Genomic DNA, 41,758 nt, shown 5'->3' on the forward strand with positions numbered 1-41,758 from the left:
GCGAGTCGGGAGGGGGACGCCCCCGGTGCGGCGGGGCGGCCCTTGCACGGGGGCACTGGCCTTGGACGTGCCAGTTTCGTGCTGCGTGGATAGCGCGCAACGCCATGAGCAGCTGACACGAATCAGTTGGGCGCCTGGCTCGCAGTGAACACCGCCAACTGGTCCGCGAACGCGCGCTGGTAGGCGGGCCGTGCCTCGCCCCGCGCTATGTAGGCGAGCAGGCTGGGCTGCTCGCCCAGCAATGGCGAGGCATCGCCCAGGCGGCGCAGCACGGTCACCATCAGCAGGTCGCCGGCGCTGAAGGTGTCACCGTCCAGCCAGTCGGCTTCGCCCAGGCGCTGCGCCAGCTCAGCCAGCCGGGTGCGCACGCGCTCGTCCAGTAGGGGCTGGCGCTGGGCGTACCAGGGCTTGTCCTGCTCCAGGATCTTCGCGGCGCCCCACTCGACGATGGGCGGCTCCACGGTGTTGAGCGCGGCGAACATCCACATGATGGCGCGCGAACGCGCGTGGGCATCGGCCGGCAGCAGGCCCGCATGGCTCTCGGCAATGTGCAGTACGATGGCGCCGGTCTCGAACAGCGCCAGGCTACCTTCCTCGTAGGTGGGTATCTGCCCGAAGGGGTGCAGCGCGCGGTGCGCGGGCGCCTTCATCTGTGCGAACGACACCAATCGCGTCCCGTAGGGCTGCCCCACTTCTTCGAGCGCCCAGCGCACGCGCATGTCGCGCGCCAGGCCCCGGCCGCGGTCGGGGGATCGTTCGAAGGCGGTGATGGTGGTCGCTGGCATCAAGGCGCTCCTTCTGGTGTGCCGGGCCATTGTGCGCCCCTGCTGGCCCGGTGCGCCGCCTCAGAAGTGGTAAGCGACGCGTGCCGTGAACATGTTGCCGCGCTGCCGATAGGTCTTGCCGTAGAGGTAGGCGGCCTGCCAGCCGATCTCGCCCTGCCCGGTCTGGATGCTCCCGAACAGCGCCGGGCCCGCACGGTGCGACTGCCGCCCGGCCGGCGCCCAGCGGTCCCACTCGCCCAGCTCGCCAAAGCCCTGCGCGCCGAAGTGCAGGCCCGGCTTCCAGCGGTGGCGCACCTGCCACTGGTACTTGAGCTGCGTGGGCTGTTGCGAGAAACCACCATAGCCCTTTTCGGCGAACACATTGGCGTTCAGTTGCGTGCGGCCGATGTCGGTCTGCACAGCCGGCCCGAACTCCAGCGTGTGCCCCTCCCCCACATGCCTGGGCGCCGACACCATCGTATGGATGGCCAGGTCGAACGGGACTTCGCCCTGGGTCAGCAGCAGGTCGTTCTGCCAGTTCCAGCTGGACAGCGTGGTCGGCATGTCCGACGCGGTGATCCAGCTGGCGATGACTGCGCTGTACCAGCGGCTGTTGACGTTCCAGCCCAGGCCGACCTCGGGCCACTTGGCCAGTGCGGAGCCACGCGACGCCACGGTCCAGTAGCGGAAATCAAGGGTCCGCACGCCGGGATTGCTGTACGCCGTGACCACGTAGTAGCCCGGGTCAGCGAACGCGGCCCCGCCGGCCAGGGCCGCAGGGATGCACAACACACGAAGAATCGAGCAGGACAACAGGCGCCTTTCCAGAAGATCAGGCCGGTGGGGGGAGTCTCCCCCCGCGAACAGAGGACAGTCCATTGTGCGGGCGCTCCACCTTGTGGTCGAGGACTGTTGGTTGAGCACAGGGCCACTGCGTTGCAAATGCGAACATCGCCCCCAGGCAGAAAGGCCAGGCAAGTGCATGCCCGGCCGCCCGGGGCAGCGGCTTCGTAGGACATCGCCGCTTGTTGGCCCGCGTCCAGCGCGTTTGGGCACCGGCGTGGTTAGGATGGGCCATCGTCTTCAACCCACCACGAATTGACCTATGCGCGCGATCGGCCTGCCCTGGCCTCCCAACCTCCAGATTGCCGGATCGACCTATCTCGTCAGGCCGCTCACGCTGGCTGCACCGGCGAACGTGCCGGACCGGGTCTTCATCTTCGAGGAGGACGGCTCGCCCGTGCTCACGGTGCGCCGTGAATGGGCCAGCTACCCCGAGGCGCTCTACACCGCAGAGCAAAAGCTCCGGGAGTTTCTGGCACCGTCTCCGGTCGACGTGTTCGGCACCGCCTGAGCTATGGCCCGGAGCCTGGCGCGGCCAGCGCGCCAGGCCCGCCCCCGGTCAGCCCGCTGGCCAATCCTCCACCGCTTCGCGCGCTATGCCGCGCGACATGCAGCACTGGTGCAGTTCACTGGTGGCCAGCATGCCCTGCTGCAGGGGGTAGGTGACGCGCACCACCAGGCACTCGTTTTCCTGCGCCGACAGGATTTCGCCCACCCGGCCCATGCCGAGCGCTGTCCAGAGCTGGAGTGCGCCCAAGGCATCCGTGTTGGCGTGGGCGAAACGCCCCTGGGCTGTCTTGCGAGCGCGGGTGAATTTGAAGGTTTCGGATCGGGTACGCATCGGCTTGGGCAGGGCAGTGACAGCAGGGTGGGGAAACCGCCCCATGGTGTCCTGCCCGTGCGCCAATGCGTGTAGGTGAACAGCGCAAGTTGCATCCTGCGCGCCGTCCAGCCATCGCCCTCAGGGCCACTGCAGACGTGTGGGCGCCCGGTACTGCGAGCGCGGCAGCGCATTCGCGGCAGGCCCTCCGGCGGTGCGCACCAGCACCGGCTCTGCGGGCCCTGGGTCCTGCACGCCGTGCACGAAGAAGCGGTCCACCAGCGCATAGTGCTCGGGCACATTCAAGGCCGGCGCGTGGCCGCAGCCGGGCACCTCGATCACGCGGGCCTGGCCGCGCGCGCCGGGGCCGCGCGTGAGCATCTCGATGGTGGTCTCGCGCAGCACCAGGTCGGAGTCCTCGCCGCGCAGGCACAGCACGGGAATGTCGAGCGCGTCGTAGTGGTCCCAGATCAGGTAGTCGTTGGCGTGGTGGGTGAACTGCTGCACCATGGCCGGGTCGTAGTGCGGGGTCACCCGGCCATCGGGCAGGCGGCGCGTGCTGGTCTCGGTCAGCCGGCGCCACTGCGCATCGCTGAGCCAGCCATAGGGCTGGTAGACCTGGCGGAAGAAGGCCTCCAGTTCTGCCACCGTATCGAACGCGGGCGGCTGGCCGGCGTAGGCCTTGATGCGCCCGAGCGCATCGTCGGCCAGGCGCGGCGCGTTGTCGTTGAGCAGCAGGCTGCGGATGCGGCCCTTGAGCTGTGGCTCGAACAGGCCCGACGCACACACCGTGCCGATGGCCCCGCCCATCGAGGTGCCCACCCAGTGCGCCTGCGCGATGCCCAGCGCATCGAACAGATCGGCCACGACGCGCGCGTAAAAGCGCAGCTGGTACTCCTCGGCCGGCTGGCGCGCCCACTGGCTCAGGCCCCGGCCGATGGTGTCGGGGCAGATGACCCGGTAGCGCGGCGCCAGGTGGGCGGCCAGGTCGTCCATGTCGCGGCCGGTGCGGGCCAGCCCATGCCAGGCCACCACCACCGGGGCATCGGGCGCGCCCCATTCGGTGTAGTGGATCTCATAGCCGGCGCAGGTGGCGTAGCGCGATAACGGGGTCATGGTGGACAACCTTGTGAGTCAGTGGATGGGACGGCGCAGTCGATGGACTGCCCCTATTTCATAAGTCGGCCGTTGGCACCGATGACGGTGACTTCAACGTAGCGCGAGCCGATGCGGTTGGTGGGGGAATAGCCCAGGCTGATGCCGCCCAGGTCGTAGTTCTGCAGGGATTCGAGCGCCTTGACCACCTTGGTGCGCGTGGGTGCGGGGCCGGCGCGGCGCAGGGCCTCGACCAGCACCTTGGCGCCCAGGAACTGCTCGAAGCTGGTGTAGTTGACCTCGGCCTCGGGCGCGTACTTCTTGAGCAGGGTCTGGTACTCGCGCACCACGGGCAGTTGCGGGCGGAAGGGGTAGGGCACCACCTGGCTGATGCCCAGACCATGCGCGTTCTTCAGGCCGGCGAGCTTGACCAGCTCGGTCGGGTCCACCACCGAGATGTTGTACAGCTGCGCGCCGCCGCCCTGCTCGCGGTAGCGCTGGATGAAGGCGGCCGCAGGCTTGTTGATGGCGATCATGATCACGGCATGCACGTCGGCGGCCTTGATGGCCTTGACCGCGTCGTCCACCTTGTCGGTGTTGCGCTCGTAGCCGGCGGAGACGACAAGCTTCAGGTTGCGCCGCGCCAGCGCCGCCTCCACCCCGGCCAGGCCGGCCTTGCCAAAGCCATCGTCCTGGTACATCACGGCCACGCGGTTCATGCCCAGCGTGGTGAGCTGCTGCACCATGTGCTCGGCCTCGTCGCCATAGCCCGCGCGCACGTGGAAGATCCAGGGGTTGAACGGGCTGCGCAGCGACTCGCCACCCGTGTAGGGCGCCACCAGGGCGGCACCGCCCTGCTCCAGCACGCCATCGGCCAGCAGCTGGGTGATGTTGGCGGTGCCGGCAAAGCCGTAGAGCGCCACCACTTCGGGTTTGGCCAGCATCTCGCGCGTCAGGCGCACGGTGTCGGGCACCTTGTAGCCGTCGTCCACCACCCACTGGCGGATGGTGGCGCCATGCACGCCGCCCTGGGCGTTGATGGCGTCGAAGTAGATCTTGCCGCCCAGCACCATCTGCGCACCGGTGCTGGCCAGCACGCCCGACAGCGGCGCCACCTGGCCGACCACCAGTTCGGCGCCGCGCAGCTGCGCCGCCGCCGGCAGCACCAGCAGCCCCGCCATCGCCAGCACCGCGAGTGCCGCGCCCATGCGGCGGCCCCATGTGATCCATGTGTTCATGTCCGTCCTTTGTGCCGCCGGGCGCGGCAACGCGCCCTGGCAGCTTTGTTGTTGTGGTGGTGGGTGGTCGTTCTTATTCGGGGATGGCAATGGCTCCGGCCGCCGTCACGGCGATGGCGTTGCCTGCGGCAGGCACATCGGCCAGGGGCGGCACGTTGGCGGCGGTGATGGCCGGGGCGCTGCCCGGCGTGCCGCCGCGCGGCACGGTGCGCACCACCTGGCTCGCCGGCAGCGCCTTGCCGCTGGCCAGGTGGTCGTACACGGCGTCGAGCGCGCGGTTCAGGTACACGTGCAGCGGCACGTATCGCGTGTCGTAACCGGGCAGCACCGTGGGCAGGCCGATGAAGCTGTCGAAGTGCTGGGCATTGGCCACCTCCACATAGCTGAGCTTGCTGGCCGCGCCCTCCACGCGCTTGTTGAGCGCGGTGTAGGGGCGCGAGGTGTGGCTCACGGGCAGCAGGGCATCGGCCCGGCCGTGCACGATGATGGCCGGCTTGCCGCGCAGGTTGCCATTGCGGCGCGTTTCATCGACACCGGCCTGCAACTTGCGCGCCGCGGCATCGCTGCCGGTGACCAGGTTGCGCAGGCACACCGCGCCCTCGGTGTTCCAGTCGAAGGAGCCGCCGTCGGCCACCGACAGGAAGTCGCGCGCAGGCCCCTGCTTGGCGCGGTTGTTGATGAGCTGCACGCCGCCCGCCGGCGGCACGCCATTGCCGGTGGCGAACATGCCGGCCAGCGCGGTGGGGGGCGCCAGCGGCGTGACGGCACCTGCGGTCGTCGCCCCCGCGTAGCTGAAGCCGCACAGGTGGTCCTGCACGCTGGCGCGCGAGAGCGAATTGGCAAAGGTCACGGCAACGGCCGGCGCCACCTCGAAGGCGGCGAGCGAGGCATGCAGGTCGTTGGACTCGGGCTCCCAGCCGTAGTCACGCAGCTTGCGCAGCGACTCCTCGGCCTGGCCCGCCGTGGTGTCGGCCGTGAGCAGGCCGCGTGCGCGCAGCGCCGCGCAGCGCCCCGGCGCGATGGGCAGGGCCGTGCCGGCAAAGCCGGCGGCAAAGGCCGCTGCATACGGGCTGGTGCTGACCGAGGGCGCCAGCGAAGCGCAGGCCTGGTACAGGTTGGCCTGGGTGGTGTAGTCGATCAGCGGGCGGCCCGTGACGGCAATCTGCGTGCTGCCGCGCTGCACCGTGACACCCGGGTTGGCGGGCAGCTCCACCGCGGGCTCGGACACGGCCACGCCGCTGATCAGGCCCTGGGTATCGAGCTCGGCCGCGGCAATCGCCGCGCCGCCGCCGTTGGAAATGCTGGACGCGATGACGATGGTGTTGCCCGGCGTCAGCGACTTGATGCGCTGGCCCGACACGGTGAGCGAGCCATAGCGCTCGTTGAGCACGTAGTAGCCGAACTCCACGGCCTGCAGCGTGGTCGTGCCCCAGTCCTTCTCGGCGTTCTGGCCCGAGTGCGCATGCTTGAAGGCGAAGCGGTTGGGCGTGGCGGCGTTGAAGGCCGCGAGCTGCGCGGGCGTGAGGTTGGCGTTGAAGGCCGCGTTCTTGCCGGCTGCCGCCGCCGTGGTGCGCGTGCCGTCGATCAGCGGCACGGTGTCGTTCTGCAGGTCGTGCGGGGCGGCGCCCGTGCCCTTGTCCGAGTAGGCCACGGCACAGCCGCGCTTGAGGCCCCACTCGCCCGTGGAAATGCCGCCGTACACGCCGCGCGAGCCCGATGCGGTGGCCGTGATCATGCACGGCCGCGCGGGGTTGAAGCTGTCGGGCACCTGCACCATCAAGGTCACGTTCTGGCGGCCGCTGCCGTCGTCGGCATAGGCGATGTACTCGGTACCGGGCACCTTGCCATCGCCCGTGGTCACGCGGCCCTGGGCGTCCACGTTGGGGCCGTACAGGGTGCCGTAGCCGCCGGCGGCGGTCATGTCCAGCATGGCGCGGTAGTTGTTGTAGATGGCGGCGCGGCGCAGCTCGGCGCCCGTGGGTTTGGTCGCATCGGCGTAGGCCGGTGGCGTGGCCGAAGCCAGGCCGCTGGCGCCCAGGCCGGCGGTGAGCAGGTCGTTGCCGGTGCCGTCGTAGCGGGTCTCGGTGATGCTGCCCAGGTAGGCCGGGCGCAGGTTGGTACCGCCGCCCGATCCGCTGTCACCGCCCCCGCCGCCACAGGCAGCGAGCACGGCGGCGGACACGGCCAGCATCGCGGTTCTTTGCGTCGTCTTTGCTTTCAGGCTTCTCATTGCGTCTGTCTCCGAGTTGTGTTTTTCTGAACTTCTGGAACGCAGCTTTACCCCGGCCGGCTTGCGGACCCGGCCCTCACGCCGCCTTGCGCGCTGCTGCCGCGCGCAGGCGCCCCACCACACCGGTGGGGAAGTAATAGACGGACAAAACGAACAGCACGCCCAGCCACAGCAGCCAGCGGTCGGGCGAGAGCAGCGCCGACAGCCAGGGCAGGCCCGAAGCGGCCTCGCTGCCAAGGCGCAGCAGGTCCTGCAGGTAGCTTTGCGCCACCAGGAACAGCACGGCACCGATGGCCGATCCGTAGATGGTGCCCATGCCGCCGATGACGACGATGAGCAGGCAATCCATCATGATCTCGAACGACAGCGAGGTGTCCGGTCCGTTGTAGCGCAGCCAGAGCGCGAGCATGGCGCCCGCGCAGCAGGCGAACAGGGCCGACAGCACGCTCGACGTGGTGCGGTACACCACCACGCGGTAGCCGATGGCCTCGGCGCGGAACTCGTTCTCGCGGATCGCCTGCAACACCCGGCCGAAGGGCGAATTCACGATGCGCAGCAGCGCCAGCACCAGCGCCACGGCCACCACGAAGAGCAGGTAGTAGCACAGCAGCCGCCCATCGAGCGTGACACCCAAAAAAGGCTCGTCGAAGGGCTCGAAGCTCGGCGACAGGATCTCGGGCACCTTGAAGGTCAGGCCGTCCTCGCCGCCCGTGATGTCCGACAGCTGCGAGGCCAGCGTCTGGAACGCGGCCGCCACGGCCAGCGTGATCATGGCGAAGAAAATGGCGCGCACGCGCAGCGAGAACAGCCCCACCGCCAGCGACAGCAGCAGCGAGAGCACCAGCGCCCCACCCAGGCCCACGGCCAGCGCCGACCAGGTCGGCCCCATGCGCGTGGTGGCCACCGCGATGCCGTAGGCCCCGATGCCGAAGAACATGGTGTGCGCAAAGCTCACGATGCCGGTGTAGCCCAGCAGCAGGTCGAAACTGGCGACCAGCACCACGAAGATCAGCACCTTGGCCGCCACGGACAGCGCCTTGACGCCAGGGAACAGGAAGGGCGCGAACGCCAGCCCCAGGAAGATGGCCACGAGGATCGCCGCCAGCACCTTGCTGCGCGGGTAGTCGCCGGAGAGAAGTCGGTTCAGCATGTCTTTGGGCTCCTCTTCAACGGTTGGCCACTGGATAGACACCCTGCGGGCGCCATAGCAGGATCGCCACCATGAGGGCGATGTTGGAGAACAGCGCCACCTTGGGCACCAGGAAGCCGGTGTAGTTGGCCATCAGCCCCACCAGCAGCGCGCCGATGAGGGCGCCGCCCGTGGACCCGAGGCCGCCGATGATGATCACGATGAAGATCAGCACGTTGACCTGGGCGCCCATCTGCGGCACCACGTTCTGCTGGTACAGGCCCCACATCACGCCGCCCAGGCCGGCCAGGGCCGAGCCCACCACGAACACGCCGATGAACAGGCGGCGGATGCGGTAGCCGAGCGACTCGACCATCTCGCGGTCCTGCACGCCGGCGCGGATCAACAGGCCCACCTTGGTGCGCGACAGCGTCCAGGCCAGCACGGCAAAGACCAAGAGGCCCACGGCCACCGCCACCAGGCGGTACTTCTCGATGGCGGCATCGCCGATGAGCAGCGAGCCACGCATGCCCTGGGGCAGCGGCAGCGGGATCTGCTGCGGGCCCCAGATGACCTTGATCAGCTCTTCGCCGATGATCATGCCGCCCATGGTGATGAGAATCTGCTTCAAGTGCTGGCCGTACACCGGCCGCACGATGAAGCGCTCGAACGCCAGGCCCACGGCACCCGCCACGGCCATGGCCACCAGCATGGCCGGCAGCACCGCGACCAGGTTGCGCCACAGCTGGTCGGAGCCCGTCCAGTCGCCCATGGCACCCAGCACGCTGGTGGCCACGAAGGCACCGAGCGCGATGAACACACCATGGCCGAAGTTGAGCACGTCCATCAGGCCGAACACGAGCGTGAGGCCCGAGGCGATGATGAAGATGATCATGCCCATGGCCAGCCCCGCCACCGTGAGCGTGAGCCAGGTGCTGGGCGAGCCGATGAAGGGCAGCACCAGCAGCGCCAGCGCCGGCACCAGGGCCAGCGGCTTCCAGTCGAAGTCGCGCAGGAGGGACGTCTTGGCAGCGCTTGCGGCCGCCGTCGTCGTTGTCGTCGTGGTGCTCATAGTGCCAACCCCAGCAGCGATCGCTGCAATGCCTCGTCCTCGGCCAATGCGGCCATGCTGCCCGCATGCACCACCTTGCCGTTGTCCATCACGGCCACGGTGTCACCGAGCCGCTTGGCGAAATTGATGTTCTGCTCGACGAGCAGAATGGTCACGCCGCTCTTCTTGAGCTGGTCGAAGGCGTCGATCATGTTGTTGATGATGGCCGGCGCCAGGCCCTTGCTGGGCTCGTCCACGATGAGCAGGTCGCGCGGCTCGACGATGGCGCGGCTCACGGCCACCATCTGTTTTTGCCCGCCCGAGAGCTTGCCGGCCGGGTGGTTCCAGAACTTCTCCACCGCAGGGAAGAGCTTGAAGATCCATTCGAGCCGCGAGCTGTCCATCTGCGCCGCGTTCTTGGCCCCGCGCGCGGCCAGCAGCATGTTCTCCTTGACCGTGAGGTCGGCGAAGATGCCCATGTTCTCGGGCACATAGGCGATGTTCATGCCGGCGATCTGCGGGGTGTTGAGTGCCGTGATGTCCTTGCCACCGAAGTGGATCGTGCCCTGCGAGGCGTGCCACAGGCCCATGACGGTGCGCAGCGTGGTGGTCTTGCCCGCGCCGTTGCGGCCCAGCAGCATGGTGAGCTGGCCCTTGGGCACAGCGAGATCCACGCCGTGCAGGATGTGGTACGCCCCGATGTGGGTGTGCACACCCTTGAGTTCGAGCAGGTTGTTGCTGTTCGTGGTCATGCCGTGGCCTCCTTGCCGGACTCTTTGGAGACACCCAGGTAGGCTTCCTGCACCACGGGCGAGGCGATCACCTCAGCGGGCACGCCGTCGGCCACCAGGGTGCCGTTGGTCAGTACGATGATGCGGTCGGCCAGCTCGCGCACCACGTCCATCTTGTGCTCCACCAGGAGGATGATCTTGGTCTTGTCCTTCTTGAGTTCGCGGATCAGGTTCAGGATCACGGGCGCCTCGTCGTGGCTCATGCCGGCCGTGGGCTCATCGAACATGTAGACCTGCGGCTCCAGCGCCATGAGCAGCGCCACCTCGAGCTTGCGCTGGTCGCCGTGCGGCAGGCTGGCCACGGGCGTGTCCTGCCGATCGAGCATGGCCACCGCCTGCAGGATGGCGCGGGCGCGCTCCGTCAGGCCACGGTGGTCGCTCCAGATGCTCCACAGGTTCAGCCCCCGGCGGTGCTTGCCCTCCTGCGTGGCCTGCACGGCCAGGCGCACGTTCTCCAGCACGCTGAGGTTGGGAAACAGGTTGGTGAGCTGGAAGGCACGCCCCAGGCCCGCATGCGTGCGCGCCGAGACCGATTGGCCCGTAAGGTCCTGCCCGCCCAGGGTGACGCTGCCCGCGCTGGCGCGCAGTTGCCCCGAGATGAGGTTGAAGTACGTGGTCTTGCCCGCGCCGTTGGGGCCCACGATAGCGGTCAGCGTGCCCGGCTCGAAGGAGCAGGTCACGGCGTTGACCGCCACGTGGCCGCCGAAGCGGATGGTCAAGTCCTTGGTGGCCAAGGTGCTCATGGGAGGTGCTTCACTTTCACGGTCGTCGTCTTTCAGGGGTACCGGGCGCCCTGCCCTCTTGCAGGCAGGAACCCCGGCGTTCAGCGCATTGTCAGGGGCAGGTGCCGATGACGTAGTAGTTCGGACTGGTCTGCTTCAACGTGGTCGTCACGAACACGTTCCACAGGCCCATGTTCTGATTGGAGCCCTTGGCATAGGTGTAGCCGCCGGTCTGCGTGGCGCGGCCGGCCTGCACATGCGCGTAGTTGGTGGCCGTGGTGCAGGTGGCCGTGCCGCCCGAGCCCGCCAGCGTGGTGCCCGAAGCGGCCGCCGATGCGGCGCCCTCGGCACCGTTGGCGTCGGCGGCGCGCACCGTCCAGCTGTAGCTGGTGGAGGCGGCCAGGCCGGTGTCGGTGTAGCTCGTGCCGCTCACCGGCAGGGCGTTGACCTTGTTGGTGTTGCGGTACACGTTGTAGCTGGCCGCGCCCGAGACGGCACCCCAGCCCACCACCATGGAGCTGGCCGTGGCGCCCGAGGTGTTCACGCCCGTGGGGGCCGGCAGTGCGGGGTTCGTGGGCGGGTTGGTCGTGCCGCCACCGCTGCTGATCTGGTCCACCATGGCCTTGATGGCCACCATCTGCGGGCCCGACTTCTTGGCGTAGTTGGCGTTGTCATAACCCCACCAGTCAAAGCAGCTGTTGGTGGCCGCCGTGCTGGTCTGCGGGTAGAGCATCACGATGTGGTTGCTGTCGGCCCAGCGGTTGTAGCCGGTGTTGCGCACGTACTGCTGCTGCACATCGCTGATGTTCTGCTTGCAGCCGTGCAGCACCACGTGCAGCCGGCAGGTGGCGCTGCCGCCGGCCTGGCAGGCCTGCGGGATGTAGGCCCAGCCGGTGGTGGCCATGCCGTGGTTGGTGATGAACTGGTTCTGGTTGAACTCGACGTAGTTGCCTGCCGGCAGCGTGGCGTTGTTGCGCGGGTTCAGCGTGCCGTACAGGTGCTGCAGCATGGCGCCGGCCAGGTCGAAGTTGCAGTCGCTGATATAGGGCGCGCCCTTGGTGGAGCAGCCGTTGCCGTAGTCGTCGGTGACCATGGCGTGCTCGGCCGCGATGTCCTTCTTGTAGACCACGTTGGCGGCCGGCACGAAGCTGTTGTAGTAGGTGCGCAGCGCGTCCATCACGCCGGGCTTGACCACGCTGTCCAGCGTGCCCGAGAACAGGTAGACCTTGGACGCCTGCAGGTTGGCCACCGGGTCGATCAGCCCCTGGCTGGCCCAGGTGTTGGTGGTACTCACCAGCGTGCTGGTGGGGATGCCCGCGGGGCTGGCCATGCAGCGCCCGGTGGCGTTGACGATGGAGCCCTCGGCGCAATAGAAGGGCCCGCCCGCGACCACGCCCGCGCCCTTGGCGAAGGTGGCCGAGTAGGCCATGTGCAGTTGCACGGCCATGAAGCCGCCGGCCGACAGGCCCGACACGGTGGTCTGCGTGGCGTCGATCTTGAGCGCGGGGAGGTTGACGGCAGCGGATGCGCCACCGGCAGCACACAGTACCAATGCAGCACTTGCTGCGGCCGCCCGGATGAAATTGAAAGCCATGTTGTCTTGTCTCCAAATAATTTTGAAAAAAGTCTGACCCAGCCCCCGTGTCAACCCGGGAGTTCATGCATCAATTCACTGGAAAAAAAGGGGCGGCCGCCCCTGCGGGATGGATCCTCGGCGAAAGGGCGATTGCCCTTTCGCCAAGGCCACGCGAACCGGTTTATCGCTGGTTGCGAATCGGCACTTGCATCTCTTCAGGCTTGATCTCGCGCACCAGCTCGGGCACGCCCCAGGCGAAGGCCGGGTCCACCTTGATCTTGAAGTGGTACATGCTCTGCATGGCCTGGTGGTCTTCCTTGCGGAAGGTCATCTTGCCCTTGGGCGTCTCGAAGCTCATGCCCTCCATGGTCTTGATGAGCTTGTTGGTGTTGGTGTCGCCGTTCGTGGCCTTGAGGGCGGTGACCAGGGCCATGGCCGAGCTGAAGCCACCCGCGGTGAAGAAGTCCGGCGGGGTCTTGAACTCCTTGTAGTGCGCAGCCACCAGGGCTTCGTTCACGGGGTTCTTGGGGATGCCAAAGTAGTAGTACGTGGCGCCTTCCATGCCGGGGAAGTTCTTGTACGCGGCCATGGCGGGCAAGATGTTGCCGCCCGTGGCGATCTCGATGCCGTAGCGCTTCAAGTCCAGGTCGGCGATCTTGAAGGGGTTGCCGGCGCCGGCCCAGATGATGAAGATGACCTTGCGGCCGGGCACGTCCTTGAGCTTGTCGATCAGGCGCTGGGCACCGGCCGTGAAGTCGGTGGTGGTCGTGGGCAGGTACTCCTCGTGCACCAGCTTGGCGTTCTTGAGCGCATCCTTGAAGGCCTTCACGCCGTCACGGCCGAAGGCGTAGTCCTGGGCCAAGGTGGCCACGGTCACGCCGGCCTTGTCGATGGCCACGGCGTTGGAGATGGCGTCCTGGCTGCTGTTGCGGCCGGTGCGGAAGATGTACTTGTTCCACTTGTCGCCGGTGATGGCATCGGCCACGGCAGGCTCCACCAGCAGGATCTTCTTGTACTCCTCGGCCACGGGCAGCAGGGCCAGCGCCACGCCCGAGGAGGTGGGGCCGACGGCGATGTCGGCCTTGTCGTCCGAGTAGGCCGAGGCCAGCAGGCTCTTGCCCAAGTCCGGCTTGCCCTGGTCGTCCTTCTCGATCACGACGAGCTTCTTGCCGTTGACGGCCATGGTGCCGCCGGTGGCGTAGTTCAGGCCCATCAACAGGCCGGTCTGGGTCTGCTTGCCGTAGGCTTCGAGCGGGCCGGTCTTGCTGTAGATGTGGGCGATGCGGATCTCGCCGGACTGGGCGAACGCGGGGGCGGAAAGCGTGGCTGCGGCGGTAACGGCGGCAGTGGCGAGGGCGACCAGGGTGCGACGGTGCATGGCGATGTCTCCTTGTAGTGATGCCTGAACATTGCACAGTTCGTGCCAACGCACAAACCGTTGATTTCTATGAAACTTTTGCTGACACCTCGGCAACAGTGTTCAATTTCAATACATCTATTTTGTCTGAATTTCAGACATTTGCCTGAAATTTATTCAGGGTTTTCCAGACGTCCGTAGAGCGTGGCGCGCGAGATGCCGAGCTGCCGCGCGGTGGCCAGCTTGTTGCCGCCGTGGGCCTTCATCGCGGCATGGATGGCGCGCTGCTCCAGCTCCGCCACCTGCTCGGCCAGGGGGCGCAGGTAGCGCGATTCGTCCTCGGCCTCGACCACCACGGCAGTGGTGTCCTGCACCGGGGCGGCGGGCTCCACGCCGGCCTCGCGCAGGATGCGCTCGAGTTGCGCCGCGTCGATGGACTGCCCCTCGCTGCGCATCACGGCCTGCTCGATCACGTTGCGCAGCTCGCGGATGTTGCCGCGCCAGGGCTGCCCGGCCAGCAGGGCCATGGCATCGGGCAGCAGCTCGGGTGGCGGCGTGCCGTTGCGCAGGGCGAGGTCGTCGCCCAGCGATTCGACCAGTGCCGGGATGTCGCTGCGCCGCGCGCGCAGCGGCGGCACGCGCACCGGCAGCACATGCAGGCGGTAGAACAGATCCTCGCGAAAGCGCCCCTCGCGCACCTGGGCCGCCAGGTCGCGCGAGGTGGCCGCGAGGATGCGCACGTTGAACGGCACCAGCTTGTTCGAGCCCAGCGGCTCGATCTCGCCCTCCTGCAGCGCGCGCAGCAGCTTGGCCTGCAGGCTTTGCGGCATGTCGCCGATCTCGTCGAGGAACAGCGTGCCGCCGTCGGCCAGCTTGAACTTGCCGTCGCGCCCCTTGGCCGATGCACCGGTGTAGGCGCCGGGCGCCACGCCAAAGAACTCGGCCTCCAGCAGCGTGTCGGGCACGGCGGCGATGTTCACGCTCACGAAGGGGCCGCCGGCACGGCTCGATGCCGCGTGGATGGCATGGGCCAGCAGCTCCTTGCCCGTGCCCGTCTCGCCCAGCAGCAGCACCGGGCTGCTCGATTGGGCGGCACGGCGCGCCTGGCGCTTGACCTCGGCCGCGGCCGGGCTCGAGCCGATGAAGCTGGCAAAGGTGTACTTGGAGCGCCGCTCGCCATCGCCGGCCACGGCCAGGCTGCGCCGGCGCTGGCTGGCCAGCTCGCGCCGCGCATCATCGAGGTCGCGCTGCAGCAGCGCGAACTTGCTGATCAGCGGCTGCAGCGTGGTCTCGGGGTGGTCGAAGAGCACGATGCCGATGGCACCGATGACGCTGCCCGCGTCGTCGCGCAGCGGGATGCGGCTGACCACGAAGGTGCCGGCCTTGTTGGTGAGCAGGTCGATCAGCACCGGGTTGCCGGTCTCCAGCACGCGGCGCATGCCGGTGTTGGGGATCACCTCCTCGACCATGCGGCCCAGGAACTGGTCCAGCGACGTGAAGCCCAGGTCGGGCAGGAAGCGCTGGTAGCCCTCGTTGACCCAGACGATGCGCCCGCTCAGGTCCACCAGGAACATGCCCTGGCTGACGCTGGAGAACAGGTGGAACATGGACCGCGCCGCGAGTTCGAGGATGCCCTGGGCATCCAGCGGCAGTGCGGGGGCGTCGTCGATGAGCGGGGGCATGTGCGGATGGTAGCAAGCCCGCCACCCGCCCCGGGTCAATCCGCCGTGGCCGGTGCCTGCAGGCCGCTCACCGCGCGCAGGCCGCGCGCCATGCGCAGCACCACCACGGGCTTTGCCGCTTCTGCCGCGCCGGCACCGAGCGGCTGGTCCACCAGGATGCAGGGCTTGCCGGTGCGCCGGCAATGCTCCTGCACGCGCCAGTACTCGTCGTGGCTGATGCAGCCCGTCTGGCAGATCACGAGGTCGGCCGCCGCCAGGCTCGAATCGAGCGCTGGCGGTGCCGGGGCCAGGGCCTCGGGGGCGGCCTGCGCCTGTTGCTTCACGTCTGCCGCAGCCACGGCCTGCAGGCGCCAGCGCAGGCACTCGCGCGAGAGGCTGGTGATGCGCTCGGCCAGTGCCGCGATGTGGCGCGCCATGTCACGCCGGCGCGTCAAGCCCGGCTGCGAGGCCTGCAGCTGCAGCAGCTCTTCCTGCGCCAGGGCCAGCCGCGTGTCGCGCACCACCACGGCCGCGCGCGGGCGCACCACCTCGGCCCGCAGTTGCTCAAGCTCGCCCGCCTGCTGGGCCAGGGCGTCGCTGCAACGCGTCTGCGCCTCCCCCAGTTGGCGGCACAGCACCAGGAACTCTTCGGACAGGGTATGCATGCACCATCCTCGATAATAAGAATGATTCGCATTTTATGGTATGATTTGCCCGTCTGAGCAAGCTACCTGGTGGGGGGCACCCAAGGAAGCGAGTCCTGGGTGCCTGGCTTGCGAAGTTTGCTGGGCGGGCAAGGTCGGGGCGTACCCAGGATCATCCAAGTACGCCAGGGCCTGCCCGCCGCCCCTGCAAACCATGGACCACAGCGGTCACGCCGCCGTGCACAGGATCACCTGCTGGCCTTCTCTGCCGAGCGCAGGGCGATGCAGTTGCCCTCCATGTCACCGACTTCCGCGACGCATCCAAAGCTGCCGACCTCGGTCACGGGGTACAGCACCACGCCCCCAGCCTCCACCGCCCGGCACAGCGCGGCATGGATGTCCGGCACATGGAAATAGATGCGGGCGCCCGCGCGGCCAGGCACGTAGCTCTCCCCTCGGGCCAGCGCACCGCCCGCGCCGCGGCCTTCCTCGGCATGGGGAAAGAACGCCATCTCGTTGCCGTCCACGCTCGCCTGCTCGAACTCGCACCCAACAGAGCCCGATAAAAACCCATGGCCCGCGCCAGGTCGTGCACCGGGATCTCGAAGTAGGACACGGGATTCATCAGGCGGCTCCATCGGTGCTCTCAAAACGGGAAGCGTACCGCGCCTGCGCAGGCGCAGGCGGCCAAAGCCCCACGCTGCAAGCATAGCGCCCGGGTGATTGCGGGCCTCGGGCCTGTGGGTTCAGGGATTGCTGCGGTTGATGAAGTTGTCGGGGCCACGGCCGCCCAGCCTGGGCAACGGCCCGCCCGGGGAGTGGGCAAACTCCGGCGGCTTGCGGGCCACGATGAAGAGCCGGATGTCCTTGCCCCGGGTACCGTGCCGTTCGACGGAAACGATGTCCAGGCCCTGCCGGGTCATGGCCGCATGCAGCCCGGGCCCCTCGAAGTTCAGCACGGCGGGTGCCTTGCCGATGGCCCGCATCAACGGCAGCGCGAGCCAGGGAATGAGCGGGTTCATCTCGCCGATGCAGGGTGTCTTGGAGATCAGCAAACCGCCCGGGCGCAGCGCCTGCACCGCCAGTTGCAGCGTGTGGTCGAGGTCGCTCACCAGGTGCAGCATGTTGAAGGCCAGCACCACGTCGTAAGCCTCCTTGCCGCACACCGGCACATCCGCGTCGGCCACCGCAAAGCTCAGCTGCGGCACCGGCTGGGCCGCCAGCTTGCCCTGGGCAATGGCGATCATGCCGGCAGAAACGTCGGTCGCCAGCAGGCGCCGGGTGAAGGGAGCCAGGCGCAGCGCGGTGGTGCCCGTGCCGCAGCCGATCTCCAGCACCTCCTGCTCTGCGGACAGCAGCGCCTGCACGCGCTGCAGCGTGGCCTCGTAGCCCGGCATGTCGGCTATCGGATCGGCCGCGTACTTGGGCGCGATGCGGTCCCAGAAAAGGGCCTTGCGGACAGTGGCGCCACCCGCCTGTGGGAGCACGGATGCATCGGTGGGTACGGGAGAGGTGGTGGTCGGCATGGGGTGGGACAACGTCGGTGCAATGGACAGCGACCGATGCTATCCATGCACCGCGCCCCAGGGAACTGTCAGAAATTGCAGTGAACATATACATTTATGCATGGATAAACTCGACTGGAACCAGCTTCGGGCGTTTCTGGAAACCGCCGAAACCGGCTCGCTCTCGGCCGCTGCGCGCAAGCTGGGCCTGACCCAGCCCACGCTGAGCCGCCAGGTCGCGGCCATCGAACAGCGCATGGGCGTGACCCTGTTCGAGCGCGTGGGCAAGGCCATGGCATTGACCCCCACGGGCATGGACCTGCTGGAGCACGCCCGCGCCATGGGCGCCGCGGCCCAGGCCCTGGGCGTGGCGGCCAGCGGGCGCTCGCAGGAGGTGGGCGGGGTGGTGTCGGTCTCGGCCACCGACGCCGTGGCCTTCTACCTGCTGCCCCCCCTGGTACGGCAGTTGCGCGAAAAGGAACCGGGCATTGCCGTCGAGGTGATCTCGTCCAATGCGCTGAGCGACCTGCTGCGCCGTGAGGCCGACATTGCCATTCGCCACGTGAAGCCGGAGCAGCCGGAACTGATCGCCCGGCTGATCCGCGAGACGTCGGCCAGCTTCTATGCCTCCAAGGATTGGGTGAAGGTCCATGGCCACCCGCGCAGCGCCGAAGACGCGACCCACCTGCCCTTCGTGGGCTCGGACCGCTCGGGCCAGTACCTGGGCTACCTGCGCCAGCACGGCCTGCCCCTGAGCGAGGCCAATTTCAGCTGCTACTCCGACCACTCGGTGGCCCACTGGGGTCTGGTATGCCAGGGCATGGGCATCGGCGCCATGATGGACGAGATCGCCCACGCCACCCCGGGCATCGTGCGCGTGCTCGACGACGTGCCGCCCGTGATCTTCCCAATCTGGCTGGTCACCCACCGCGAACTGCGCACGGCGCGGCGCATCCGGGTCGTCTTCGAGGCGCTGGCGCAGGGCCTGCAGGCAGGATGAAGCAGCCCGCAGGCGCGCGCAAGTCCACTGAAAAAAGGGCGGCACTGCAGAAACTGCCGTGCCGCCCCAACTACCCAAAACAGTGTGCGGCCTCAGCCCGCGGCCGTGACCCCTTCGGCCGCCGCCTTGCGCGCGGCCCAGCGGCGCGCCACGCGCGGCAGGATCAGCACAGCCAGCACGATGACCATCAGGGTCAGCGAGCCCGGGCGCTCCAGGAAGATGGTCCACTTGCCTTCGCCGATGGCGACGGCATTGCGCATCTGCGCCTCGGCCAGGGGGCCGAGGATCATGCCCACGACCACCGGGGCCGAGGGTATGTCGAAGCGGCGCATGACCACACCCAGGAGGCCGATGGCATACAGCAGCACCAGGTCGAACGCGCTCTGGCGCATGCCGTACACGCCCAGAGTGGCAAACACCAGGATGCCCGCGTACAGGTAGGACTTGGGGATCTTGAGCAGCTTGACCCACAGGCCCACGAGCGGCAGATTCAGGATCAGCAGCATGACGTTGCCGATGTACATCGAGGCGATCAGCGCCCAGACCAGCGCACCGTTGCTGCTGAACAGCTGCGGGCCGGGCTGGATGCCATAGTTCTGGAACGCGCCCAGCAGGATGGCCGTGGTGTTCGACGTGGGGATGCCCAGCGTGAGCAGCGGGATCAGCGTGGCCGTGATGGCCGCGTTGTTGGCTGCCTCGGGGCCGGCCACGCCTTCGATGGCGCCGGTGGTGCCGAACTCTTCCTTGTGCTTGCTCAGCTTCTTCTCGGCCGCATAGCTCAGGAAGGTCGGGATCTCGCTGCCGCCCGCGGGCACGGTGCCGAAGGGGAAGCCGATGGCCGTGGCGCGCAGCCAGGCGGGCCAGGAACGGCGCCATTCCTGCTTGGTCATGTGCGTGCTGGTCAGCTTGTTCTGCGACTCTTCGGTCTTGCCCTCGTACATCACGTTGTACAGGGCCTCGCCCACGGCGAACAGGCCCACGGCGATCAGCACCACCTCGATGCCGTCCATCAGCTCGGGCACACCGAAGGTGTAGCGCGCCTGGGCGGTGAGCTGGTCGATGCCGATCAGACCCAGCGCCAGGCCCAGGAACAGCGCCAGCATGCCGCGCAGCGTGCTCTTGCCCAGCACCGCGCTCACCGTGGTGAAGGCCAGCACCATGAGCATGAAGTACTCGGGCGGCCCCAGGCGCACGGCGTACTCGGCCACGAGGGGCGCGAAGAAGGTCACCAGCACGGTGGCGATGGTGCCCGCCACGAAGGAGCCGATGGCCGCCGTGGCCAGCGCCGCGCCGGCGCGGCCGTTCTTGGCCATCTTGTTGCCCTCCATGGCGGTCACCATGGAGCCCGCCTCACCGGGCGTGTTGAGCAGGATGGAGGTGGTCGAGCCGCCGTACATGGCGCCGTAGTAAATGCCCGCGAAGAAGATCATCGAGGCGGTGGCTTCCACCTTGACGGTGATGGGCAGCAGCATGGCCACAGCCACGGCGGGGCCGATGCCGGGCAGCACGCCCACGGCGGTGCCGATGACACAGCCGATGAAGGCCCACATCAGGTTGATGGGGGTGGCTGCAGTGACGAAGCCCTGCAGCAGGAGGTTCCAGGTTTCCATGGTGTCGCGCGGGCTTTACAGCCACCCCGTGTTCGTGAGGCCGGGCAGGTTGATCGCCAGCAGTTGGGTAAACATCCAGAACACCGGCGCAGCCACGGCCACACCGATGAACAGGTCCTTGATCCAGGCCTTGGGGCCCAGGTCGAGCTTGCCCTCGGAGCTCTTGAAACCGCGCACCGCCAGCACGAAGCACAGCGCGCAGCTCAGGATGAAGCCCAAGGTGGTGATCAGCATGGCGTTGAGCAGCAGTCCGGCCGAGACCCAGACGAAGCCCTTCCAGTGGGCGCTGTCATCGCCAGACGCCTCTTCCAGGTCACGAAAGCCGCCCGTGCGGGCGTGGATGATGGCCAGCACCCCGCAGACGATGAGCACGATGGCCACCACCCAGGGGAAGAAGTTGGGGCCCACGCCGCCATAGCCCGCCTCGGAGCTGATGGAGGTGGCGCCCCAGGCCAGCAGGCAGCCCAGCAGCAGGGTGCCGGCGCCCACCACGGTCTGCAGGGCCGTGGAGCGAGAGGAATGTTGTGTCATGTTTTTATCCCGCAAGGAAGAGCGGCGCGCAGAGGACTGTTGCCAGCACCGTATTGCGCGCCGCCCGGAGGGTGCGACGATGGGCTTGCGCCGGGCTCTGGGCCCGGCGTCAGATCATGCCGGACTTGACCATCGTGGCGCGCAGGCTGGCGAACTCGGCATCCACGAAGTTGGCGAACTCGTCGCCGGCCAGCCATGCAGGCGTCCAGCCGTTCTTCTCCATCGCGTCCTGCCAGGACTTGTGCTTGTAGGTCTTGGACAGCGCGTCGATCAGGTCCTTGCGCTGCTCGGCGGTGATGCCGGCCGCGCCATACACGCCGCGCCAGTTGCCGATCTCGACGTTGATGCCCTGCTCCTTGAGCGTGGGCACGTTCACGCCCTTCAGGCGCGTGGCCGAGGTCACGCCCACGGCGCGCATCTTGCCAGCCGTGATGTACTCTGCAAACTCGCTGTAGCCGCTGCCGCCCACGGTGACGTTGCCGCCCAGGATGGCGGCGGTGGCCTCACCGCCCCCACGGAAGGCCACGTAGTTGATCTTGGCCGGGTCCACACCCACTTCGCGGGCGATCATGGCGGCCGCGATGTGCTCGGTGGATCCGCGCGAACCGCCGCCCCACTTCACGCTGCCGGGGTCCTTCTTGAGCTGGTCGACCACGTCCTTCATGGTCTTGAAGGGCGAGTTGGCAGGCAGCACGAACACGTTGTACTCGCTGCTCAGGCGCACCAGCGGCGTCACCTTGTCCAGGCCCACCGGCGGCTTGCCGGTGATGATGCCGCCCAGCATCACGGCGCCCATGGTCATCAGCGAATTGGGGTCGCCCTTGCTGGCGTTGGCGAACTGCGCCAGGCCGATGGCACCGGCTGCGCCGCCCTTGTTGTCATAGGTCACCGAGTTGGCCACGCCGGCATCCTGCATGGCCTTGCCCAGTGCACGGCCCGTGGTGTCCCAGCCGCCACCGGGGTTGGCAGGGATCATCATCTTGATGGCTGCAGCGGCCTGGGCGGTCAGCGGCAAGGCACCGGCTGCCGCCATGGCGGCCAGGGACTTGAGGAAGGTATCGCGACGCATCGTTGTCTCCTTGAATGATTGGCGAACCTGTCGATGATGCGCGCCCTGCCTGTCAAACGGCTGTCCTTGGCCCTAGGGAAAACACTAGGTAACCAAAGGCTGCATGCCGCCGGCGCCTGCGGGGAAGACATGAAAGCCGAGAACCGTGCACAGCCCCTCCCACAGTGATATGGTCCCGCGCATGAAATTGCTGCTTGTCGAAGACGATCCCACCATGCAGGCCACGCTGCACCGGGCACTGAGCCGCCGCGGCATGGAGGTGACGCCCGTGGGCGATGGCCGCGCCGCGCTGGCGCAGTGGGCGGCCCAGCCGCCCGATGCGGTGGTGCTGGACCTGACCCTGCCCGGCCTCGACGGCCTGCAGGTGCTGCAGCAGGCGCGCACGCGCGGCCTGCGCACGCCGGTGATCATCCTCACCGCGCGCGGCACCGTGGGCGACCGCATCATGGGCCTGAACTCGGGCGCCGACGACTACCTGCCCAAGCCCTTCGACCTCGACGAACTCGAGGCCCGCCTGCGCGCCCTGGTGCGGCGCAGCGCCGACCCGGTGGCCAGCAATGCCCTGCCGCCCAGCGTGCAGCAGATCGGCGCCATCCGCTACGACACCAACAGCGGCGCCATCTACCTGAACGGCGAGGTGATGGAATTCACCCCGCGCGAGCTGGCGCTGATGCATGCGCTGCTGGCCCAGCCCGGCCATGCGGTGACCAAGGAGCGGCTCTACGAGCTGGTGTTCCCGGGCCAGCTCGACGTGCAGTACGAGGCCATCGAGGTCGTGGTGTACCGGCTGCGCAAGAAGCTCGCGGGCACCGGCCTCACGCTCATGACGCTGCGCGGCCTGGGCTACCTGCTGCGGACGGATGCATGAGGAAGACGCCCCCGGGCGAGCCCCGCACGCCCCCCACGCCACGGCCCCACTCGCTGCGCCGCCGGCTGCTGCTGGGCATCCTGCTGCCGGTGGTGGTGTTCATCACCTACAACACCATCAGCGCCTACCAGCAGACCCTGGCCTCGCTGAACACCGCCTACGACCGCACGCTGCTGGCATCGGCCAAGAGCATCAGCGAGCAGCTGGACGTGACCGGCTACGAGGAGGCGGCGCACCTGCGCGCCATCGTGCCCTACTCGGCGCTCGAGGCCTTCGAGGCGGACAACAAGAGCCGCATGTACTACCGCGTCTCCAACCTGCAGGGCGACCTGATTTCGGGCTTTGACGAGCTGCCGCTGTGGAAGGGCACCATCCCCGCGCGCCCACCCTATGCGGCGCTGGTGGATTTCTACGACGACACCTTCCGCGGCCTGCCGGTGCGCGTGGCCGTGCTGCTGCAGCCGGTGGCCAGCTCCAGCGGGCGCGCCATGGCCGTGATCCAGGTGGCCGAGACGCTGGAGGTGCGCGAGGCGCTGGCGCTGCAGAACCTGCGCAACACCCTGCTGCGCCAGGCCCTGCTGATCGCCGTGATCGGCATCACGGTGGTGCTCGTGGTGCAGCGCGCCACCCAGCCCGTGCGCCAGCTCAGCCAGGAGCTGCAGGCCCGCCAGGAAGGCGACCTGAGCCCCATCACCGCGCCCGCTGCGCCGCGCGAGCTCCAGCCCCTGATCGAAGGCACGAACGAATTCCTGCAGCGCCTGCGCCACCTGCTGCGCCACCAGAAGCGCTTCGTGCGCGACGCCTCGCACCAGCTGCGCACGCCGCTGGCGGTGCTCAAGACCCAGGTGCAGTCGGCCCTGCGCGGCGACATGCCGGCCGAGCAGGCGCTGCACGAGATCCGCGACACCGTGGACCGCGCCACCCAGCTGGCCAACCAGATGCTGGCCCTGGCCAAGGTGGAGCAATTGCGCCAGCAGAGCGCACCGCCCGTGACGCGCTTCGACGAGATCCTGCGGGGCGTGGCGCTCGACATCTCGCCCCTGATCGCCCAGCGCGACCTGGACTTCGGCATCCACACCGATGCCGCACCCATCCAGGCGCACGAGTGGATGCTGCGCGAGCTGACGCGCAACCTGCTGCACAACGCCGTGCGCCACGCCCCGCCGGGCAGCGAACTGTCGGTGGAGCTGCGCACCGATGGCCGCCACGCGGCCCTGACCGTGAGCGACCACGGCCCCGGCATCGACGATGAACTGGCGCTGCGCCTGTTCCAGCCGTTCTCGGCCGGCGACGTGCGCACCGGCAGCGGCCTGGGCCTGGCCATCTGCCAGGAGATCGTGCAGGCGCTCGGCGGCACCATATCGCTGGCCAACCGCACCCAGGCCGGCCGCGTGCTCGGGCTCGATGCCGTGGTGCGGCTGCCACTGTCCACGGCGGCAGACACCACCACCGGCATCGCGGGCATGGCGGACGGGGCACAATCGCCAGGATGACCTCCACCGAGACGATGCGCCTGGACAAGTGGCTCTGGTGCGCCCGCTTTTACAAGACCCGTGGCCTGGCCACCGACGAGATCGGCAAAGGCCGCGTCACCGTCAACGGCCAGGCCGCCAAGCCCGCGCGCGATGTGCGCCCGGGTGACACCGTGGCCCTGCGCCAGGGCCCCGTGGCCCGCACCGTGACCGTGCGCGCCCTGAGCGGCATGCGCGGCCCCGCGCCCGTGGCGCAGCTGCTGTACGAAGAGACCGCCGAGAGCATTGCCGCCCGCGAAGCCGCGGCCGAGCAGCGCCGCCTGGCCCCCGAGCCCGCCGCCACCCTGCAGGAAGGCCGGCCCACCAAGCGCGACCGGCGCGACATCGAGCGCGCCACCGGCCGGGTCGCCGCGCCGGGCTGGGACAGCCGCTGGAGCGCCTCGATCGACGAGTGATACGGATTTGCCTTCAACCGTCTAACGTCGTTGGTTCGCCTTGCCGTGCTACAGCACTGTCTGCGGCTCCCGCCTAGTTATACGATCGAATGCAAATCCGTATGGGCTCCGCCCCACGCTACGCGGCCACGCTCTGCGCGGGCGCCAGCGCGCCCAGGTAGCTGCGCACCGCAGGCTCCCGGGCCAGGGTGTCGAAGTCCGGCGCCTGGCTGACCACGCCCTTGTTCACGAAGAGGAAGCGCTCGCAGCTCTGGCGCAGGATGTCCACGTGGTAGGGCTCGTTCGGGTGCAGGCACAAAAAGACCAGCTTGCCCTTGCCGCGCAGCGTGGCGAAGAAGTCGAGCATGAAGCCGATGTAGCCGTCCTGCGTGTTGAACTGCGGCTCGTCGAACAGGTGCACCAGCGGCGAATCGGTGGCCGCATGCTGCAGCAGGAAGTTGGGCTTGCCGCGCTGAAACGAGCGCACCTGGTAGGACTGGTGGTAGTGGATGGCCAGGCGGTCGCGCTCGCGCGTGCGCACCTGGTGGATGTCCTGGCCGTTCACCAGCACCCGCCCCGCCGTGGGCCGGTTGCTGCCGGTGATCAGCTCGAACAGGGTGGTCTTGCCCGAGCCATTGGGGCCCATCACGCCCACGACCTGCGGGCGATCGACGACGAAGTCGGCCGCCAGCGAGAAGGTGCGCTGGCGGTTCAGCAGGCCACGCGTGTAGTCCTTGGCCAGGCGGTCCACGTGCAAGAGCGGTGCAGCAGCAGCAACCATCGTCATACCCCCAGAAGCTGCATGCGCAGCGCAGCGTTGTCCAGCAGTTCGCGGGCCGGGCCCTCGTGCACGATGCTGCCGCCACCCATCACGTAGGCGCGGTCGGCCACCTGCAGCGCGCTCTGCACGTTCTGCTCCACCACCAGCACGGCAATGCCCTCGCGCTTGAGCCGTGCAATGGTCTTCATCACGTCCTGCACCACCTTGGGCGCCAGGCCCTGGCTGGGTTCGTCGAACAGCACCAGCCCGGGCGATCCCAGCAGCGCGCGCGAGATGGCCACCATCTGCATCTCCCCACCCGAGAGGTTTTCGCACTCGCGGTGCATGAGGTACTCCATGGCGCTGAAGATCTCGAAGCACTCCTTCTCGTTCCAGGCGCGAAAGCGCGTCTTCTTGCGCGCGATGGCCAGGTTTCGCGCCACCGTCAGCGTCGGGAAGATGCGCCGGTCGTCCGGCACCCAGCCGATGCCGCTCCGGGCGATCTCGTGCGTGGCCTCGTGCGTCACATCGCGTCCATCGAAGGCCACGCTGCCGCTTCTCGCGGGCGTGAGGCCCAGGATGGTGCGCAGCGTGGTCGTCTTGCCCGCGCCGTTGGGGCCCAGCAGCGCGACGACCTCGCCCGGGCCGACCTCCAGCGACACGTTGAACAGCACCTGCGTCTCGGCATAGAAGGTGTTCACGCCCTGCAGCGACAGCATGGCCGGTGCCGGTGATGGATGTTGCAGAACCGCGCTCATGCTGCCAGGGCCCCGAGGTTGGAGCGCTGCACCCACTCGTTGTGGCGCAGTTCGGCCGGGGTGCCGCGGGCGATGACCTGGCCCCAGTGGATGACCGACAGCGTGTCGGCCAGGCGAAACAGGAATTGCATGTCGTGCTCGATGATGACGATGGTGAGGTCGCGCTTGAGGCTGGCCACCAGGTCCGCCAGGCGTGCCGTGCCTTCGGCGCCCAGGCCCGCGGTGGGCTCGTCCAGGAACAGCATGCGCGGCTCGGCCGCCAGCGCCACGCCGATCTCCAGCGCCCGGCGCTCGCCGTAGGACAGGCTCTTGGCCGGCGTGCGCTCCTTGCCCTTGAGGCCCACGCGTGCCAGCACGGCGGCGGCCAGGTCCTGCGCGGCGCTGTCGGCGCCCAGGTCGCGCCAGGCGTTGAAACCCTGGCGCCGCACATGGGGCGTTGCCACCAGCACGTTGTCCAGCGCCGAGTCGTCGTTGAACAGGTTCATGATCTGGAACGAGCGCGAGATGCCCTTCTTCGCGATCTCGCGCGGGGCCAGGCCGGTGATGTCCTCGCCGGCAAAGGTCACGCGGCCGCGGTCGGGTTTGAAGCGCCCGGTGAGCACGTTGAAGCAGGTGGTCTTGCCCGCCCCGTTGGGGCCCATGATGCCTGCCAGCTGGCCCTCCTGCACACTGAGCGTGATGTCTTCGAGCACCACCTGGTCACCGAACCGCTTGGACAGTCCTGCAGCTTCGAACAACATGGTCAAGCCTCCTTCTCTTGGATCGTGATCACGGGCGCAGGGCCCTGGGTGGCAGCGGCCCGGGCACGCCGGGCGCGCCAGTCCTGCCACATGCCGGCCACGCCCTCGGGCTTGTAGAGCACCAGCACCATGAACACCAGGCCGTACCACAGCAGCCAGGTCTCGGTGTAGGCGCCCAGCAGGTCGCGCGCCAGGATGAAGAAGGCCGCACCGATCAGCGGCCCCCAGAAGCTCACCAGCCCGCCACCGATCAGCACCATCATCACCACGAAGCCCGAGTTGTGCAGGCTCATCACGTTGGGGTAGGCCGACTGCTGGGCCATGGCGAACATGGCGCCCGCCAGCCCCGCCACGCCGGCCGAGAGCGTGAAGGCCAGCCACTTGTAGAGCCACACGTTGTAGCCGACGAAGGCAGCGCGCGTCTCGTTCTGCTTGATCGCGTTGAGCACGCGCCCGAAGGGCGAATGCACCAGCCGCCAGAGCAGCGCCACCGTGACGGCGAAGACCGCCAGGCAGAAATAGAACAGCGCCTCGTTGCTCTTGAGCGGCAGTGACGCAACGCCCAGCTCCACCGGCAGGCGCTTGATATTGAGCAGTCCGTCCTCCCCGCCGGTGACGGTGTGCCACTTGTTCGCAACAAACCAGAACACTTGCCCGAAGGCGATGGTGAGCAGCGCGTAGTAGATGCCGCGCCGGTGCGAGATGAACAGCCCCACCAGCGCCCCGAGCACCGCCGCCACCAGCACCGCACCCGCCAGGTCAAACCACAGGTTGGCCCACACGCGGTGCTGCAACAGGCCGAAGGCGTAGGCGCCGATGCCGAAGTAGGCCCCATGCCCGAAGGACGGCAGACCCGCCGTGCCCAGGAGCAGGTTGTACCCCAGCGCGAACAGCATCCAAATCATGATTTCCAGCGCCAGGTACTGGTACAGGCCTGCGCCTGCAATCCACAGCGGTGTGGAGAACAGCACCGCAACGGTGATGAGCAGTGGAGCAGGTAGCGGGCTGGCTCGACCCGGAGTGAATTGCATGGCGGGAAAACCCTTGTTCGAATTGGCTTGTGAAAACAGAATGTACGTTCTAATATTCGATCACGCAAGAATTTCTGTTCTAGTAGTTTCCCGATACCCACCACCTCCCAAGCAACGACCGATCCATGGACAGCGCCACCACCTACGACGAGCTCAAGGACGCGATTGCACGCGCCTACCCCGACATGTCCAAGCAGCTGCAGCGCATCGCGCGTTTTGCACTGGAAAAGCCGCAGGACCTGGCGCTGGGCACCGTGGCCGCGCTGGCCGAGGCCACCGAGGTGCAGCCTTCAGCCATGATCCGCTTTGCCAACGCGCTCGGCTACAAGGGCTTCTCCGATATGCAGCAGGTGTTCCGCGGGCACCTGGTGGAACGCTCGGCCACCTACCGCGAACGCATCGACCAGTTGCGCCGCCAGCAGGTCACCGGCCAGCGCGCGCCGGCTGGCGTGCTGCACCAGCTGACCAGCGATTCCATGACCGAGCTGGGGCACCTGGAAGAAGCCGTGCGCGAGGCCGACCTGCGCGCCGCCGTGAAGCTGGTGGCTGCAGCCAGCCGCGTGCACGTGCTGGCCCAGCGGCGCGCCTTCCCCATCGCCTGCTACCTGAGCTATGCGCTCGGCCAGCTCGAGCTCAAGACCCACCTGCTGGACGGTGCCGGCGGCATGCTGGACGAGAACCTGCGCTCCGTCGACAAGAGCGACGTGCTGCTGGTGGCGAGCTTTCGCAGCTATTCGCCCGACGTGGTGCACGCTGCGCAGACCTGCAGCCGCCGCGGCGTGGCGGTGATCGCCATCACCGACGGGCCGCTGTCGCCGCTGGTGGAGCCATCCAAGGTCTGCTTCGAGCTGGCGGACGACTCCTCCAAACCGTTTCGCTCCCTGGTCGCGCCCATGTGCCTGGCACAGGCGCTGGTCATGAGCACCGGCCACCACCTGGCCGAAAAGCCCGCGCCGCAGCAGCGCACCGCACGAAAGACCCGACCATGAAGAATGCACCGCCCCGCCGCTTCGACGTTATCTGCATGGGCCGCGCCGCCGTCGACCTGTACGGCGAGCAGATCGGCGGCCGGTTGGAGGACATGCAGACCTTCAGCAAGTACCTGGGCGGCTCGCCCGCCAACACCGCCGTGGGCGTGGCACGGCTGGGTCTCAAGCCCGCCATGCTGACCCGCGTGGGCGACGAGCACCATGGCCGTTTCGTGCGCGAAGCCCTGGCCGCCGAGGGCGTGGACACCAGCCATGTATTCACCGACCCCCGGCGCCTGACGGGGCTGGTCTTCCTGGGCATCCAGGACCGCGAGACTTTTCCGCTGGTGTTCTACCGCGACCACTGCGCCGACATGGCGCTCACGGCCGGGGATGTGCATGGCGATTTCATCGGCTCTGCCACGGCACTGCTGCTGTCCGGCACCCACCTGTCGCAGCCCGGGACCTATGAGGCCTGCCGCTCTGCCATGGCACTGGCGCGCGAGCGCGGCACGCGCACCGTGCTCGACATCGACTACCGGCCCGTGCTGTGGGGCCTGACCAGCCCCGGCATGGGCGAGCAGCGCTTCGTGGCGGACGACAATGTCACGGCGCACCTGCAGGGCGTGATCACCGACTGCGACCTGGTGGTGGGTACCGAAGAGGAGATCCACATCGCCGCTGGCAGCACCGACACCTTGCAGGCACTGCGCCGGCTGCGCGCGCTGACGCCGGCGCTGCTGGTCGTCAAGCGCGGGCCCATGGGCTGCGTGGCCTTCGAAGGCGCCATTCCCGACAGCCTCGAGGACGGGCTCAAGGGCCCGGGCTTCCCCGTGGAAGTGTTCAACGTGCTGGGTGCGGGCGATGCCTTCATGGCCGGCTTTCTGCGCGGCTGGCTCAAGAACGAACCGCTGTCCCAGTGCTGCGCCTGGGCAAACGCCTGCGGCGCCATCGTGGTGTCGCGCCACGGCTGCTCGCCGGCCATGGCCAGTTGGGAAGAGCTGCAGCACTTCCTGCAGCACGGCTCCCCCACGCGCCGCCTGCGCGAAGACCCGGTGCTCGAGCACCTGCACCGCAGCACCACGCGCACGCGCCGCTGGAGCGAGCTGGTGGTGCTGGCCTTCGACCACCGTTCGCAGATCGAAGAAATCGCCGCACGCCACGGGCAGGGCGAAGCCCGCATCCGCACCTTCAAGCAACTGGTGGCCCAGGGGGCGCGCAACGGTGCAGGCACGCACGTGGGTGCCGGTGTGCTGCTCGATGGGCGCTTTGGCGAGGACGTGCTGCCCTCGCTCACCGGCAAGGGCTGGTGGGTGGGTCGGCCGGTGGAGCTGCCGGGCTCGCGCCCGCTGGCCTTCGAGGCCGGGGAGCACCTGGCCATCGCAATGCGCAGCTGGCCCGCCGAGCACGTGGCCAAGTGCCTGCTCTACTGGCACCCCGACGACACCCAGGAGCTGCGCCAGGCACAGATCGCCCGGCTGCTGGAGCTCCAGGCGGCCAGCCATGCCACCCAGCACGAGTTCCTGATCGAGTCGATACCGCCGCGCGAGATGAAGCGCGATGCATCCACGCTGAGCCGGACGCTGGAACAGATGTACGCGGCCGGCCTGCGCCCGGAGTGGTGGAAGCTGCCCCCCGCCGAGAGCGATGCCGAGTGGGAGGAGATCAGCCGCACCATCGCTCGCAACGACCCGCACTGCCGCGGCGTGCTGATGCTGGGCCTCGAAGCCAGCGAAGAAACACTCTCCCGCAGTTTTCGCATCGCCGCCGCGCACCCGGTTTGCCGGGGCTTCGCGGTGGGCCGCACGATTTTTGCCGAGGCCGCGGACCGCTGGTTCGCGGGCCAGATCAGCGACGCCCAGGTGATCGACGACATCGCCAGCCGCTATGCCCGCCTGGTCGTCCTGTGGGACGAAGCCCGGGCGGGCATGTCCGAGGTCGTGAGCGCCATTTTTTGACGAAAGAGACACACACATGAATACACCGAACATCGGCTTCATCGGCATCGGCATGATGGGCCACGGCATGGCGAAGAACCTGCTGGCCAAGGGCTACGCGCTGACCTTCAAGGCCAACCGCAACCGCACCAACCTGGCGGACCTGCTGGAGGCCGGGGCCCGTGAGGCCACGAGCAATGCCGACTGCGCCCGCCAGAGCGACATCGTCTTCGTGTGCGTGACCGGCTCGCCCCAGGTCGAGGAGATCGTCTACGGCAAGGACGGGCTGCTGGAGGCCGCCCGGCCCGGCCTGCTGGTGGTGGACACCTCCACTGCCGAGCCCGAATCGAGTGCGCGCATCCGTGCCGACCTGCTGGCACGCGGCGTGAAACTCATCGACGCACCGCTGGCGCGCACACCCAAGGAGGCCGAGGAAGGCCGGCTGAACACCATGGTGGGCGCCGATGCCGAGGACTTCGCCACGCTGGAGCCGGTGCTCAAGGCCTTCTGCGAGAACATCTTCCACGTCGGGCCACCGGGCCATGGCCATGTGCTCAAGCTCGTGAACAACATGATGGCCATGAGCTTCGCCGCCTGCATCGCCGAGGCCTTCGCCGTGGCGGCCAAGTCGGGGCTGGACCTGAACAAGCTGTACAGCGTGGTCACGGCCGGCGGCGTGAACTGCGGCATCTTCCAGATGATGACCAAGGAGACGCTGCAGAACGGCGACGTCACGGGCTTCAAGTTCGGCATCTCCAACGCGCGCAAGGACCTGCGCTACTACACCCATCTGGCCGAGATGCTGCCCGTGGCCAGCTTCATGGGCGAGGCCGCGCACCAGAGCTTCGTGCAGGCCGTGAACCTGGGCTTCGGCGACAAGCTGATCGCCTCGCTGTTCGAGGCCCAGGAGAAGGTCAACGCCGTGGCCATCGTTCCCCGCTGATTCGATCCCCGCAAGACACACAACAGGCACCCGCCACCCGAAGGAGACAACCATGAGCGATTCCAAGGACAGCATTTCATCGCGCCGCTCGCTGCTCAAGCAGTCGGCCCTGGCCCTCGCGGGGGCCGGCCTGTACGGCGCGGCCCCCTTCTACGGGCCGTGGAAGCACCACCACGCCTGGGCACAGACGGCGCAGAAAAAGCCGCTGGTCATCGGCCTGACGATGGACGCCTCGGGCCTGTACGCGGCCTCGGGCGGCGAGGAGCGGCTGGGCGCGATGATGGCCATCAAGGAGTTCAACGACCGGGGCGGTGTGCTGGGCCGGCGCATCGAGGCCATCCACATGGACACCGAGACCACGCCGGCCACGGGCTCGCGCATCGCCGAGCGCATGATCACGCGCAACGACGCGGCCTTCCTCATCGGCGCGGTGCACTCGGGCGTGTCCAACGCCATCTCGCAGGTGGCGCAGAAGTACGGCACGGTGTTCCTCAACACCAATTCGAGCTCGCCCACCGAGGCCGGCAAGGACTGCCACCGCACCAAGTTCGTGTGGGACGGCAACGGCACCAATTTCTCCAACGCCATCGTCAAGAACGCCATCAAGGCCAGTGGCCGCAACTGGGTGCTGCTGACCAACGATTACGTCTGGGGCCACAGCACGGCCAAGGCCACACGCGCCGCGGTGGAGGCCAACGGCGGGCGCATCATCGAAGAGCTGATGGTGCCGCAGAACACGCGCGACTTCTCGGCCTACCTGCTCAAGCTGCAGCAGCTCAAGCCCCAGGTGGTGGCCACCGCGGTGGGCGGCGACGACATCAAGGCGCTGCGCCAGCAGGTGGTGCAGCTGAAGATGAACACCAGCATGGCCTGGATCAACAACCAGCAGGACTGGCCCGACGTATACGGCCTGGGGCCGGATGCGATCTTCGGCGTGTTCGGCACCACCTGGTACTACCGACTGAACCTGCCGGGCGTGCGCGAGTTCGTGGCCGCCTACCAGAAGCAGTTCCCGGGCATGGCCATCCGCGTGCCGGGCAACGTGTACCACAACGCCTACATGGCCACGCGCGAGCTGTTGCGCTGCGTGGAAGAGGCCGGCACCACCAACAACATCGCCATCATCAAGAAGCTCGAGGGCCGCAAGATGGCGGCTGCCGACCGGCTGCAGCACTTCGACGCCTGGATGGACCCGGTGACGCACCAGTGCCAGCAGACCATCTACATGGCCAGCTACAACGACCAGCCGGCCGAGAAGGACGACATCTTCAAGATCCTCTCGCAGATCGAACCCCAGGAGGTGGTGGACAAGGATGCGGCCGGCACCTGCAAGCTCGAGAGCTACGAGGCCACACCCAGCTACGAGGCCTGAGTCCGCACGCCATGAGCAGCAGTAGCAGCATCACCCGGCGGCGGCTGGTCCGCGGCGCGGCAGCGGCCGTGCTCGGCGCCACGGGGCCGTGGCAGGTCCACCACGCCTGGGCCCAGGCGCGCGGCAAGAAGCCGCTCCTGCTCGGCCTGACCACCGACGACACCGGCCAGTACGGAGCCAGCGGGCAGGACGAGCAGCGCGGCATCCTGATGGCAGTGCACGAGGCCAACGAGCGCGGCGGCGTGTTGGGCCACCGCATCGAGACGGTGCATGCCGACACCGGCGGTGACGCCGCGAAGGCCGCGGCCGTGGCCCGCCACATGATCGCGCAGCAGGAGTGCGCCTTTCTCATCGGCGCCGTGCATTCCGGCGCCGCCAGCGCGATCTCGACCGTGGCCCAGCAGCACGGCTGCATCTACTTCAACACCAATTCGAGTTCGCCCACCGAGGCCGGCAAGGACTGCCACCGCACCAAGTTCGTCTGGGACGGCAACGGCACCAACTTCTCCACCTCCATCGTGCGCGGCGCCATGACCGGCTTTGGCCGCGAGTGGGCACTGATCATCAGCGACTATGCCTGGGGCCACAACACCGCCAAGGGCATCCGCGCCATCGTCGAAGGCAACGGCGGCACCGTCGTGCAAGAGCTGGTCGTGCCCCAGAACACGCGCGATTTCTCGGCCCAGCTGGAGCGCATCCGCCAGGTCAAGCCCGGCGTGATCGCGACGGCCGTGGGCGGCGACGATGTCAAGGCCCTGCGCGAGCAGGTTCGCAGCGCCCGCATGGACCGCGCCTTCGGCTGGATCAACAACCAGCAGGACTGGCCCGACGTGTACAGCGCGGGGCCCGAGGCGCTGTTCGGCATCTTCGGCACCACCTGGTACTGGGGCATGCGCCTGGCCGGCATCGCCGACTTCAACGCCCGCTACGAGAAGGCCAACCCCGGCTACCGCATCCGCAAGCCGGGCAATGTCTTCTACAACGGCTACATGGCCACGCGCGAGCTGCTGCGGGCCATCGAGCGGGTGGGCGGCACGAACAACATCCGGCTCATCAAGGAGCTGGAGGCGCTGCGCATCCCCGCGGCGCAGCGCATGCAGCACTACGACGCCTGGATGAACCCCGCAACGCACCAGCTGCAGCAGACCATCTACATGGCCGCCAACAACACCCAGCCGCGCGAACCGGACGACACCTTCCGCATCCTGGGCCAGCAGCGGCCCGAGGAAGTGCAAGACCGCGACAGCCTGCGCACCTGCCAACTCGAGTCGTACGCAGCGACTCCCACCTACGAACCCTAGGACCTCCATGGACTGGCTTTTTCAATTGCTGCCGCACCTGGTCAACGGCATCTCGCTGGGGCTGCTGTTCGCGCTGATCGCGCTGGGCTTCATGCTCATCGTCGGGGTCATGGAGACCATCAACCTGGCGCACGGCTCGCTGTTCGCTTTGGGCATGTACGTGGCGCTGTTCTTCGTCTCGCCCCAGCTGGGCTGGTTCCCGGGCCTGCAGGCCTGGTACATGGCCCTGCCGATCGAGACGCGCTACCTGGTGGCGCTGCTGCTGGCGCCGGTGTTCGTGGGCCTGTTCGGCATGCTGCTGGAGCTGTGCATGCGCCGCACCTACGGGCGCGACCCGCTGTACGGGCTGCTGCTGACCTTTGGCGCGGCGCTGGTGATCGAGGAGACCATCCGCCTGGTGTGGGGCTCCAACGAGAAGCAGCTGGCCCTGCCCGCCGCGATCTCGGGCGCATTCCTGCTCGGCGACCTGATCTACTCGAAGTACCGCTTCTTCGCCAGCGGCTTCGCAGTGCTGATGATCCTGGCGCTGTGGCTGTTTCTGGAGCGCACGCCCTACGGCGCCATCATCAAGGCCGGCGCGCACGACAGCGAGATGGTGCGCGCGCTGGGCATCAACCTCAAGCGCCTGCGGCTCCTGGTGTTCGGCATCGGCGTGGGCCTGGCGGCGATTGCCGGGGTGGTGATGGCGCCCATCTGGGGCATCCGCCCGCATGTGGGGGTGGACGCGGTGGTGCCCGCATTCCTGATCATCGTGCTGGGCGGCGTGGGCTCGCTCTGGGGGGCCGTGATCGCCGGCCTCATGGTGGGCATGGTCGTGGGGCTGACCGGGGCGTATGCTTCGGAATGGTCGCTGATGTCCATGTACCTGTTGTTCATTGCCGTGGTGACCTTCCGCTCCCGTGGCCTGTTCGGAAAGAAGAGTGTGCTGGATGTCTGAACCCCTGAAAGACAAGGTGGCCATCGTCACCGGTGCCGCGGGCACCATGGGCCTGGCGGCCGTGAAGGTGCTGCTCGAAGACGGCTGCAAGGTGGCCCTGGTGGACGTGAACGAGAAACGCACGGCCGAGCTGGCCACCGCGCTGGGCCCGCGCGCCCTGCCCTTCGCCTTCGACATCAGCGATGCAGCCGCCGTGCAGGCCGGCCATGCCGCCATCGAACGCGCGCTGGGGCCGGTGGACATCCTGCTCAACAACGCTGGCGTGCTCTCCAACAACAAGGCCGAGGCCACCAGCCCCGCCGAGTGGCGCCATGTGTTGGGCGCCAACCTCGATGGCGCCTTCTACCTGGCGCAGTGCGTGGTGCCCGCCATGAAGGCGCAGCGCTTCGGCCGCATCATCAACACCTGCTCGCTGGCCGCCAAGACCGGCGGGCTCACGGCGGGCACGGCGTACTCGGTGTCGAAGGGGGCCATGACCTCGCTGACGTTTTCACTCGCGCGCGAGCTGGCGCCCTTCGGCGTCACGGCCAACGGCATTTCTCCCGCCTACGTGAAGACGCCCATGATCACCGAGCAGCTCGACGAGGAGCAGCGCCAGAAGCTGCTGCGCGATATCCCCGTGGGGCGCTTTTGCGAGCCCGAGGAGTTTGCCCACGTGGTGCGCTTCCTCGCATCGCCGCTGGCCGGCTTCATCACCGGGGAGATCGTCGATCTCAACGGTGGCCTGCTGATGGACTGACGCATGGCAGCCAACGACACGGCGGACCAGGGCATCACGCCGCGCATCGCCTTCACGCAAGAGCTTTCGGGCCTGTTCGACCTGGCCGGCAAGGTGGCCTATGTGCCGGGCGGCTACGGCGGCATCGGCGAGGCCATCGCCTGGGCGCTGGCCCTGGCCGGTGCGAAGGTGGCCATCTCGGGCCGCGATGCTGCGCGCGCGCAGGCCCTGGCCGGCGAGCTGCAGGCCGCAGGCCACCAGGCCCTGGGCCTGGCCATGGACGCGCACTCCGTGCAGGACATCCGCGAGAGCGTGGACGCCGTGGCCACGCACTTCGGGCGGCTGGACATCCTCGCCAACTGCGTGGGCATGCAGCGCGAGGAATCGCTGCTGGAAGTCACCGAGGAGGCCTTCGACGAGGTGATGCAGGTGAACCTCAAGTCCGCCATGTTCCTCGCCCAGGCCGTGGCGCGCCATCAGATCGCGGGCGGCCAGGGTGGCAGCCAGGTGCATCTGCTGTCGGTGCGCGCGCAACTGGGGCTGCGCGGCCGGGGCTATTCGGCCTATTGCGCGAGCAAGGGCGCCCTCACCCTGCTGATACGCCAGCATGCGAGCGAACTGGCGCCACACGCCATCACGGTCAACGGCATCGCCCCCACCGTGGTGCGCACCGAGATGGCCCGCCACTGGCTGGAGAACCCCGAAACCCGCGCCCAGGTGCTGGGCCGCATACCCCTGGGCCGCGTGGCCGACCCCAAGGACGTGGCTGGCGCGGCCGTGTTCTTCACCAGTCCCGCAGCCGCGTTCGTCACCGGGCAGGTGTTGTACATCGATGGGGGCATTACGGCGAGCCAGTAGGCTGCAGCCGGCGCTTAGAGATATTTGCTGCGGACCATCTCGATGGTCTGCGAGCACAGCGAGGGGTCGCTGTCGGACAGGGAAGGCAGCTCCACGCATGTGGACAGGGGCATGCGGAAGGCATCGCTGCGGCTCTGGTCCTCCACCACCATGCTGCCGTCTTCCGTGCGCACGTGGTAGCGCGTGCGAAACGACCGGGTGGGCGGCCGGTCCATCGCCGAGCCGGCCACGGCACCGAGCACGCCGGCCAGCACCTGCACGCCGGCCGAGTAGTTGTTGCCGGGGCGAAACGCCCGGTCGATGTAGGCGGCCTGGCCCAGCATGGCACCCGTGTAGGCCCCGCCCGAGGTACCGGGCGTGGATTCGTCCACCGTCTGGGCATCGGCAATCCAGCCATACCGTCCAGCATGCAGCAGCTCGACGCGCCACTTCGCAGCGATGGCCAGGCGCTCGTCCTCGGTCAGGCCGGCCCAGATGGCCGGCTTGATGCGGGCGACGCGCTTCGCGGACTCGGGCACCGGCCCCCGGTAGACCGGGTCGAAGGGCTCTGCCGATACGGGCACCGTGGGCGCGTAGCTGAGCGCACGCTCGGTCTGCCGCACCGACTGGTTGAGCGCCAGGATCTCGCTGCCCAGCAGGTCCGCGTCGGCGGCCGTGGGGTCCGCCGTGAGGCGGGCCCGCAGCAGGGCACGGCGGGCGACAGCATCTTCCAGCTGGTTTTCCAGCCCTTCCCACATCCTGGCCGGCGGCGCAGCCCAGGCCACGGGGCACAGGCCCAGGCACACTGCCCAGCACCAGCCCGCCATACCGTATCGCCGCATCCCGCTCCCTCGCATACCTGCCTCGCTTTGCCCCACGCCACCTGCGGCGCGGTGGCACCCATCATACAAACCCCGGCCGTGGCGGGCGAGGCTGCAGTGGCCCCTAGAATCCAGCACCGGTGTGCCTGCCCTCTGGCGGCCCGGGACCACGCGGACACGAAACGCCCATGCACCACCACGCCCTCTGGCGCAGCACCCTCCTTCTGGCCCTGGCCGCAGCCACCACCTTGGCAACCGCGCAGCCATCGGACCTGCTGCTGGAAGCCTGCAACCGGCTGCCCGACGCGAAGAAGCGGCTGGCCTGCTTCAAGGAAGCCACCCGACAGCCCGCGGCGGCACCGGCCTCTGCACCACCGGCAGCCGCACCCTCCGCCCCGACTGCGGCAGCAACCGCGGCGCCTTCACCTTCACCTTCACCTTCACCTGCGGCTGAAGCCGCCAGCCAACTGCCGCCGCTGGCCCTGGCCGAAGCGGTGCGGATGTGCACACGGCTGATCACCGTTGCCCAGGGGCGCGAGGCCGAGGCGGCGGAAAGCGCCGGGACCGCCTCCGCCAGCGAGATGTCCGTGGCCTGGCCGGCCCTGCCCGGCAAGCAGCCGGTGTACTGCAACCTGAGCCGGGCAGAACACCGCATCACCTCCATCACCAGCAACGGCAAGGTGGCCAGCGGCTCCCTGCTCGAGGGCCTGCAAGCGAGGGCCGCACAGCGCGAGGACATCCAGGCCGGCAACTACGCACGCTTCCTCGCCAGCGCCAAGGAGGCCCTCAGGGCACGCATCCCGGCGCCAGAGGCCGCTCAGTACCGCAAGCTGTTCGTGAGCGCCGGCCCCCTGCACGTGCTGTGCGGCGAGGTCGATGCACGCCGCATGTCCGGCGCGCAGGAGGGCTTCCAGCGCTTCTACGTGTCCGGCGATCCGCCGTTCCTCGCCATCGACAGCCGAAAGACCGCACGGGTGTTCGAGGCCACCTGGGCATCCGTGTGCACGCACAAGGTGGCGGACATCCCCAGCTTTTGACGCACCGCCTCAGCCGGATGCCAGCTCCAGCCCGATGCGCGTGACGCCCCCCACCGACGTGGCCAGCGTGCGCCCACCATGCATGCGCGCGATCGCGTCGGTGATGGCCAGGCCCAGGCCATGGTTGGCCTGGCTGTGGCTGCGCGCAGGGTCGGCGCGGTAGAAGCGGTCGAACAGGCGCGCCAGCACCTCGGGCTCGACCCTGGGCCCCAGGTTCTCCACCACCAGTTCCACTGCGCCATCGGGCAAGCGCGCTATGCAGACGCGCACCATGCTGCCGTGCAGCGCGTAGCGCGTGGCATTGCCGATCAGGTTGGACAGGGCGCGGTGCAGCAGCGGCACGTCGAAGTCGCCCGCGGCATCGCCCACGACCTGCAGCGCGAGCCCCGCCTCCTGCAGCGCCGCCTCGTGGTAGTCGGCCACCTGCGCGGCGACGGCCGCGAGGCTGGCCACCGGCGCGCGGCGCGCGCGTGCGCCCCGGTCGGCCTGCGACAGGAACAGCATGTCGCTCACGATGCCGGTGAGGCGCTGCAGCTCCTCGAGGTTGGAGGACAGCACCTCGGCCACCTCACCCGCCTCGCTCGCCTCCCGGCCGCCCCGCCCCAGCGAGCGCAGCGCCAGCTCGTTGTTGGCCAGCAGCGTGGCCAGTGGCGTGCACAGCTCGTGCGCCACATCGGCGTTGAAGCCTTCCATCTGGGCATAGGCCTTCTCCAGCCGGCCCAGCAGCGCGTTGAACTGCCCGACCAGCGGCTGCAGCTCGGCCGGCTGGCCGGTGCCGTCGAGCCGCTGGTGCAGCGTGCGGGCCGAGAGCTCCCGCGTCTGTGCCGCCATCTGGCGCACCGGCGCCAGGCCCAGGTGCACCAGCACGAAGCCGCCGAGCGACACCACCACGGTGCCGGCCAGCGCTGCCAGCGCGAGCGTGATGGCCAGGCGGTGCAGCAGTGCCTGGTCGGGCTGCACGTCGATGCGCAGCAACACCTGCAGCGGGGCCCCGGCTGCGCGCGCCACCTCGAAGCGCAGTTCGCGCGAGGCGGCGAGCGGGGCCGCGCCGGGCGCGGTGGGGTACATCCGCTGTCCATCGGTGGTGGTGACCTGCAGGCGGAAGTTCTCGTGCCCGGCCAGAAAATCGTCGAGCGCATGGCGGCCCTGGGCCGTGGCACCGGGGTGCCCTTCTTCGCCGGCCAGCAGGTGCCGCAGGATGCCCTCCTTCTGCCGCAGCGCATCGTCCTGCCGCGCCCCGAAGCCCGCCGCCGTGACCAGGTAGACCACCAGGCACACGGCGCCCAGCCCGGCCAAGCTCTGCACCGCCAGCCACCACGACAGCCGGCTGCGCAGCGAGCGCGGCGGCGGCAGCACCAGCGCGCCATGCGTCATGGCGCGCGCGCCTCCAGCACATAGCCCATGCCGCGGATGGTGTGCAGCAGCGGTGCCGGGAACGGCACATCCATCTTGCTGCGCAGCCTGCGCACGGCCACCTCGACCACGTTGGTCTCGCTGTCGAAGTTCATGTCCCAGACCTGCGAGGCGATCTCGGTGCGCGACAGCACCTCGCCCTGGCGCCGCAGGAACAGCGTGAGCAGGAGGAACTCCTGCGCCGTCAGGTCCAGCCGCTGGCCGGCACGCGTGGCCTTGCGGCGCAGCAGGTCGAGCTCCAGGTCGGCCAGTTGCAGCAGGGCCTGGGCCGCTGGCACGCCGGCCGGGCCGCGCCGCGTGATGGCCTCGATGCGCGCCACCAGCTCCGAAAACGCGAAGGGCTTGACCAGGTAGTCGTCCGCCCCGGTCTGCAGGCCGCGCACGCGGTCGTCCACGCCGACGCGGGCGGTCAGCATGAGCACGGGGGTCTGGCGCGTTTTGCGCAGCGCGGCCAGCATGCTCAGGCCGTCGATGCCCGGGAGCATCACATCCAGCACCAGCACCGCATGGTCGCCCTCCAGCGCCAGGTGCAGGCCATCGACGCCATCGTGCGCGACGTCGACCACATGGCCCGCCTCGGTGAGCCCCTTGCGCAGGTACTGCGCGAGCTTGACCTCGTCCTCGATGAGCAGGATTTTCATGCCCGGATTGTCGAAGAACCGAGCCCGGGCGCAGATTACAAATTCGTCATCTGCGCGTGGGGGTTTGGACGGTGGCGGCTTCCTACAGTGAGGCCATCCATCCACCCAAGCAACCCACCGAAAGGACCCACCCCATGACCATGACCACCGCACGCAACGCCCTCTTCCTGTCGCTGGCCGCCCTGGCCATCACCGCCCCCGCTCAGGCCTCGGCCGTGTACCACGCTGCCGGCGGCGAGATCGGCTACACCCAGCACCCCGACCACCAGCCGGCCAGCAGCCGCCAGCGCAGCGAAGTGCTCGGCGAGATCGAGGCCGCCCGCAAGGACGGCACCCTGGCCCTGCTCTCGCGCGGCATCGCACTGCCGCTGAAGGCGACCGGCACGGCGAAGACGCGCGAGCAGGTCCAGGGCGAGTTCCTGGGCATGGACGATGCCGAGAAGCGCCGCCTGCAGGAGATGCATGGCGCGGGCGGCTGAGCCAGAATCGCACGCCGCCGGTGATGCCATCCCAGCGCTCGGTGATGGCTACGCCGTTGCGGATGTCCACGTAGGGGTACTTCTGGTCAGCGCATGTCTGGTGCAGCAACTCGGCTACCGCGGCCAGCGTGCAGATGGCCGCGATCTGCCTCACCTTGGCGGGCAGGGCGACAGGGTCTGCGGGGTCGCTGCCGCCCAGGCTGTACAGCACGGCCCCGGCATCGCACCGGTGTCAGTGCAGCAGCAGTTGCGGCTGCTGCCCGCTGCCGTCGATCTTGAACACCGAGACCGACTTCACCAGGTCGTCGGCCTGGGTGCGCAGGCTGGATGCGGCGGCCGCCATCTCTTCCACCAGCGCCGCATTCTGCTGCGTGGCCTGGTCCATCAGCGTGACGGCCTCGCCGACCTGCGACACGCCCGAGCTCTGCTCCGAGCTTGCGGCGCTGATCTCGCCCATGAGGCGCGTCACGCTGCCGATGCTGGCCACCACCTCGCCCATGGTGGTGCCGGCCTTGTCCACCAGGGCCGTGCCATGCTCCACGCGGCCCACGCTCTCGGTGATGAGCTGTTTGATCTCCTTGGCCGCCTGGGCGCTGCGCTGGGCCAGGGTGCGCACCTCGCCGGCCACCACCGCAACGCCGCGCCCCTGGTCGCC

Annotated in this window: 42 protein-coding genes; 15 read left to right on the plus strand and 27 right to left on the minus strand. The window is 68.5% G+C overall.

The genetic code is table 11. The features are described 5' to 3' along the window. Positions 1-122: 122 nt before the first annotated feature. Together PMI14_RS18570 and PMI14_RS18575 are read right to left on the minus strand one after the other, a co-directional pair. Positions 123-785 (minus strand): glutathione S-transferase family protein, encoded by a 663-nt coding sequence (locus PMI14_RS18570; RefSeq protein WP_007856833.1) that lies wholly within the window; start codon positions 783-785, stop codon positions 123-125. A gap of 60 nt (positions 786-845) precedes the next feature. Beyond that, positions 846-1,556, minus strand: a complete 711-nt coding sequence (locus PMI14_RS18575; RefSeq protein ID WP_238541866.1) for a hypothetical protein — start codon at positions 1,554-1,556, stop codon at positions 846-848. Positions 1,557-1,869: 313 nt separating this feature from the next. Here PMI14_RS18575 and PMI14_RS18580 point away from each other — a divergent pair, with 313 nt between their 5' ends. Further along, positions 1,870-2,118: a hypothetical protein gene (locus PMI14_RS18580; RefSeq protein ID WP_007856835.1), complete on the plus strand. Its 249-nt coding sequence runs from the start codon at positions 1,870-1,872 to the stop codon at positions 2,116-2,118. 48 nt (positions 2,119-2,166) lie between these two features. Here PMI14_RS18580 and PMI14_RS18585 read toward each other — a convergent pair whose 3' ends face one another. The 14 genes from PMI14_RS18585 to PMI14_RS18650 form a co-directional block, all read right to left on the minus strand. Beyond that, entirely contained in the window at positions 2,167-2,448 is a 282-nt protein-coding gene (locus PMI14_RS18585) for a hypothetical protein (RefSeq protein ID WP_035204529.1), read from the minus strand. Positions 2,449-2,568: 120 nt separating this feature from the next. Beyond that, positions 2,569-3,543 carry an alpha/beta fold hydrolase gene (locus PMI14_RS18590; RefSeq protein WP_007856837.1) on the minus strand — a complete coding sequence of 325 codons (975 nt, stop codon included), beginning with the start codon at positions 3,541-3,543 and terminating at the stop codon, positions 2,569-2,571. Positions 3,544-3,596: 53 nt separating this feature from the next. Beyond that, a complete protein-coding gene (locus PMI14_RS18595) occupies positions 3,597-4,760 on the minus strand; it encodes an ABC transporter substrate-binding protein (protein ID WP_007856838.1) in 1,164 nt (387 codons plus the stop codon). Between the two features lie 73 nt (positions 4,761-4,833). Then, entirely contained in the window at positions 4,834-6,990 is a 2,157-nt protein-coding gene (locus PMI14_RS18600) for a D-(-)-3-hydroxybutyrate oligomer hydrolase (protein ID WP_007856839.1), read from the minus strand. 76 nt (positions 6,991-7,066) lie between these two features. After that, the gene (locus PMI14_RS18605; protein WP_007856840.1) at positions 7,067-8,140 is read right to left on the minus strand and encodes a branched-chain amino acid ABC transporter permease; all 1,074 of its coding nucleotides are present in this window, start codon (positions 8,138-8,140) and stop codon (positions 7,067-7,069) included. Positions 8,141-8,156: 16 nt separating this feature from the next. Next, positions 8,157-9,191 (minus strand): branched-chain amino acid ABC transporter permease, encoded by a 1,035-nt coding sequence (locus PMI14_RS18610; RefSeq protein ID WP_007856841.1) that lies wholly within the window; start codon positions 9,189-9,191, stop codon positions 8,157-8,159. Beyond that, a complete protein-coding gene (locus tag PMI14_RS18615) occupies positions 9,188-9,922 on the minus strand; it encodes an ABC transporter ATP-binding protein (RefSeq protein ID WP_007856842.1) in 735 nt (244 codons plus the stop codon). Before PMI14_RS18615 ends, PMI14_RS18610 begins: the two co-directional genes overlap by 4 nt. Next, positions 9,919-10,704, minus strand: coding sequence for an ABC transporter ATP-binding protein (locus PMI14_RS18620; protein ID WP_007856843.1), 786 nt, complete (start codon positions 10,702-10,704; stop codon positions 9,919-9,921). The genes PMI14_RS18615 and PMI14_RS18620 overlap by 4 nt, the downstream gene beginning before the upstream one ends. Before the next feature lie 91 nt (positions 10,705-10,795). Continuing rightward, positions 10,796-12,277 carry a PHB depolymerase family esterase gene (locus PMI14_RS18625; protein ID WP_007856844.1) on the minus strand — a complete coding sequence of 494 codons (1,482 nt, stop codon included), beginning with the start codon at positions 12,275-12,277 and terminating at the stop codon, positions 10,796-10,798. A 163-nt stretch (positions 12,278-12,440) separates the two neighbouring features. After that, the gene (locus tag PMI14_RS18630) at positions 12,441-13,637 is read right to left on the minus strand and encodes a substrate-binding domain-containing protein (protein ID WP_007856845.1); all 1,197 of its coding nucleotides are present in this window, start codon (positions 13,635-13,637) and stop codon (positions 12,441-12,443) included. A gap of 152 nt (positions 13,638-13,789) precedes the next feature. Continuing rightward, positions 13,790-15,298 carry a sigma-54-dependent Fis family transcriptional regulator gene (locus tag PMI14_RS18635; RefSeq protein WP_007856846.1) on the minus strand — a complete coding sequence of 503 codons (1,509 nt, stop codon included), beginning with the start codon at positions 15,296-15,298 and terminating at the stop codon, positions 13,790-13,792. Between the two features lie 35 nt (positions 15,299-15,333). After that, complete coding sequence (locus tag PMI14_RS18640; RefSeq protein ID WP_007856847.1) at positions 15,334-15,942, minus strand: DUF2325 domain-containing protein; 609 nt, start codon at positions 15,940-15,942, stop codon at positions 15,334-15,336. 227 nt (positions 15,943-16,169) lie between these two features. After that, complete coding sequence (locus PMI14_RS18645; protein WP_199234346.1) at positions 16,170-16,448, minus strand: hypothetical protein; 279 nt, start codon at positions 16,446-16,448, stop codon at positions 16,170-16,172. A 219-nt stretch (positions 16,449-16,667) separates the two neighbouring features. Further along, positions 16,668-17,447 (minus strand): class I SAM-dependent methyltransferase, encoded by a 780-nt coding sequence (locus tag PMI14_RS18650; RefSeq protein WP_007856849.1) that lies wholly within the window; start codon positions 17,445-17,447, stop codon positions 16,668-16,670. A gap of 100 nt (positions 17,448-17,547) precedes the next feature. On the opposite strand from PMI14_RS18650, the gene PMI14_RS18655 reads away from it, so the two are divergent. Next, complete coding sequence (locus tag PMI14_RS18655) at positions 17,548-18,426, plus strand: LysR family transcriptional regulator (RefSeq protein ID WP_007856850.1); 879 nt, start codon at positions 17,548-17,550, stop codon at positions 18,424-18,426. Positions 18,427-18,518: 92 nt separating this feature from the next. Here PMI14_RS18655 and PMI14_RS18660 read toward each other — a convergent pair whose 3' ends face one another. The 3 genes from PMI14_RS18660 to PMI14_RS18670 all read right to left on the minus strand — a co-directional run bounded on the left by PMI14_RS18660 (position 18,519) and on the right by PMI14_RS18670 (position 21,636). Continuing rightward, on the minus strand, positions 18,519-20,036 hold the full coding sequence (locus PMI14_RS18660) for a tripartite tricarboxylate transporter permease (protein ID WP_007856851.1): 1,518 nt from the start codon (positions 20,034-20,036) through the stop codon (positions 18,519-18,521). A 15-nt stretch (positions 20,037-20,051) separates the two neighbouring features. Then, positions 20,052-20,567 carry a tripartite tricarboxylate transporter TctB family protein gene (locus tag PMI14_RS18665; protein WP_007856852.1) on the minus strand — a complete coding sequence of 172 codons (516 nt, stop codon included), beginning with the start codon at positions 20,565-20,567 and terminating at the stop codon, positions 20,052-20,054. Positions 20,568-20,676: 109 nt separating this feature from the next. Then, positions 20,677-21,636, minus strand: a complete 960-nt coding sequence (locus PMI14_RS18670; RefSeq protein ID WP_007856853.1) for a tripartite tricarboxylate transporter substrate binding protein — start codon at positions 21,634-21,636, stop codon at positions 20,677-20,679. 169 nt (positions 21,637-21,805) lie between these two features. On the opposite strand from PMI14_RS18670, the gene PMI14_RS18675 reads away from it, so the two are divergent. Genes PMI14_RS18675 through PMI14_RS18685 form a run of 3 tightly spaced genes read left to right on the plus strand, consistent with a single transcriptional unit; the run spans position 21,806 to position 24,431 of the window. Next, positions 21,806-22,504 carry a response regulator transcription factor gene (locus PMI14_RS18675; protein WP_007856854.1) on the plus strand — a complete coding sequence of 233 codons (699 nt, stop codon included), beginning with the start codon at positions 21,806-21,808 and terminating at the stop codon, positions 22,502-22,504. Then, complete coding sequence (locus PMI14_RS18680; protein ID WP_007856855.1) at positions 22,501-23,997, plus strand: sensor histidine kinase; 1,497 nt, start codon at positions 22,501-22,503, stop codon at positions 23,995-23,997. Before PMI14_RS18675 ends, PMI14_RS18680 begins: the two co-directional genes overlap by 4 nt. Next, complete coding sequence (locus PMI14_RS18685; protein ID WP_007856856.1) at positions 23,994-24,431, plus strand: RNA-binding S4 domain-containing protein; 438 nt, start codon at positions 23,994-23,996, stop codon at positions 24,429-24,431. The genes PMI14_RS18680 and PMI14_RS18685 overlap by 4 nt, the downstream gene beginning before the upstream one ends. Before the next feature lie 118 nt (positions 24,432-24,549). Here the strand turns inward: PMI14_RS18685 and PMI14_RS18690 are convergent, their stop codons facing one another. The 4 genes from PMI14_RS18690 to PMI14_RS18705 are packed head-to-tail and all read right to left on the minus strand — an operon-like array spanning position 24,550 to position 27,699. Beyond that, positions 24,550-25,197: an ATP-binding cassette domain-containing protein gene (locus PMI14_RS18690; RefSeq protein ID WP_007856860.1), complete on the minus strand. Its 648-nt coding sequence runs from the start codon at positions 25,195-25,197 to the stop codon at positions 24,550-24,552. Further along, on the minus strand, positions 25,194-25,928 hold the full coding sequence (locus PMI14_RS18695) for an ABC transporter ATP-binding protein (protein WP_199234345.1): 735 nt from the start codon (positions 25,926-25,928) through the stop codon (positions 25,194-25,196). The genes PMI14_RS18690 and PMI14_RS18695 overlap by 4 nt, the downstream gene beginning before the upstream one ends. Further along, positions 25,925-26,668, minus strand: coding sequence for an ABC transporter ATP-binding protein (locus PMI14_RS18700; RefSeq protein ID WP_007856862.1), 744 nt, complete (start codon positions 26,666-26,668; stop codon positions 25,925-25,927). The genes PMI14_RS18695 and PMI14_RS18700 overlap by 4 nt, the downstream gene beginning before the upstream one ends. A 2-nt stretch (positions 26,669-26,670) precedes the next feature. Beyond that, positions 26,671-27,699, minus strand: coding sequence for a branched-chain amino acid ABC transporter permease (locus PMI14_RS18705; RefSeq protein ID WP_007856863.1), 1,029 nt, complete (start codon positions 27,697-27,699; stop codon positions 26,671-26,673). 125 nt (positions 27,700-27,824) lie between these two features. Between PMI14_RS18705 and PMI14_RS18710 the strand changes: the two genes are divergently transcribed. The 8 genes from PMI14_RS18710 to PMI14_RS18745 are packed head-to-tail and all read left to right on the plus strand — an operon-like array spanning position 27,825 to position 36,733. Next, positions 27,825-28,688 (plus strand): MurR/RpiR family transcriptional regulator, encoded by an 864-nt coding sequence (locus PMI14_RS18710; protein ID WP_007856864.1) that lies wholly within the window; start codon positions 27,825-27,827, stop codon positions 28,686-28,688. Then, positions 28,685-30,625 (plus strand): 5-dehydro-2-deoxygluconokinase, encoded by a 1,941-nt coding sequence (gene iolC, locus PMI14_RS18715; RefSeq protein ID WP_007856865.1) that lies wholly within the window; start codon positions 28,685-28,687, stop codon positions 30,623-30,625. The genes PMI14_RS18710 and iolC overlap by 4 nt, the downstream gene beginning before the upstream one ends. 16 nt (positions 30,626-30,641) lie before the next feature. Beyond that, complete coding sequence (locus PMI14_RS18720; protein WP_007856866.1) at positions 30,642-31,547, plus strand: NAD(P)-dependent oxidoreductase; 906 nt, start codon at positions 30,642-30,644, stop codon at positions 31,545-31,547. Between the two features lie 52 nt (positions 31,548-31,599). Further along, positions 31,600-32,919, plus strand: coding sequence for an ABC transporter substrate-binding protein (locus tag PMI14_RS18725; RefSeq protein ID WP_007856867.1), 1,320 nt, complete (start codon positions 31,600-31,602; stop codon positions 32,917-32,919). Positions 32,920-32,930: 11 nt separating this feature from the next. Beyond that, positions 32,931-34,220 (plus strand): ABC transporter substrate-binding protein, encoded by a 1,290-nt coding sequence (locus PMI14_RS18730; RefSeq protein ID WP_007856868.1) that lies wholly within the window; start codon positions 32,931-32,933, stop codon positions 34,218-34,220. 7 nt (positions 34,221-34,227) lie between these two features. Continuing rightward, on the plus strand, positions 34,228-35,157 hold the full coding sequence (locus tag PMI14_RS18735) for a branched-chain amino acid ABC transporter permease (protein ID WP_007856869.1): 930 nt from the start codon (positions 34,228-34,230) through the stop codon (positions 35,155-35,157). After that, complete coding sequence (locus tag PMI14_RS18740; RefSeq protein WP_007856870.1) at positions 35,150-35,896, plus strand: SDR family NAD(P)-dependent oxidoreductase; 747 nt, start codon at positions 35,150-35,152, stop codon at positions 35,894-35,896. Before PMI14_RS18735 ends, PMI14_RS18740 begins: the two co-directional genes overlap by 8 nt. 3 nt (positions 35,897-35,899) lie before the next feature. Beyond that, on the plus strand, positions 35,900-36,733 hold the full coding sequence (locus PMI14_RS18745; RefSeq protein ID WP_007856871.1) for an SDR family NAD(P)-dependent oxidoreductase: 834 nt from the start codon (positions 35,900-35,902) through the stop codon (positions 36,731-36,733). Positions 36,734-36,747: 14 nt separating this feature from the next. Here the strand turns inward: PMI14_RS18745 and PMI14_RS18750 are convergent, their stop codons facing one another. Further along, positions 36,748-37,539, minus strand: coding sequence for a hypothetical protein (locus PMI14_RS18750; RefSeq protein ID WP_035204537.1), 792 nt, complete (start codon positions 37,537-37,539; stop codon positions 36,748-36,750). 182 nt (positions 37,540-37,721) lie between these two features. On the opposite strand from PMI14_RS18750, the gene PMI14_RS18755 reads away from it, so the two are divergent. Beyond that, positions 37,722-38,570 carry a hypothetical protein gene (locus PMI14_RS18755; RefSeq protein WP_007856873.1) on the plus strand — a complete coding sequence of 283 codons (849 nt, stop codon included), beginning with the start codon at positions 37,722-37,724 and terminating at the stop codon, positions 38,568-38,570. Between the two features lie 9 nt (positions 38,571-38,579). Here PMI14_RS18755 and PMI14_RS18760 read toward each other — a convergent pair whose 3' ends face one another. Both PMI14_RS18760 and PMI14_RS18765 read right to left on the minus strand, forming a co-directional pair. After that, positions 38,580-39,944 (minus strand): heavy metal sensor histidine kinase, encoded by a 1,365-nt coding sequence (locus PMI14_RS18760; RefSeq protein WP_007856874.1) that lies wholly within the window; start codon positions 39,942-39,944, stop codon positions 38,580-38,582. Next, entirely contained in the window at positions 39,941-40,624 is a 684-nt protein-coding gene (locus tag PMI14_RS18765) for a heavy metal response regulator transcription factor (RefSeq protein WP_007856875.1), read from the minus strand. Before PMI14_RS18765 ends, PMI14_RS18760 begins: the two co-directional genes overlap by 4 nt. Before the next feature lie 134 nt (positions 40,625-40,758). Here PMI14_RS18765 and PMI14_RS18770 point away from each other — a divergent pair, with 134 nt between their 5' ends. Continuing rightward, complete coding sequence (locus PMI14_RS18770) at positions 40,759-41,103, plus strand: hypothetical protein (RefSeq protein ID WP_007856876.1); 345 nt, start codon at positions 40,759-40,761, stop codon at positions 41,101-41,103. A gap of 232 nt (positions 41,104-41,335) precedes the next feature. Here the strand turns inward: PMI14_RS18770 and PMI14_RS18775 are convergent. Then, a partial coding sequence (locus tag PMI14_RS18775; protein ID WP_007856877.1) for a methyl-accepting chemotaxis protein occupies positions 41,336-41,758 on the minus strand: 423 nt, incomplete at its 5' end.

The organism is Acidovorax sp. CF316, from assembly GCF_000276605.1.
Taxonomy (GTDB): Bacteria; Pseudomonadota; Gammaproteobacteria; order Burkholderiales; family Burkholderiaceae_C; genus Acidovorax.

Excerpts from the sequence above, each read along its gene's own strand:
- PMI14_RS18570 (WP_007856833.1), bottom strand. The coding sequence starts at position 785 with ATGCCAGCGACCACCATCACCGCCTTCGAACGATCCCCCGACCGCGGC.
- PMI14_RS18580 (WP_007856835.1), top strand. The coding sequence starts at position 1,870 with ATGCGCGCGATCGGCCTGCCCTGGCCTCCCAACCTCCAGATTGCCGGA.
- PMI14_RS18585 (WP_035204529.1), bottom strand. The coding sequence starts at position 2,448 with ATGCGTACCCGATCCGAAACCTTCAAATTCACCCGCGCTCGCAAGACA.
- PMI14_RS18590 (WP_007856837.1), bottom strand. The coding sequence starts at position 3,543 with ATGACCCCGTTATCGCGCTACGCCACCTGCGCCGGCTATGAGATCCAC.
- PMI14_RS18595 (WP_007856838.1), bottom strand. The coding sequence starts at position 4,760 with ATGAACACATGGATCACATGGGGCCGCCGCATGGGCGCGGCACTCGCG.
- PMI14_RS18600 (WP_007856839.1), bottom strand. The coding sequence starts at position 6,990 with ATGAGAAGCCTGAAAGCAAAGACGACGCAAAGAACCGCGATGCTGGCC.
- PMI14_RS18605 (WP_007856840.1), bottom strand. The coding sequence starts at position 8,140 with ATGCTGAACCGACTTCTCTCCGGCGACTACCCGCGCAGCAAGGTGCTG.
- PMI14_RS18610 (WP_007856841.1), bottom strand. The coding sequence starts at position 9,191 with ATGAGCACCACGACGACAACGACGACGGCGGCCGCAAGCGCTGCCAAG.
- PMI14_RS18615 (WP_007856842.1), bottom strand. The coding sequence starts at position 9,922 with ATGACCACGAACAGCAACAACCTGCTCGAACTCAAGGGTGTGCACACC.
- PMI14_RS18620 (WP_007856843.1), bottom strand. The coding sequence starts at position 10,704 with ATGAGCACCTTGGCCACCAAGGACTTGACCATCCGCTTCGGCGGCCAC.
- PMI14_RS18625 (WP_007856844.1), bottom strand. The coding sequence starts at position 12,277 with ATGGCTTTCAATTTCATCCGGGCGGCCGCAGCAAGTGCTGCATTGGTA.
- PMI14_RS18630 (WP_007856845.1), bottom strand. The coding sequence starts at position 13,637 with ATGCACCGTCGCACCCTGGTCGCCCTCGCCACTGCCGCCGTTACCGCC.
- PMI14_RS18635 (WP_007856846.1), bottom strand. The coding sequence starts at position 15,298 with ATGCCCCCGCTCATCGACGACGCCCCCGCACTGCCGCTGGATGCCCAG.
- PMI14_RS18640 (WP_007856847.1), bottom strand. The coding sequence starts at position 15,942 with ATGCATACCCTGTCCGAAGAGTTCCTGGTGCTGTGCCGCCAACTGGGG.
- PMI14_RS18650 (WP_007856849.1), bottom strand. The coding sequence starts at position 17,447 with ATGCCGACCACCACCTCTCCCGTACCCACCGATGCATCCGTGCTCCCA.
- PMI14_RS18655 (WP_007856850.1), top strand. The coding sequence starts at position 17,548 with ATGGATAAACTCGACTGGAACCAGCTTCGGGCGTTTCTGGAAACCGCC.
- PMI14_RS18660 (WP_007856851.1), bottom strand. The coding sequence starts at position 20,036 with ATGGAAACCTGGAACCTCCTGCTGCAGGGCTTCGTCACTGCAGCCACC.
- PMI14_RS18665 (WP_007856852.1), bottom strand. The coding sequence starts at position 20,567 with ATGACACAACATTCCTCTCGCTCCACGGCCCTGCAGACCGTGGTGGGC.
- PMI14_RS18670 (WP_007856853.1), bottom strand. The coding sequence starts at position 21,636 with ATGCGTCGCGATACCTTCCTCAAGTCCCTGGCCGCCATGGCGGCAGCC.
- PMI14_RS18675 (WP_007856854.1), top strand. The coding sequence starts at position 21,806 with ATGGTCCCGCGCATGAAATTGCTGCTTGTCGAAGACGATCCCACCATG.
- PMI14_RS18680 (WP_007856855.1), top strand. The coding sequence starts at position 22,501 with ATGAGGAAGACGCCCCCGGGCGAGCCCCGCACGCCCCCCACGCCACGG.
- PMI14_RS18685 (WP_007856856.1), top strand. The coding sequence starts at position 23,994 with ATGACCTCCACCGAGACGATGCGCCTGGACAAGTGGCTCTGGTGCGCC.
- PMI14_RS18690 (WP_007856860.1), bottom strand. The coding sequence starts at position 25,197 with ATGACGATGGTTGCTGCTGCTGCACCGCTCTTGCACGTGGACCGCCTG.
- PMI14_RS18695 (WP_199234345.1), bottom strand. The coding sequence starts at position 25,928 with ATGAGCGCGGTTCTGCAACATCCATCACCGGCACCGGCCATGCTGTCG.
- PMI14_RS18700 (WP_007856862.1), bottom strand. The coding sequence starts at position 26,668 with ATGTTGTTCGAAGCTGCAGGACTGTCCAAGCGGTTCGGTGACCAGGTG.
- PMI14_RS18705 (WP_007856863.1), bottom strand. The coding sequence starts at position 27,699 with ATGCAATTCACTCCGGGTCGAGCCAGCCCGCTACCTGCTCCACTGCTC.
- PMI14_RS18710 (WP_007856864.1), top strand. The coding sequence starts at position 27,825 with ATGGACAGCGCCACCACCTACGACGAGCTCAAGGACGCGATTGCACGC.
- iolC (WP_007856865.1), top strand. The coding sequence starts at position 28,685 with ATGAAGAATGCACCGCCCCGCCGCTTCGACGTTATCTGCATGGGCCGC.
- PMI14_RS18720 (WP_007856866.1), top strand. The coding sequence starts at position 30,642 with ATGAATACACCGAACATCGGCTTCATCGGCATCGGCATGATGGGCCAC.
- PMI14_RS18725 (WP_007856867.1), top strand. The coding sequence starts at position 31,600 with ATGAGCGATTCCAAGGACAGCATTTCATCGCGCCGCTCGCTGCTCAAG.
- PMI14_RS18730 (WP_007856868.1), top strand. The coding sequence starts at position 32,931 with ATGAGCAGCAGTAGCAGCATCACCCGGCGGCGGCTGGTCCGCGGCGCG.
- PMI14_RS18735 (WP_007856869.1), top strand. The coding sequence starts at position 34,228 with ATGGACTGGCTTTTTCAATTGCTGCCGCACCTGGTCAACGGCATCTCG.
- PMI14_RS18740 (WP_007856870.1), top strand. The coding sequence starts at position 35,150 with ATGTCTGAACCCCTGAAAGACAAGGTGGCCATCGTCACCGGTGCCGCG.
- PMI14_RS18745 (WP_007856871.1), top strand. The coding sequence starts at position 35,900 with ATGGCAGCCAACGACACGGCGGACCAGGGCATCACGCCGCGCATCGCC.
- PMI14_RS18750 (WP_035204537.1), bottom strand. The coding sequence starts at position 37,539 with ATGGCGGGCTGGTGCTGGGCAGTGTGCCTGGGCCTGTGCCCCGTGGCC.
- PMI14_RS18755 (WP_007856873.1), top strand. The coding sequence starts at position 37,722 with ATGCACCACCACGCCCTCTGGCGCAGCACCCTCCTTCTGGCCCTGGCC.
- PMI14_RS18760 (WP_007856874.1), bottom strand. The coding sequence starts at position 39,944 with ATGACGCATGGCGCGCTGGTGCTGCCGCCGCCGCGCTCGCTGCGCAGC.
- PMI14_RS18765 (WP_007856875.1), bottom strand. The coding sequence starts at position 40,624 with ATGAAAATCCTGCTCATCGAGGACGAGGTCAAGCTCGCGCAGTACCTG.
- PMI14_RS18770 (WP_007856876.1), top strand. The coding sequence starts at position 40,759 with ATGACCATGACCACCGCACGCAACGCCCTCTTCCTGTCGCTGGCCGCC.